We start from the raw sequence: 48,136 nt of genomic DNA on the forward strand, positions 1-48,136 counted from the left end.
GCTTTTCGGTCACTTGCTTGACCGCCTGGATTTTGAATTCTTCGGGATAACGCTGGTTGCTCATGGCACCTCCTAATGGGCCTCATTTTAAGGCTTGGAGGTGTCTACGAAACTAGGGGCGATTCAACATTCGTATAAAAGGTGAAAAAGACTTTAATCTTTATACCCATCAATTTTTCAAACAAAAAGCTCCACTAACGCCATTTGGAATACCAGACCTCTCCCACATCATAAAATAAACGTAAGCCCCTCTAATAAACCAAAAATTGGAGGGGTTACACATTAATACACCAAGGCGTTACACGTTAAAATCCAGAGCAAAAACAAAAGGTATCATGCTTTAAATTACCAGAATAGCTTTTTACTTTCTCCAAAAGAGGATTTTTAAAAAAACCTTTCGCATAATGCACTCCCCTGCATACGCCTCATATATACGCACGCACCCACACACGTCTTTAGTTTTCTATATATAGATATCATACAAACCAGATAACTATAATATAGATTACTATACCGCACGCACACACCCAACCAACACCCCCATACAAAACCACCTACACCATCATGCTTGATATACATTTTTTATGTGGTTCAATATATATATGGTTCAATTTTCAAAAGAAGCCATTTAGAGCATACCTGCTATGTTAACCATCCCACTTTTGCTACGCAAAAGATGTTACGGTTAACACAGGTGCCTAGTCGGCATGACAGAAGCAAAAGCCAAGAGCAAAGACCAACCCACTACTGAGGATAAAATGAATGACACCAATCTGCAGACAATCACACTGACTAAAAGAGATCGAAACTACTCCAACCTGAAGGGGTTGGACAGTTCGTTGAGGCACTCGCTTAGACTGGACCAAAACGAGTATGACGACTTTGAATTCAACCCCAATCCAGACCACCCAAATGTCGCCATTGTAGGTGGTATTGAACAGATATTAACAAGAGAATTGGCAGAGCAATTACTGGCTGACTTCAACGACCAACTACAAACCAAACTCAAAGCAACAGAAGCGACTGACGAGATAGCAGCAGAAAAAGAAAAGCTCCGAAAACTAAAATCGAAGCTGGTCAAATTCATCAACGCAACCGAACCGACTGAGATAAAAGAATACGTCACATCGGTAATAGAAGGAGAAAGGCCGCTGGTAGTCGGAGACTACGCCGCCCTACTCAACCAGCACAAAATCAGCCGTATATCCCAACGTATCGACCTTTTAGAGAACTACACCACCAAGAAGCGAGAGATCGAACAAAACGCACCAGATCGAGCCGTATCAAGGACGGTCAATAGGGTTAAAGAAATCATCCTTGTAATCCCTGAACCTAATAAACTGGCAATAACTAAGGCTTACACAGACCTTTTGCAGAAAGCCATGCATCAGTTTTATCAAAAAAATTTCCCGAACAACAAGATGCTTTTCTCATTCAGTCATCTGGACGAAACAACAAACCACGTTCATGCGTTTCTTGACCTTCAAAATGAGAAGACGGGGAAATATGATTTTTCCGCTCAAGAATTTGAATTCGCATCACAATACTACGCGAGGAATAAAGCTCACCTTGAAAAAATATCTGAGCCGCCAACACTAGAAGACTTCAAACTGCCCAACCGTAGCGAAGAAAAGCAAAACCATAGATTTATCCGAGAACGCGAATCATGGAAGTCAAAAGTAATGCAGGCGGCCTTTTACGAACACTTTAACGGATTAGCCGCTGCATATGGCTTGCAAGCCAAATTCCTACCTAAAACAAAGGAAAACACCGAATATTTAAGCCCTATTGAAAAGGAAGCCAAAAAACCGAAAAGTGAGCGAAGCCACAACTATTACACCAGACAGCTAGAAAAGCTGCAGCAAGAACTAACCAGTAAGGAGGTCAAACTTATCGAGCAAAGGGCTACTGTCGTCACACTTAACACCACGATAAAAGACCTACAAGGAACGGCTAGCAACTACAAAGCAACCATACAGAGCTTAGAAATACAGGCCAGCGAGCAGAGAAAAGAAAATGCCGAGCTAGATAGTCAAAAGCAGAAATTAGACGACGAAATAACGGTAAAAACCACAAAGACTGCAGAGCTGTCATCTAATTTCAAAACCATGAAATCCAGAATGACAAAAGAATTGAAGGAACTACGCAAGAAAATTAAAGAGGACACCAGCAGAAAAACCATCTTGGAAAAAGCAATCAAGGCATACGAGGAAGAGCTTGAGCCTTTGATGAAACGTTTTGATATTTTGGTGGATCGACTACTTGAAGCCCGTAGGCTCGACGAGAACCCAGAGCAATACTATAAGAGATTAAGAGAAAACACGTATGAAATGGCTAGTCGCTTGGGCAAAGAGAAACGAAAGGACTATCTATTCAACGTTGCCGAACAACTCAAAGAACAAGGCTTGGACGATACGCAAGCCGCATTAGGATTTACCGACAAAGTAAAACTTTGGGCATCTGACACATTCACCAGCAAGCAAATAGTAGAATTTGAAAAGGAAGAAGCGGAGCAGGCGAAGCAAGCAAGAAAAAGAAGGCTTCTAAAACCTAAGCCCCCAAGCCCATTTCAAGACCCTTATCAATAACAAAACCCATTCAATAAAAACCCCGCAGCAATACGGGCTTTTTAGTATTCAAGTTTGACAAAGCTCGAAAGTGTGGCAACTTGAAAGGAGCAGAAAAAGAAAACCACCTTGGGGAAGGTGGCGAATGATACTACAATAAAATTTTAAAAACTCCAATCAACACAACCATTTAATCATCATAAAAATTATTGTCAAGTCATCTCCCAAGGTTTTCTTTTTCTAAATAACTATTAGAAGAGGATAACAATGGGATGCGTAAAACTATTTGAGGACTACTTACCAAAGAGACCTTATCACACAGACGATTTAGTCAGTGGCTTAAAAATCAATAAAAAAGAAAAAGCAAAACTTGCACGACTTGTTCAGCCCAATGGGCCTACGCATAGATATTGGATGGTGTTTGACTTAGACCGAACCGATGCCGGTATGCACTGGGACAACGTAGGGGCACCAACTCCGAACCTAATAGCTCGAAATCCAGCCAATGGGCACGCTCACCTACTCTACCTGCTACAAACCCCTGTCCGAACGGCTATGGACGGCAAAACCGCCCCTTTACGCTACGCTGCGGCTATCGAGGCAGGATTGCGTAACCGTTTAGGAGCAGACAGAGGCTATTCCGGGTTGATCTGTAAGAACCCGATCAATTCCCACTGGATAGTGACCCAATGGCAGGCCGATCCATACACATTGGACGACTTGGCCGACTACATCGACCTAACCCCGGAAAAGGCCAAACAGAAGCCCGTAGAGGATTACGGCTTGGGTCGCAACTGTATGCTTTTCGATGAGTTAAGGGCGTGGGCATACAAAGCCATCCGCCAAGGCTGGCCCGACTACAACCAATGGCTAAACGCTTGCCTAGACCGTGCCACAGGCTACAACGTCAATTTCTCCACACCCTTGGACACATCCGAGGTTAAACATACGGCAAAGAGCGTAGCCAAATGGACGCATAGAAACTTTAACCGTGGAACCTTTGATGATTATGTCGCCAGAACCCACACAAGCAGAATACAGGCCATAAGAGGTAAGAAAGGCGGTACTGCAAAAGGCAAAACTAAAAGAGAGCAAGGGATTATTTTACTTGAAGCAGGGACGTCTATTCAGCAAGTCATGAAGAAATTAAATGTAAGCCGTAGAACCGTGTTCTACTGGAAGCAATGAACATAGCATTATAATTAGTGCAAATAGCCTATATCAGATAATAGCACCCGGTGAGGGTGTTTCTTCTCCCTCCCCGCCCACCCCTTCCCTTTCCTCCCCGTATCCCCCACATATACATACACCGCACCACCGATAGCGATATAACACACGGAGTTGGTCAAAATCGGCCTTCTTCCACTCCTTTGATACAACGACACCAAGCCACACCACTCCACTCCTAAAATAGCCAAATGCGTTACACCTCGCAGCATTATGGTTAGTGTAAAAAGTCTATATCAAAAACAGTCCAAAACAGCGTTAACCACTCAACCCAATACTTCCATAGGTTCGGAGATATATCCCCTAACCTATATGTATGTATACATACATATCAAATTTCTCTCCTGATGAAAATTTCGCACTTTTCAAAATTCATAAAAATTCATCAAAATGGGTGAATATCACTCACTGGGCTGATGAGCCTAAATATCCCGAAAGCGATTAGGGGCAGTAACCAAAAATCGACTTTTTCAAAAAGTTATTTTCTTGAAAAAACTGTCGTGAAATTTAACGTTTTTATCGAATTTTTTAGATATTTAATTTTTCATAACCATTGAATTATGGCTTACTTACAGCAAAATACCTTGTCAATAGCAAAATGAAAATAAATATAACATCCAACCTTAATCATCAAATAGGGTTCAACCCTACTTAAATCACTTAGTTGACTTTTGCCACGAAGCAGATCAAAAAATGACACTGCCAAAACTCAAAAATCGCTCTCAAATGAATTTCACACAAAAAGGTGGGGTATCGGTCACGTTAGAAATTTAAAAATCAGAATATCCAATTTCCTACAACGTATATCCCCGAAGTAATGTTATAGGTTCGGAGATATATCCCCTAAGCATTGACATATCAAAACCCTATGGTATTGGTATTATAACAACATAGGAGCTCTAATTATGAACAGGATGGAATATGCAGGAAAAATAGGCGGTATGGTTGGTGGATTTAAAAGACGTGAGCGTCAAAAATTTTTAATTATGTTCGTAAAAATAATAGAAATGGATGAGCTTCATGAGATACGAATGACCTCAAGCCTCGCTAAAAAGCTAATAGCAGCATTTTCAGGCTGCAAATCAATATCCAATGATGTTCTAATCAAGGAGTTTGCAAGAAGCGGGAACAGTGTAAAACAACAAAACCTTGATATGATTATCCATTCCTTAGTAGCACGATGGCAAGACCTTTATGAAGAACAGTGGAAAGAAGCAAAAATAAAAATAGACATTGAAGCCGACGAATACAAGCAATCCATTATCGAAAAGCTGGACATTAAACTATAAATACATGTAAAGCCCCACTTTACATACTTATACCCGTGAAGCTATTTTTCGCTTTGCGGATATACACATTCCTACACCGTAGGAATTTACAACCACTATGTGTCCTGCCACGATACATACTTGTATCTTTAAACCAAATAATGACCTTCACGGACATATATCCTACTCCCATAGAGTAGAAAATACCGCCTATCTTTTCGTTGAGCTAAGCAGCCATAGGTTCAAGGATATACCTCCGAACCATTATCTATCACACCACACTACAACCACTCTTTTATTGTTTTTGTTTTAGGTTATATTAAATATAACAACATAAATAAAAATCATGACGAAAATTCTAAAAAAATCAAACGAGCTTTACACTTTTTGAAATGCTCCTTTCTCTATTTATCATAATGTCGCTGGCCATTGACTTCCTCATTAATCAACCATACCATTTGGAATTTTGTTATTAACACAACAACGTAAGGCACCATGAAATAGTCAAACAAAAAACACTGAGCAGATTTGCATTTTTTACATATTGAAACGGCCAACCTCGCAAGGATAATCAACGTCGATTTTCTACATTGCGATTTAAAGCCTAATAATGTAGAATATTAAGCGACTTCGACTTCGACTAAAAATCAAAACAGCTACTAAAATAAGGATATACTAATGCCCAGCACCCAGCACCCAGCACCCAGCACCCAGCACCCAGCACCCAGCACCCAGCACCCAGCACCATAAGGTAAAATATACTATAGGGGCAAAAATTTTCATATTATTTTTAATCTTGGCTCTAACAGCAAGCATCGCTGCTCTCTTACATGTAACTGTAGGATATTAAAAATGAGAGCAAATGAAAATTTAAATGAAGAAATCTCTCTTTTTGATGTCTATGCTTTTTTTATCCGACAAATCAAATTAATTTCAATTGTTTTCCTTATAGTCTTTGTAGTAGGTATTACATATTCGACAACGAGACCTACATTATACAAGAGCACTTCAAACGTAACTATCGGCAAAAGCGTAAGTCTAAACTCCAACACTGTAGCCCTGCTAGAACGCCCAGAAGAAATAGCCTATAAATATTCAAATAACGCTACTATAACCGCAATAAAAAATACCGATATAATTAATATTTCATCAACCAATGAAGACCGTGAACAATCCATAAAAAACGTAAAACTAACAGTAGAGGAAATAATTTCTAACCAAAAAAAAATATATCAAACACAAGAAAAAAACCTCATTAAATATATAGAGTTTTTGAAGATTACAGACACTGCGAATTCTAAATTATTGGACATTGTAGAAACCGCATCTAAATCCTCGACCACTCAGCCGTCCGAAATTATAACAACAGAACTTCCGTACTCAGGAAAAATCAAACAAAATTTATTACTTACTACTTTTGTTGCACTTTGCACAGCCTTAATATCTGGCGGACTTAGAGAGCTAAGCAGACGACAATATAGAAACAAACAATCAGCCAACTAAATCTTCCAAAAGCATAGAAAAATTATTTTTCTCGCCAAACAAGTGCAAAGCTCACACCTGTTTGGCGGCATCTAATGCTCACCAATGCCATCCCCCGCACCTTTGGCGACCTAGATCACAATTATTAGAAACCACTAGACCCTGCGAAATCGGCGCCATCGACAACTGCGGCTGGCCATAGGGCGCGAAGGCCGCCGGGATGCCGTCAATCAGCACCGTGGAGCGTGGCGACAGGCGCGAGGTCAGGCCGCGCCCCCCCACGTTCAGGGAAATATCACTGCCGCCGGTGCCGTTGGAATCCTGCACTTGAACGCCGGGGATGCCCTTGAGCACATCGCGCACATTCATTGCCCCTTGTTCGACCATCGCTTCGCGGCGCACCACGGTGCGGGCGCCCGGGTGGTTTTGCACCACCGCCTGATTGGCATCGCCCAGCCAGTCGCCCACCACTTTCACATCCAGCGGGGCCAGTTCAAGGGTGCCGCTGGCTGACGAGGCATGGCTGAACGGCGCTTCACCCAGGGTCACGGCATCACCGTCCAGGGCGTAACTCAAGCCGCTGCCTTGCAGCAGTTGCGCCAGCGCCTCTTGCGCAGACAGCTTGCCGTTCACCGCAGGCGCCTGTTTGCCCGCCACCATGTCCGGGTTGAAAAACACCTGCAAGGCGGTCTGTTGGGCCCATTGGCTCAACGCACTTGCCAGCGGCTGGGCCTGAATGTGAATGGCGCCGGATGTGTCCTCCCCGGCGGCTGCAACAGGCAGAGCAGCATTGACGGCCAGCGCCAGTGCCAAGGGCAGCCAGCGCGCCCAGCCACCACGAGGCGGGGTACTCAAAGCGCAGTTGAACGAAGAGAAGCGCCCACGAAGCTTGTTATTTTTCACGTCGAGTCTTGCCCTATTGATCGCATCTGAAGTGCGACTGTTAATGCAAACCAGTCTCAGTTGTTCAAGAAGACGAAGAACTCAAAAAAAACCTGAATTCAGCGGGCAATTATTTCCTGACTGCCGTCTTCGCGGGCGCGAATCGCCACCGGCAGGATCTTGGGCAATGCCCTGAGCAGTGCGTCGGTGTCATCCACCTTGAACACACTGGACACACGCAACTGCGCCAGCGCAGGGCTACTCACCTGCAACGGCTGTGCGCGATAGCGCGACACTTCGGCCGCCACTTCACCGAGGGTCGCGTTATCAAACACCAGTTGGCCTTTGCGCCAGGCCGTCAGTGCCTGAGCGTTCACAGCCTGCACCGCCGCGACGTGCCCCTGGGCACTTACCTGTGTGCCCTGACCGGCCGTCAGGTTGACCCGGGTCTGCGGGTCGACGCCCTGCACCTGCACATGGCCCGACTCAACGGCCACCCGCGCCTGCTCGCCATCGCGGCGGACATCAAAGCGGGTCCCGGTGACCGTGATCTGCCCCGGACCCGCCTGCACCACAAACGGTCGGGCGCTGTCATGGGCCACGCTGAACATGGCTTCGCCTTCGCTCAAGTCCACATGGCGTCGGTCAGCCTCGAAACTGACCTGCACCCGGCTGCGGCTGTTGAGTTCGAGGGTGGAGCCGTCGGGCAATGTCACTACGCGCCGTTCCCCCGGCGCAGTGGCAAAGGCCGCCTGATAAGACGATGAGGACAGTTGATACCCCCAAAAACCGGCCCCGGCCGCAAGCGCCATCAGGCTGGCCGCCAACCCATAACGCAACAGACCGCGCCGCCTGAGCGGCGCTGACGGGGTTGCGCACAGGGTCTGCAAGCGCGACGCAGGCAGTGTGTCGAGGGCCGACCACATGTTCAACAACCACTGGTACTCGGCTTCATGGCGTGGGTCTTGCCCGCGCCAGGCGGCCAGCTCGCGCTGCTGCCCGGCCGTCAGGCTGCCCGCTTGCGCCCGCGCAAACCACGTGGCGGCAGCCTCGCGCACGCAGGCATGGTCGCCCGCGCCCGGCGTCTCTGGGTCGGTGGTGGGACGATCACACTCGCCAGTTGAGCGGATCACGGAGCCTCCACGCGTTCACGCAAATGGCGCAGGGTGCGGATCATATATTTTTCCACCATGTTTTTGGTCAGCCCCAGCCGCTCGGCAATTTCGGCCTGGGTCAGCCCTTCGATCTTCTGCCACACAAACACCTTGCGGCAGTTGAGGGGCAACTCCTGCAAGGCCCTTTCGACCGACTCGGCCAACTGCAACGCACGCATGAACTGCTCCGGGTCGCCTGTCTCCGACGCGCTAGGGGCCATGGTTGCCCGTTCCTTGACGTCGCGGCGTTCTGCGCGGCGAAAGTCGTCGACCGCAATATTGCGGGCGGTCTGATGCAGATAGGCACGCGGCTGCTCGACCGTGGCCGAATCGGTTTCGAGCACGCGCACGAACGTGTCATGGGCCAGGTCCTGTGCCTGCTGACGATTGCGCAGGCGGCGAGTCCAGGTGCCAATCAACTCTTCGTAATGTTCAAAAAAGCCCGTTTTACGGGGCGGCTTATGGGTCATTGCCATGGGCTGCGAAGGCGGGGCGCGAATAGTAATGCTTCCCATTATGCCCAGCAATCATTACGTCCTAACGCTGCACGCTCGCCAGCAATCGCTGCTCCACCTGAAGGCCGCGTGCAAACCCGAACCCGCGTGCCGTGAGCAAACCGACCAGTCCCATGAGGGCGCAGAACGCCACGCAGACCCACGGGCTCCACGGCATCAGCGCAATCAGCAACAGGGGCGTGGTACTGGCCCACAGTGCGTAAGCGATGTTGTAGGTGAAGGAAATCCCCGACACCCGAATCGGTGCGGGAAACAACCCCACCATCACCGACGGCACCACCCCGACGATGCCGCAGGTCAGCCCGGCAAACGCATAGGCCAGGCCCGGCAAGGCCCACTGCCCCACCAGGCTGGCGTACAGCAAGCCAATGCCCAGCGGCAGCAACAGGCTGTACAGCACGATACTGCGCCACACACCGATGCGGTCCACGATCAACCCGGCCAGCACACAGCCCAGATTCAAGAACACGATCCCCAGACTGCTGAGCGCAAAGGTGTGACGGGCGTCCATGCCAAAGCGCTGCTGCATGACGGTCGGGGTAATCACCACAAACACCACCACCGCACTGGTCAGCACACACGTCAGCAATGCCGCTGGCAGCAAGGCACTTCGATGGTCGCGTAGCACCGTGCGCAGCGGGAACGGCGCCCTGCCCTCGTTGCGTTCGCGCAGCGCCAGAAACACCGGGGTTTCGCTCAGCCAGCGGCGCAACCACACGCCAATGACCCCGAATACCCCGCCCAGCAGGAACGGAAAACGCCACGCGTAATCAAGGATTTCGGCCGGGGTAAACACCTGCGCCAGCAACGTGGCGGTCAGGGCGCCCAGCAAATAGCCGAAGGTCAGCCCGGCCTGCAAGAAGCCCAGCGCATACCCGCGTCTACCTGCCGGGGCATGCTCGGCCACAAACACCCAGGCACTGGGCACTTCGCCCCCCACCGCTGCACCTTGCAGGATGCGCAGCGCCAACAGAATCAATGGCGCGAAATACCCGATGTCGGCATAGGTGGGCATGACCCCGATCAGCAGGCACGGCAGCGCCATCATCAAAATACTGAGGCTGAACACCCGTTTACGCCCCAAATGGTCGGCAAAGTGCGCCATCAGAATTCCGCCCAGCGGACGCGCCAGATAGCCGGTCACAAAAATGCCGAAACTTTGCAGCAGGCGCAGCCACTCGGGCATGTCCGGCGGGAAAAACAGCTGACTGAGGGTCAGGGCGAAAAACACAAAAATAATGAAATCGTAAATTTCCAGCGCCCCGCCCAAGGCCGCCAGGCCAAGGGTCCGGTAGTCGGACCGGGAAAATCGCACCGAAGGGGCTTGAGTATCAGCAGGCATAAATACGCTCAGTAGGAAGGGGGCACGCCTCAACAGACGCTGCGCTCAGGGGCGCGAGCATAGCAAATCCACACCCCGGTTCTTCAACCCCGACCTCAGCGCCGCGCCGGGGCCGATGCCTCCCAGCCACCGCCCAGCGAGGCATACACGTCCACCAGCGACAGCGACACCGCCGCGGTGCTGTCTACCCACGCCGCTTCGTTGGCCAACAACGCGTTTTGCACGGTCATCACGTTAAGGAAATCCACCGTGCCCTGTGCGTATTGCTGGTGCACGCTGTCCAGCGCTCGCTGGCTGTGCCGCACGGCCTGCTGCAGACTGTCGCGTCGCTGCTGGCTGGCCTGATACGCCACCAGCGCATCATCCACCTCATGCCAGGCGCGTAGCACGGTGTGCTGATACTGGACCGCCGCCTCTTGCTGACGCCCTTCCTGCAACTGCAACGCCCCCTGCAACCGCCCGCCTTCGAACACCGGCAGACTCAGGCCGGGCCCGAACGCAAAACTGCGCGAGCCCCAACTGCCCAGATCCGACAACTGCAGGGCTTGAAACCCGAGGTTGCCGGATAGCGTGATGCGCGGATAAAAATCGGCCCGGGCCACACCTATGGACGCCGTTGCGGCGTGCAAGTGCGCGTCCGCCCCGCGGATGTCCGGGCGACGTTGCGCCAGCTCGCTCGGCACACCAATGGGTACATCGCCCTGGTACGACGGCACTTGCCCAGGGGGTGCCAATTGCGCCTGCAAGGCACGCGGCGCCTTGCCCAGCAACAGGCTCAGGGCATTGATCAACTGCGCGCTGTTTTGCTGCAACGGCGCCAGGCGCGCTTGCATCTCGGCCACTTGCGAGGCGGCTTCAGACACTTCCAAATCCGTGGCGACGCCCTCCTGCACTTGCAGTTGGGTCAGCTCCAGCGTGCGTTGCGCAATCTTCAGGTTCTGCTCCACCACCGCCTGCGCCTGCTGGGTACCGCGCAACTGGATGTACTGCTGCGCCGTTTGCCGGATCACCAGCAATTGCACGCCGTGCCGGTCTTCCTTGGCCATGCGCACCGAGGCGTCGGCCGCCTCCACTGAACGTTTGACGCGCCCCCACAGGTCAGCTTCCCAACTGAACCCCAGGCCACTGTTCCACAGGTTGAACGCCTGTTTACCGCTGCGGCCCGACGGGTCGTTCAAGCCCCGCTGACTATTACGGCCGCGGCTGTACTCCAGCCCTGCGTCCACCGCTGGCAGTGAATCGGCCGCAATCTGGCGACGCAGGGCGCGGCTTTGCTCAAGCCGACTGGCGGCCCGTTGCAGGTCGAAATTACTGCGCAGCGCGTCACGCACCAACGCCGACAGGTGCGCATCACCAAAACGGTCCCACCAACGCGGGTCGACCTCCCCTTCAACGGCCCGGCTGTGCCCCGCTTCACCGGGCGTGAGCGCCCAATGGGCGGCCAGCGGCGTGGTTGGAGTCTGATAGTCCGGGCCCATCACGCAACCGGTCAGGTTCAAGGCGCAGTAACCGGCCACGGCGCAGGCCAATCCACCGAGCTTCATCGCGCACTCACCTGTTCGGCCGGGGTCGAGGCCGTGTCGATGGCCGCGTCCACCGACATGCCCAAGCGCAGTTGGCTGGCCAGCGGCTGATGGGGATCCAGGGCGATTTTCACCGGCACCCGTTGCACCACCTTGGTGAAGTTGCCCGTGGCGTTGTCCGGCGCGATGGCCGAAAACGTCACGCCCGTGGCCGGGGCAATACTCTCTACCGTGCCGAGCAGGGTTTCTCCGGGGAAGGTATCGACGTTGATGGTCACCCGCTGGCCAGGGCTCATGCGGGTCAATTGGTTTTCCAGAAAATTGGCCACCACATAGGCCTGCGCCAGCGGCACCACGGCCATGACCGTGTCGCCGGGCTTCACGTAGGCCCCAAGCCGCAGGCTGCGACGCCCGACCACCCCATCAAAGGGAGCCACCACGCGGGTGTGCGACAAGTCCAGTTCGGCGCGCGCCAACACGGCCTGGGCGTGTTGCACCGAAGCCTGGGCGGCGGTGTGTTCGGCCACCAGCACGCGGGTTTGCTGACGCGCCGCCTCCAGCGCGGCCTTGTGTTGCGCCAACAACGCCCGCGCCGTTTGCGAGCGATTTTTGGCCTGCTGCGAATTTTGCAGCGTCCCGGCGCCCTGCCCGGCCAGGTGTTCGTAGCGCTGCAACTCATGGGCCGCAAACTCCACCTGTGCCAGATCCGCGTCCACCGTGGCGTTGGCCTGCTCGATCAGCGACCGCTGACGCTCCATCATGGCCAGTGCATTGGCCTGTTGCGCCTGCGCTGTGGCCACGTTGGCCCGGGCTGCCTGAACCTCAGCTTGGTAGTCCTGCGGGTCGATGCGCGCCAGTAACTGGCCCGCCTTGACCGGCTGATTGTCCTGCACCAGCACCTCGTCAATAAACCCCGCCACTTTCGGCGCCACCAGCGTGAAGTCAGCACTCACGAAGGCATCATTGGTGCTTTGCACCCCGGTGGTGCCAAACACCAGCCGCCACAGGCCATACAGCACCACGACCGCCAGCAGTCCCAGCCCGGCCTTCAGCACAGGCGTGCGCGCACTTGTTGTACTCATTTCATGACTCCACACAGGTTCAGCGTGCGGCCCGTGGCGGGTAAATCCGCGTCGGGCCGAAAGGGATTAAAACGATCAGCAGCACGGCCAGACCGGCCATGCACAGGTAAAGGTCAGACGAGGTCAGCACCATCGCCTGCTGGTGCACGCGGTGCGCCAGATCGGCGCTGTCGCTGACCCACGGCGAATTGCCGAGCCGGTCCACCAGCATCATCGAGTGAAAGTGTTCGCGGTTGACGGTGAGCACCTGCAACAAACTGCCCGCCGCCATGGCCGCGAACCCTTTGACCGTGTTGAACCAGGCCGACGCAAACGGCCCGTCCGCCGGGTTCAGGCTGCCCGTGGCGAGCATCAACAGCGGGATCACCGCCATGGGCTGGGCAATGATTTGAATCGCTTGCAGCGCGTAGAAATTGTCGCGATTCCACACCGACGTCACCTGTGAACCCAGGCCGCAGGCCAGCGCCAACAAGGCCAGGCCGATGGCCAACACCCATCGGCAATCCACCCGACGCAGGTTGCACAGCGCGACCACCAATGGCAGCGCGATCAATTGCGGCACCGCCACCAGCAGCATCACCGGCGCGGTGTCCAACGGTCGGTAACCCTGGATCTGTGCCAGATACGCAGACGGAATCTTGATCACCGCCAGCAGCACGAACAGCACCCCGCCCAAGGTGATCAACGCATGCGCAAGGTTGCGGATCTTGAGCAACTGCAACTTGAAAAACGGCAGCGGGTGCGACCACTCATTGATGAAAAACAGCACCAGCAGTCCCAGCCCGCCGACGATGAACACCCGGATCATCGACGACTCAAACCAGTTCATCCGCTGACCCAGTTCCAGCCCCAGCACCAGCATGATCAACCCCGGTAGCCCCAACAGCAGGCCGCGCCAGTCAAATTGTTTGAAACGCTCAAGGCGCAGCGGGTCCTGCGGCAAGCCCCAGGCGACACAGGCCATGGCCAGCAGGCTCAACGGAATGATTTGCCAGAACGCCCATTGCCACCCGGCGTATTCCACCCACCAGGCCGACAGCGGCGTGCCAAAACTGGGGCCAAACGTGGCGGTCAGCGCGTAACTGCCCAATCCGTACAGGCGAATCCCCGGCGGCAAAAACCGCAGCGCCACCGACATCAGCATCGGCGGCAGAGCGCCCCCGGCGAAGCCTTGCAGGGTGCGCAACAGCATCAGCACCTCGACATTGGGGGCCAACGGGCAGAGGATGCCCAGCAGCAAAAAAGCACCGATCGCACACAGGCTGAAACGCCTCAGGGAAAACGTGGCCGCGCACCACGGCGCAAAGGCCATGGCGCTGATCGAGGTCGCGGAATAGACCGCCAGCAGCCAGGTGCTGTCGTCATAACTGATGCCCATCGCGCCGCGAATATCCGGCATCGCCACCTTGGTGACGTTTTCGTTGAAGCCCGACACCAGTACCGCCAACAGCACACCCACCAGCCCGGTGAAAATCCGCAGGCCAAACGCCGCGCTGATGGCCGGGGCCGCTGCCGGGGCGGTGGGCACACCGACGTTCAACGCCGTCACTGTCCAGCTCCCGCCGCGCACACCCGCGCACTGTTAACACCGCCGTACATGGCTGACTCCGTCACCTTTAAAGATGACGAAAAGTTTAATCAGCACAAACCGTTATAAAAATTGATCTCTCGGCACGTCTGGATTGCAGCAAACGCAATCCACCACCGCGATTTACGCCGTGGCGTTATCGCACAGGGTTTTGAGGGTGCGTCGCAGCCAGCGGTGGGCGTGATCGTTATCGAGCCGCGGGTGCCACGCCTGAGTGATTTCGACCGGTTTCAACGGGATGGGCAGCTCAAAGGCCCGCAGCTTGAGGCCAAGGGGTTCGAGGGTTTTGAGCAACAATTGGGGCATCAACGGCAGGATCAGCTCCGAATTGGCCAAGGCAAAAATCGCGGAATAGAACGTCGGCGTGGTGAACAGCACCCGACGCTCAAGGTCCATTTCGGCCAGCACTGCATCAATCGGCCCACGGGCGCGGCCCCGGCGCGAGACGCTGATGTGGTCGTACCCGGCAAATCGCTGCGCGGTGATGGCCTGATCGAAAATCGGATGCCCTTCGCGCGCCAGCCCCACAAACGGGCAGGTAAACAGCCGCTGCACCTTGAGGTCCGCACTCACCGGTAGCGTGGCACCGATGGCCAGATCGATCCGCCCTTCACTCAGGGCTTCATCGTCGGTAAACCCTTCGGGCACCACCCGCAGCGCGGCATTGGGCATCTCCAGCGCCATTTGCCGGCGCAACGCACCGCCATAGACCCCGAAGAACACATCGTTGGCGCGGATGCTGAAGGTGCGGTCCAACTGGCTCAAGTCGCTGTTCTGACTCTGGGTAAACACCCCGTGCGCCAGTTCCACCACGCCACGCACCTGCTCGCGCAACTCCAGTGCACGCGGCGTAGGCACCAGCCCGCGCCCGGAGCGCACCAAAATAGGGTCATTCAGGGCGTCGCGGATGCGCGTCAGGGTGCGGCTCATGGCCGGGGCGCTGAGGTTCATGCGCCGCGCAGCGCCCACCACCGAGCCCTCTTCGAGCAGCACGTTGAGGGCAACCAGTAAATTCATGTCAGGTATGTGCATGGGGCCGAAGGTTAGCGCCTAAGCGTTGACGTGAACAGTTCCAGACCGCCCGCGGTGTCCATCCCGTGCTCGAAAACGCACCATTGTTGCGCATCAGGTAAAACTGTTTCGCGCCTCCTTAGCTAGCTAACTAAGTGGCCCATTGATACATTCTCGTCCGTCAGGTCAGTCCTGACGCTCTCTTTGGTTGAGATAGTTGGCCATTACCGGATCCCCATGATGGTAATGGCCTTTTTTACGCCCGCTTGCTCAGCCTCCCCCTGTCTGCTGGTCTTTTCTGCCGCCTTTGTCGTGCCTGAACTTTTCCTGCGCGGAACTTAAACCGCCGATTGTGCGAATCGTCCCACGACCGTAGAGTCCCTTTGCACCTCCCTAAAAAGATGCCTGGCCACGCCCGTGCTCAGGCGCGCGATAACAAAAAAGGGCTTGAGATGAATCACATTCCTGCGCAACACCCTGACCCCGACGATCAGGCACTGGACGGGGCTTATCGTAAAACCGCGTGGCGCGTCATGCCGCTGTTGATGGTCTGCTTTCTGGTGGCCTATCTGGACCGTGTCAACGTGGGGTTTGCCAAGCTGCAAATGCTCGATGACTTGGCGTTCAGCGAGGCCGTGTACGGGTTGGGCGCCGGGATATTTTTCATCGGCTATCTGATGTTTGAAGTGCCCAGCAACATCGCCCTGCACCGCTTCGGCGCCCGGCGCTGGATCGCGCGGATCATGGTGACCTGGGGCTTGCTGTCCGCCGCCATGATGTTCGTGCAGACCCCCTGGAGTTTTTACGCGCTGCGCTTTCTGATTGGCGTGGCTGAAGCGGGGTTCTTCCCCGGCATTATTTTCTACCTCACCACCTGGTTTCCCGGACACCGGCGCGGGGTGATGGTGGCGCTGTTTATCTGCGCCCTGCCGATTTCCAACCTGCTGGGGTCGCTGATTTCCGGCTACATCATGCAGTACATGAACGGCGTGGCCGGTTACGCCGGCTGGCAATGGCTGTTCGTGATCGAAGGCTTGCCGGCCGTGTTTCTGGGCATGGCCGTGTTCTGCCTGCTGCGCGACCGGATTGCCGACGCCAGCTGGCTGAGCGAAGCCGAAAAGCGCGGTATGCAAGCCGCGATTGACCGCGACAACCAGGGCAAACAGGGGCACTCGGTGCGCGAGGGGCTGCTTAACCCAAAAATCTGGTTGTTGGGCGCGGTGTATTTTTGCCTGGTGATGGGCCAGTACATCATCAGCTTCTGGATGCCCACCATCATCCGCAACAGCGGCATCGACCAACCGTGGGTGATCGGCCTGTTGTCGGCCATTCCCTTTGCCGCAGCCGCCGTGGCAATGGTGCTGGTGGGCCGCAGTTCTGACCGCCATCACGAGTACCGCTGGCACGTGGCGATCTGCGCGACCCTCGGCGCGGCCGGCGTGCTGTTCGGCACTTTGTTGGGTGACAACCTGTGGCTGGCCATGATCGGCCTGACGGTCGGCACCGCGGCAATGATCAGCAGCCTGCCGGTGTTCTGGGGCATGCCGACCGCCGTGGTTGGCGGCGCGGCGGCGGCCGCCGGGATTGCCTTGATCAACTCGATGGGCAACGTGGCGGGCTTCTTCGCCACCATCGTGGTGGGCTGGATGACCCAGCTCACTGGCAGCACTCAAGCGGCGATGTACATGATGGCGGCCGTGCTGGTGATGGGCGGCGCGCTGGGCTTGTGCGTGCCCAAGGCCAGACTCGACCTGCGCAGCGCAGCACCTGTCGCGGCGGCGCAACGCCCTTGAGCGTCAGGTCGGCCCGTTGCTCAACCGGCGACTGCCGGGCCATTGCCCCTGCTCACCCATGCGGTTGACCACCTCCCCGATCAGCGCGGCCAGTGCCTCACGCGCCGGGGTCGGCGGCATGCGGGTCGACACGCAGATGCCCAGCGTGCGATACAGCGCCGGGCAATCGACGCGGTGGGCGGTGAGGCGCCCCTCTTCAAGCTCGCGACGGGCCAGGTTGAGCGGCATCAAGGTCGGGCCCAGCCCAGCTTGCACTGCACTTTTGAGGATGTGTACCGAATTGACTTCCAGCGCGGGAGGCGCCGCACACACGCCATGGCGGGCCGCCACGCGCTCGACAATCGCCCGCGTGCAATGGCCGTGGGCCGCGCCCGGCCAGACCAGCGGCCGGGCAAACGCCTGCTCCAGGTCGAGCACCTCACCGGCAGGCCACGGGTCATCCGCGGGCGCGCACAGCCAGTAGAAGTCTTCTTCGAGCAACGGGGTGAACGCGATCTCGGGCGGCAGCTCGGCATCGGTGAACAGCGCCAGATCGATACGCCCGTACAACAGCTGCTCGAACAGGTTGCCGGTCAGCTCTTCATTGAGGTTCAGCCGCACTTGCGGGTAGCGCGTCGCCACCTCGCGCAGCAACGGCAAGGCCAACGGGCTGGCCACACTCTGCGGCAACGCTACCACCACCGGGCCGCTGACCGCTTGCGCCGAATCCAGTACCGCGTTGCGGGCGTCCTGCAGGTGCTTGAGGATGCCCTGGGCGTATTCGTAAAACACCTTGCCCGGCGCGGTGGCCGTCACACCGCTGTGGCTGCGGTGCAACAGTTGCACCCCCAGCTCTTTCTCAAGGTCGAGGATCTGCTTGCTCAGGGCGGACTGGGCGACAAACACGTCGCGGGCCGCCCCACTGAGGCTGCCGTTGTCGAGAATGGCGACGAAATACTTGAGCTGACGAATTTCCATGCCGCGGATTCTATACACGCCGCGATTGCAGCGTCACCTGACAATCCCGGCGAGCAGCGCGCCCACGCGTCGTGTTAATCGCGCCGGAAAATCTTGCCGGGGTTCATCAGCCCTTTCGGGTCCAGCGCGTGCTTGATCGACTGCATCACATCCACCGCGTTTTGCCCGTGTTCAACGGCCATGTAATCGCGCTTGGTCAGGCCAATCCCGTGCTCGCCGGTGCAACTGCCTTCACAGGCAATCGCGCGCTCGGCCAAACGATGGGCGACCGCCTCGGCACGGGCCACTTCGTCCGCGTCATGGGGGTCCACCAGTATCAGCGCATGGAAATTGCCATCGCCCACATGGCCAAAAATGGGTGCCAGCAAGCCGTTTGCGTGCAAGTCGGCAGCCGTGGCTTCAATGCACTCGGCCAAGCGCGAGATCGGCACCACCGAATCGGTGGTCAACGAGCGACACCCCGGACGCAGCGCCACCGAGGCGAAGTAGGCATCGTGCCGCGCCTGCCATAAGCGGGTGCGGTCCTCCGGGTTGACGGCCCATTCGAAGTCCTGCCCGCCGTGTTCATCGGCCACCATGCGCACGGTTTCTATCTGTTCCTTGACCCCGGACTCGGAGCCGTGCAGCTCGAAAAACAACGACGGGGCTTCGCGCAAATCGGTGTGGCTGTAGGCGTTGATGGCTCGCACCGTCAGGGCGTCGATCAGCTCAATGCGGGCAATCGGCACCCCGAGCTGGATGGTCTGAATCACCGTGCGCACCGCATCGTCCACCGTGGGGAAGGTGCAAATCGCCGCTGAAATGGCTTCCGGCAAGGGGTGCAGTTTGACGGTCAATTCGGCAAACGTGGCCAGCGTGCCGCCCGAGCCCACCAGCAAATGCGTGAGGTCGTAGCCGGCCGACGACTTGCGTGCCCGGCCGCCGGTTTTAATCACCCGGCCATCGGCCAGCACGGCGGTCATGCCCAGCACGTTCTCGCGCATGGTGCCGTAACGCACCGCATTGGTGCCCGAGGCCCGGGTGGACGCCATGCCCCCCAGCGAGGCATCCGCACCCGGATCAATCGGGAAGAACAAACCGGTGCCATGCAACGCCGCATTCAGCTGTTTGCGGGTGACGCCGGGCTGCACCGTGACATCCATGTCGTCCGGGCGAATTTCCAGCACCTGATTCATCCCCGACACGTCGATGCACACCCCGCCCTGCACCGCTTGCAACCAGCCCTCGAGCGAGGTGCCGCTGCCATACGGAATCATCGGCACGTCATGGGCATGGCACAGCCGGGAAACACTGACGATCTCGTCCAGGCTCTGCACAAACGCCACCGCATCCGGCGGTATCGGGCCCAGAGACGAAATGTCGCTACCATGGTGTTCGCGCACGCTGGCAGACGTCGACAAGCGGGGGCCCAACAGCGCCTGCAACGATTGCAGTAACGACGCGGGCAAGGGTGGGCGGGTCAGCGGTGCCTGGACAGCATTCATCAGCACTTCCTCATTTATTTTTTTGGGCCAGTTGGCGTCATCTTATGCGCTGTACACGCGGCCCCGGCCATAGGAAATACAGAACGTGCCATCTGCAACCGGCATGGCCACGCCCGGCGCGTGTGGAGGACTGCCCGCCCTTGAACTAGGCTCACAGCCCATTGCGGATCATGGGTGGGAGGCGACATGCACTTGGGCAAAAAGATCTCGACGCTGGAACAGTTGGCCTGTCGCTATTACCGCTGGATTCACGCGACCCGCATCAGCCTGGCGTTTTTAATCACCTTCGCGGGGATCCGCTGGTTCAAGCTCGAAGACGCCTCCTGGGCCTTGATTACCATGCTGATCGTGATGGGCCCGCTGCCGTACTGGGGCAATGTGTTCTCACGGGCCGTGCAACGAACCGGCGGTACGGTGATCGGCGCCCTGTCGGGGCTGGTGGCGCTGTACCTGGAAATGTATTCATTCCCCGCGATGCTGCTGTGGTGCGCGGTGGTGATGTTCGCGTGCGGCTACCTGACCCTGGGCAAACACCCCTACATGGCGCTGCTGATTGGCGCGACCCTGGCCGTGGTCAGTTGTTCGGCCCCCAATGACATGGACGCCGCGGTGTTGCGCAGCGCTTATGTCATGGCCGGCTCGATACTGGCGCTGATCTTCACCAGCATCTATCCGCAACGGGCCTACACCGACCTGCGCATCAAATTCAGCCAGAGCATGGGCACACTCAACGACCTGTATGAAGCCTACTTTTCGCCGCAGGTGCTGGAGCGCCCCCACCTGGACGACACACTCAAAGATGAGCTGGACGCGGTGGTCAAGTTGCGCAGTTACATCGTCGCCGCAAGCAACGAAAGCCACCTCAAGCAGGACGTTTTCAATGGCCTGCAAACGTTGCACCGCAATGTGGTCTCCACACTGATTCTGATGATCGATGCGTACTGGTCTTCCCGCGAAAATCATTTATTGATTAAAAACGAACCGGCCTTAAGTGACTTGCACCGCCTTATACCGTTGGCCTTGCAATCGTTACAAAACAAATTAGTCATGGGCATTGGCGATAACGAAATCAGTTCACAGTTACGTAAAAGTTCGCACCAGTTACGCGAGTTGGCACTTAAGAGTATTAGCGACAAAGAAATAGAAACGCCTTTTTATGCCTATGTATGGCTCAGCCTTGAAATGCTCAAACAACTGGCTGAATTGAACGATCAACTGCACGCGGCGCTTTACCATCCGGGACATAAACACTTGTTTAAAAACAACGAGCCGCCTGCGGACCATTGAGCGTCAGTGCGGCACATCCGAGGGTGAGCACGTCGCGACACATTATCGAATACCGATACAAAGACTACATTCAGACAGGAAAATACCTACAACTAAATATGAAAAAAGAGCCGCGAACATGAAGATTTTTACCTGCCACATGGCCAAATAACATCTCTAAAACCCACCAAACCCCATAATAAAATCACCATAAACTACTGTTTTTAAAGCAATTATATAAATTTGATACGCTTTTAATATTCGTCAAGTGGTCCTGTGCGGCCTTTTTCCCTGCCTGGTAGTTGTTCATCGCTGCAAAATTATCGTCTACGCTCTGATCGCGCCCGTCTTGATGGAACTGAACGGAAGAGCCCATGACCACTGAACACACCCATACGTTTAAACACCTGATGCGTCGCCCCGTGGCAACGTGCTCAGTGTACGCGTCACACAACGTGCTCACGTTCAATAGCACCCCGAGAACGGTCGCCCTGCATCAACACTGCAAGACAACCGCCTGCGTGATACCCGCTGTGTTGAATACAACCATTACCGCGTGAAGAAACCCTGCGCCACATTCAACCCGTTGCATCCTTGCCCGTTACCGAATGTTGAAACAAGGGTTTGTCCGTCTGACCGGCACATTGAAACTTAACGATTAAGCGCACTGTGAATAGGAGGGCTTATGCAGCTCACCCCGAGAGAAATCGACAAATTGATGATTTACACCTTGTCGGACGTGGCACTGCGACGCAAGGCGCGTGGTTTGAAGTTGAACTTTCCCGAGGCCGTTTCAATTATTACCGTCACGGCGCTTGAAGGGGCACGGGATGGCAAGTCGGTGGAAGACGTCATGACCGAGGCGGGCAAAGTACTGACCAAAGATGACGTCATGGAGGGTGTGAGCGACCTGATCCCCAACGTTCAGGTGGAAGCGATTTTTACCGATGGCAGCCGTCTGGTCACGGTTCACGACCCGATCAAATAACGGCCGAGCAGTCAAGCCGGTTAACGCCAAACACACCCGTTTGAGGATTCCGTCATGAGCAGCAAAAAGCCAGCATCCCCCCAGCCTTCCCAATCACCGCATCAGGACACCCATCCTGACCACCACATCCCCCACGCCAAAAACCCCGGGGGTGTATCCACCGGCAATGAAAGCAATGTGCCGCTGGGCGGTTGCATCTACGCCAGCACGCCGATCACCTTCAACGAAGATCGTGCGGTGACCAAGGTCAAAGTGCGCAACACCGGCGACCGGCCGATTCAAGTGGGTTCGCACTTTCACTTTTTCGAAGTCAACCGAGCGCTGGAGTTCGACCGCGCTGCCGCGTTCGGCAAGCGTCTGAACATCACCGCCACCACGGCCATCCGTTTCGAGCCGGGCGATGAAATTGAAGTGCCGTTGATCCCCTTCGGCGGCAAACAGACCCTGTACGGCTTCAACAACCTGGTGGACGGCTGGGCCCCCGACAGCACGGTCAGCGGCCATGAACGCCCGGAAAAACTGCAAGCCATCCAGCGTGCAGCCGATCGCGGCTTCAAGTTTTCCAAGCCATCCAACTAAGCGCCGCATTTCACATTTTGCCTGCGCGTCGTTGCGCCATTGACGAATGCGCCGCATGAAGGAAGGAGCCACCGATGCCAACTATTTCACGCAAAGAATACGCCGGGCTGTTCGGCCCGACCACGGGCGACAAGATCCGCCTGGGCGACACTGACCTGTTTGTAGAAATCGAAAAGAACCTGCGCGGCTATGGCGAAGAAGCCGTGTACGGCGGCGGCAAATCGCTGCGCGACGGGATGGGCGCCAACAACCACCTGACCCGCGATAACGGCGTGCTCGACCTGGTGATCACCAACGTCACCATCGTTGACGCCATTCAGGGTGTGATCAAGGCCGACGTGGGGATCCGCGACGGCAAGATCTGCGGCATCGGCAAAAGCGGCAACCCCGGCACCATGAGCGGTGTGACCAATAACATGGTGGTGGGCGTGAGCACGGACGCCATTTCCGGCGAGCACCTGATCCTCACCGCTGCCGGGATCGACACCCACATTCACCTGATCTCGCCGCAACAGGCTTACCACGGCCTGTCCAACGGCATCACCACGTTCTTCGGCGGTGGTATCGGCCCTACCGACGGCACCAATGGCACCACTGTGACGCCGGGCCCGTGGAACATCCGCCAGATGCTGCGCTCGCTCGAAGGCTTGCCGATCAACGTCGGCCTGCTGGGCAAGGGCAACTCCTTTTCTCGCGACCCGCTGGCAGAACAAATCATTGCCGGCGTGGCCGGGCTTAAAGTCCACGAAGACTGGGGCGCTACCTCCAATGCCCTGCGCCATTCCCTGCGCACCGCCGATGAAATGGACGTTCAGGTCTCGGTGCACACCGACAGCCTCAATGAATGCGGCTACGTCGAAGACACCATCGATGCCTTTGAAGGCCGTACTATTCACACCTTCCACACCGAAGGCGCAGGCGGCGGTCACGCCCCGGACATCATCAAGGTGGCCAGCCAGCTCAACGTCCTGCCGAGCTCGACCAACCCCACCCTGCCCTACGGCGTCAACAGCCAGGCCGAGTTGTTCGACATGATCATGGTCTGTCACAACCTCAACCCCAATGTGCCGGCCGACGTGTCGTTTGCCGAAAGCCGGGTACGCCCGGAAACCATCGCCGCCGAAAACGTGCTGCAAGACATGGGCGTGATCTCCATGTTTTCCAGTGACTCCCAGGCCATGGGCCGGGTCGGTGAAAACTGGCTGCGGGTGATGCAAACCGCCCACGCCATGAAAGTCTCGCGCGGCAAATTGCCGGAAGACAGCGCGGGCAACGACAACTTCCGCGTGCTGCGTTACGTGGCCAAAATCACCATCAACCCGGCCATTGCCCAAGGCGTGAGCCACGTCCTGGGGTCTGTCGAGGTGGGCAAGATGGCCGACCTGGTGCTGTGGGACCCGCGCTTCTTCGGGGCCAAACCAAAACTGGTGATCAAGGGCGGCATGATTAACTGGGCCGCCATGGGTGACCCGAACGCCTCCCTGCCCACGCCGCAGCCGGTGTACTACCGTCCGATGTTCGGCGCCTTCGGCAAAACCATGCAAGACACCTGCGTGACCTTCGTGTCGCAGGCCGCGCTGGAAGACGGGGTCAAGGAAAAGGCCGGGCTGGACCGTCAGGTCATGGCGGTGCGCAATTGCCGCACCATTTCCAAGAAGGACCTGGTGCGCAACGACCAGACGCCGCACATCGAAGTCAACCCTGAAACGTTCGAGGTGAAAGTCGACGGCGTGCACGCCACGTGCAAACCGATCGATGTGGCCACCATGAACCAGCGGTATTTCTTCGGCTAAGGCAGACCGCCCGGCCGCCACCCGTGGGTGGATGGCCGGGCATCAAGGAAGGAGTTTGCGACGTGATTTTGATTGAACACATTCTGGGCAATGCCAAGAAAGACCCGGTCTGGCAGCGCAGACTCGAAGGCGCTCACATCGACCTGCTGGTGCTCGATCAGCGCGAAGCGCAGAAAAGCCGCTGCCGCCGCACCAGCCTCGGCGGGCGCGACCTGGGTATTTCGCTGGAACGCAACGTGGTGCTGGCCGACGGCGATGTGCTGATGTGGGATGAGGCCAGCAAAACCGCCGTGGTGGTGCAACTGAACCTGCGCGACGTCATGGTGATTGACCTCAAGGAGCTGAAAAAACAGCCCCTCGATGTCCTGATAAAAACCAGCTTCGAACTCGGCCACGCACTGGGCAACCAGCACTGGAAAGCCGTGACCAAAAACAACGAGGTGTACATCCCGCTCACCGTGGAAACCAAGATGATGGACTCGGTGATGCGCACCCACGGCTTTGAACACCTGCCCTACGCCTTCATCGGCGGCGCCGCAATCCTGCCGCACCTCACCAGCTCCGAAGCCCGCCTGCTGTTCGGCGGCGCCGAAGAAACCGACACCCACGTCCACGTCGCCAGCCCTCAGGACAAGCTGGAGGCCGCGGCACTCAAGATTCACGGCGTGCACAGCCATGGCGACGGCATCAGCCACAGTCACAGCCATGACCATGACCATGACCATACGCACCACGACCATAAGCACTGAACCTTGCAGAAGGCGTGACCATGAAGGCAGCAGATCTCATCCGCATCATGCAGTTTGGCGACTCGGTGTTACCGGTCGGTGCGTTCACGTTCTCCAACGGGGTCGAGTCCGCGATCCAGACCGGCATCGTGCACGATGTGGCATCCCTCAAAGGGTTTGTACTCACGGCGCTCAAGCAGGCCGCCAGTTGTGACGGCATGGGGGTGGTCGCGGCGCACCGCGCGGCCATCGCTGATGACCGTGAAGGCATTTTGCGGGCGGACTGGGCGGTCAATAACCGCAAGCTCAACGAAGAAAGCCGCCTGATGGCCACCCGCATGGGCAAAAAACTCGCGCAGATGTCAATCCATGTGGTGGAAACCCCGTTGGTGCGTTGGTGGCTGGAGCAAATCAAGGCCGGCAACGCCGCAGGCACGTACCCCGTGACCCAGGCCGTGGTGATGTCGACCCAGGGCATCGGCGCCCGCGAGGTGGTGGTGATGCACCAGTACGGGGTGGCGATGACCATCCTCAGCGCCGCCATGCGCCTGATGCGTGTCACGCACCTGGACACCCAGCACATCCTGTTTGAACTCAACCACGACATTGAAGCGTTTTGCGACATCGCTGAAATCGGCGACATCGAGCAGATGTCGTCCTATGTGCCCATTGTCGACGTGCTGGCTGCGGTCCACGTCAAAGCCCATGTGCGGCTGTTTATGAACTGACCCGCTGCACCGCGCCGGCCCCCTGCCGGCGCGGTACCCGATGAAAAGACTGTTTCAGGAGCAAGTCCCGTGAAAAAAATTACACGTATTGGTATTGGCGGCCCGGTCGGCTCGGGTAAAACCGCAATCATTGAAGTGATCACCCCGATCCTGATCCAGCGCGGTTACAAACCGCTGATCATCACCAATGACATCGTCACCACCGAAGACGCCAAACAGGTCAAGCGCACCCTCAAGGGCATCCTCGACGAAGACAAGATCCTCGGCGTCGAAACCGGCGCCTGCCCGCACACGGCGGTGCGCGAAGACCCGAGCATGAACATTGCCGCAGTCGAGGAAATGGAAGAGAAATTCCCCGACAGCGACCTGATCATGATCGAGAGCGGCGGCGACAACCTGACCCTGACCTTCAGCCCGGCGCTGGCCGACTTCTACATTTATGTGATCGACGTGGCCGAAGGCGAAAAAATCCCGCGCAAAAACGGTCCGGGGCTGGTGCAGGCCGACATCCTGATCATCAACAAGATCGACCTCGCGCCGTACGTGGGCGCCAGCCTGGACGTGATGGAAAGCGACACCAAAGTGGTGCGCGGCAACCGCCCGTACATCCTCACCAACTGCAAAACCGGCCAAGGCATTGAAGAACTGGTGGACATGATTGAACACATGTTCCTGTTCGCCCAGAAACCCGCCACCCACGAGGTCACTGCATGACTGCTCAGAGCCTGAACATCGTGAACACCCCTTCACGGCTTCGCGCTCATGCATTGGGTCAGGACGCGCCGGAGCTGGCGGAGTACCAGAATGAACCGCCGCAGATGCACAGCGGCGCGGTCGGCAAAAGCGGTTACTTGCGCCTGGGGTTTGAGCGGCGCGGGGAGCGCAGCATTTTGGCGGATGTCGAGCGGCGCGTGCCGTCACTGGTGCAGCGGGCCTTGTATTGGGACGAAGAAATGCCCGGTCTGCCCTGCGTGACCATGATTTCGACCTCCGGCTGCGTGCTGCAAGGCGACCGCCTGGCCACCGACGTGAATGTGGGGGTGGGCGCCTGCGGGCACGTGACGACCCAATCGGCCACCAAAGTGCATTCGATGAATGCCAACTATGCCTCGCAAATCCAGCAGTTTCGGGTCGAGGAAAACGGCTACCTGGAGTTCATGCCCGACCCGCTGATCCCGCACCGCGATGCACGGTTTATCACCGACACCCGGATCACGATTCACCCCACGGCCACGGCGATTTACAGCGAAATCCTGATGTCCGGGCGCAAATACCACCACGTGGATGAGCGCTTCGGTTTTGACGTGTTTTCCTCGCGGGTCTGCGCCCAAACCCTTGAGGGCCGCGAGCTGTTTGTCGAGAAATATGTATTGGAGCCCAAAAAGGAAAGCCTCGACGCCATTGGCGTGATGCAGACCTTCGACGTGTTCGGCAACGTGGTGCTGCTCACCCCCAAGGCGCATCACGACCGGATTGTCGAACGCATGCCTGCCCTGTTCGATATCAAGGCCGGGCTGGCCAGTGGCGTGACCCGCCTGCCCAATGACTGCGGGCTGATCTTCAAGGTGCTGGGCAATGACAGCGGTGAGGTCAAGGCTCAGGTCCGCGAGTTCTGGAAAGTCGCCCGTGAGGAAATTCTGGGGGTCACCTTAGCGCCGCCGTTTCTCTGGCGCTAGGCGACTCGCACTGCGCAGTAGTGACCGGGGCCGGCTGCGGCGCCGGTGATTGCACACCCTTTGCAGCCCGAATGGAGAAGCATCTATGGATGTCGCCAAAGCGCCCGGTTCCACATGGACCCAACTGGCAAACGGCAATCGGGGGATCGAGTTCATCGACGTCACCCTGCGCGGTTGTGCCCAAGTCATGTTCCAGAACAACCCGTTGACCGGGCTGTTGTTCTTCGCCGCGATCTTTGTCGGCGCCTATGCCGAAGGCATCCCGGCCGTGGCCTGGGGCTGCGTACTGGGCACGGCGGTGGCGACCCTCGCCGGGCTAAGCCTCAAGGACCGCGCCTCGTGGAAGGCCGGGCTGTACGGCTACAACGGTTGTCTGGTGGGCGCGGCGTTGCCGACCTTTCTTGAGGTCACACCGGTGCTGTGGCTGTGCATCATCCTTGCCAGCGTGGTCTCGGTGATCGTCATGCTCTGCATTGCCGACATCCTCAACACCTGGAAAGTCGCCGCCCTGACTGCCCCGTTTGTCTTGGTGACCTGGATGATCCTGCTGGCCAGCTACGCCTTTGGCGGCCTGACCAATACGGCGCTGCCGGTGCCCAACCTGCCCCACGATCTGGTCGCCCACAACAGCAACCTGTTCGACGGTATTCACCTGCTCGACGGGGTGTTCAACGGCATTTCCGAAGTGTTTCTGATCAGCACCCTGATCGGCAGCGTGCTGTTTCTCGCCGGGCTCGCGGTGTCCTCGCTGTGGGCGGCGGTGTTTGCCGTCTGCGGTTCGCTGCTGGCGGTGCTGACGGCTACCGTGCTGCAAGCCGAGCATGCCAGCATCAACAATGGCCTGTACGCGTTCAGCGCCGTACTGACCGCCATTGCGCTGGGCTCAACGTTCAACACGCCCAGTTGGCGGGTGCTGATCTACACCCTGATCGGGGTGATTTTCACGGTGTTTGTGCAAGGGGCTTTGAATACCCTGCTGGCACCGGTGGGCATACCGACCCTGACCATGCCGTTTGTACTGGCGTCGTGGTTATTTCTGGTGCCCAACAAAGACGTTATGCCTGCCCACCGCCAGTAGCCTTCATCCTTTTGCGGAGCCTTTACATGACAGCCATCGTCGAACCTCTGGCCCCAGCAGCGCCCTCCACGACCCGACGCAATGCGATCTGTTTGCTGACCGGCCTGATCGTCGCCAACGCACTGGCATGGCTCTGGGCCTTCAGTGAATTCGGCACCAACCCGGTGCTGATGGGCACAGCGCTGCTGGCCTACAGTTTTGGCTTGCGCCACGCGGTGGATGCCGACCACATCGCGGCCATCGACAACGTCACCCGCAAGCTGATGCAACAAGGCAAAACCCCAATTGCCGTGGGCACGTACTTTTCCCTCGGGCATTCCACCATCGTGGTTCTGGCGTCGCTGGCCATCGCCGCCACGGCCATGGCGTTCAAAGACGACATGGCGTGGTTTCACGAAACCGGCGGGCTGATCGGCACGTTGGTATCGGCGGTATTCCTGCTGTTGTTCGGGGTGCTGAACCTGGTGATCCTGATCTCGGTGTACAAGACGTTCAAGCAGGTCAAGGCCGGCAAAACCTTCACCCCGCACGAGCTGGACGGGCTGGTGAGCAACAACGGCGGCCTGTTGGCGCGGGTGTTTCGCCGGGTGTTCAACCTGGTCAACAAAAGCTGGCACATGTACCCGGTGGGGTTTCTGTTCGGGCTGGGGTTCGACACCGCCACTGAAATCGGCCTGTTGGGCATCAGTGCCACCAGCGCCTCCCATGGCATCAGCCTGTGGTCGATCATGGTGTTCCCGGTGCTGTTCGCCGTGGGCATGGCGCTGGTGGATTCGCTGGACAACTTTGTGATGATCGGCGCCTACGGCTGGGCGTTTTCCAACCGGTGCGCAAGCTGTACTACAACATCACCATCACCGCCGCTTCGGTGGTGGTGGCCCTGTTTATCGGCGGGGTTGAAGCCCTCGGGCTGATTGCCGACAAACTGCAACTGACGGGCGGTATCTGGACCCCGATCAACGCCATCAGCGAACACTTTGGCGAGATCGGCTACTGGATCATCGGCATGTTCGTGTTGTGCTGGCTGATTTCAGCCTTGAACTACTACCTGCGCGGTTATGACCATTTAGGAGCCAATGCCTGATGAACAGATTCAGCAAAAGGACGTGCGCGTTAGCCGCTGACCTACACTCCATCCATTCTTTAACTGAGGCGTCGTAGGAACCATGACTTTAAAAGAGGACGTAAAAGCCAGATTCTCCTTTGCCTACGGGGTCGCCCTGCTGGTGGCCATCAACGGTTTTCTCTTGTTCTTACCGGTGTTGCAACGCGGCGTGGCGCACTCCAACGACGCGTCCGGCCTGTTCAGCTCCTGGAAGGAAGCCCTGAGCTTTCTGGCGCTGCTGGAAATCCCCGGCTTCGTGGTGGGGCTGGTGTTGCTGTTGATGTCCATCGGCCTGCTGATCAAGTCGCGCATCAGTTGGTTCTTTTGCCTGCTGTTGCTGGTGGCCACGGTCTGCGTCGACGTGTTCATCCTGAAGCAACCCGATGGCGTGACGTTGTTCTCGCTGTTCACCATTGCCGTGCTGGTGTACTTCTGGCGCCGCTTCGACCACTACAGCCTGGCCACCGGCAGCTTTTTCGCCGTGGTCAGCATCGCCTCGCTGATCGTCTACAGCATGCTTGGCACGCTGTACATGGGCGAACAGTTCGCGCCGCAGGTCACCGACCTGCCGACCGCGTTCTACTTTGCCATCGTGGTGATGTCCACCGTGGGCTTTGGCGACATCGTCCCGCACACCACCGATGCCCGCATGTTCACCCTGACGGTGATCATCCTGGGCATCACCATCTTCGCGATCTCGGTGGCGTCCATTGCCGGTCCGCTGATCAGCAACAACATCCAACGCATTGTTAAGGGCAGGATTTCTCACATGGCGCGTAAAAATCACTACATCCTGGTGGGCATGGGTTCTCTGGCACAAAACGTCTACAAAGGCCTGACAGAACGGGGCGAACACGTGACCGTGGTCTGCCCCCCTGGCAGCCCGCACGACTTGCCGGAAAAGGCCGACATCATCGAAGGCGACACCTCGGCCGTGTCGACCCTGAAGCTGGCCGGCGCCAACGAAGCGAAATACATCGTGGTGCTGTCGGAAAGTGACGCGGAAAACGTGTTTGTGATTCTGGCGGCCAAGGAAGTGGCCGGTGACGACACGCAAATCATTGCGCTGGTCAACGAAACCCAGAACATGGCCAAGGTCAAACGCGTCAACCCGACCATGGTGCTGTCACTGCCCTTGTTGGGCAGCGAGCTGCTGGTGCGTACCCTGCAGGGGGATGCGATCAACAATGACCTGATCACCGAAATGTTCTTCGGCAAGCGTACGTCGCTGGGCTAAGGCACCTAGGCGCAGGCGCGGGCCACCCCCGCGCCTGCGCTCGTGCGTTCAGGCTTGGCTATCGTCCGCCGGCCGGGCAGGCCATTTCGCCCCGGCAATCAACCCCAGTTCGACCGCCGCAAAACCGATCACCAGGCTGGCCACCAGGTAGCAGATGGACACAAAGACCCCGGCCGGGTCTTTCATCATTTCAACCGCGCCAAACACGAAGCTGGAAAAGGTTGAAAGCCCGCCCATGATCCCGGTCCCGATCATCACGTGTACGTACTGGTTGATGCGGTTGCTTTTGAACAACGACGTCGCGACGCCCAACAAAAACGCCGCCACGATGTTGGCCACGAAGATATCCATGGGAAAACCGTCGGCCAGGCGTGGCACCGATAGCATCACAAACTCGCGGCACATGGCGCCAAACGCGCCGCCGACAAAAATCAACATGATCAGATTCAACATGGTTCCTGCTCCTGATTAACGCGCCAGCCAGGCGCCGAACGCGGCAGCCGCCAACCCCAACACCACCGAAACAATCAGATACCCGGCAGCCCAGGCACGGTCCTTGGCGCTGGCCAGTTTCGAGGCGTCCAGTTGCATGCTGCTGAAGGTGGTGTAGCCGCCCAGAATGCCGGTGAGCACGGCCGCGTTGAGAAAATCACCGTAACGGTCACGCCAGTCGACGCTGAACAGGATGCTCAGGTAACCGATCACAAACGCACCGCTGACGTTGATCACAAACGTGCCCAGCGGCAGCGGCCCTTTATACAGTTGGCCAACCCGTAAACCGATCCACCAGCGCAGCAGTGACCCCAGCCCGCCCCCCAGTCCGACCCAAAAAACGTCCAGCGCAGTCATGAAAATCCCTCTCGTGTCTGTCAGTGAGTGGGAAGAACTCTAGTTCATATCTGCGGGCCGGACGTTTCGCTACCTGCCGCCGGATTTGCCGCGTCAGCCCGGCGAAAAAGGAGTACCCTGCCGCCCTGATTTGCATCCTGCCCACACGGAACACTCATGTACCCCAATGCTGACCGCTACAACCCTGACACCGAATACGCCAACAAACTGGTCGACCGCATCGGCCAGACCCCGGCCTGGATTGCGTCGCGCATCGGCGTGACGGAAAAGCGCATGCGCTACATCCTCGCCGGTTCGCGCACGATCAAAAATGACACCACTGAGATTTTCATGAGCTACGCCGAGCAGTTCTGCATGGAGTGCCTGGCCGTCGAAGCCAAGGCCGCCAAGGACCGGGCCAAGTCCAAAGCCTTGGCTGAGGCGTCGGACAAGGCTTAAAACAGGCCCATCTGCCCGCCCACCAAGGCGCTGAAGTCGTCGTCGACGAACACCAGAATCGCATCGGCCACCGGCTGAAGCTGGCGCGTCAGGTAATGTTCGTAATCCACCGCGCCCGTCAGGTTCTCCAGCGGCTGCGGCCCGGCCAGGGTGATGATGTAGCTGATGGTGCCACCGCGCTGGTATTGGCGGGGTCGTCCGTGACGGTCGTTGTACTCATCGGCCAGCCGCGCGGCCCGCACATGGGGCGGCACATTGCGCTCGTAGTCGCTGAGCGGGCGACGCAGGCGCTTGCGGTAGATGAGCAAGTCGTCATGCTCACCGGCCAGCGTACTGCGCACAAAATCACGCACGTAATCCTGATACGGCTGACGCTTGAAAATGCGTTCGTACAAGGCCTGCTGGAACTGCTGCGCCAGCGGCGACCAGTCGCTGCGCACCGTTTCAAGCCCCTTGTAGACCATCTCGAACTGCCTGTCGGGGCGCTCCACCATCCCCGCATAACGCTTTTTGCTGCCCTCCTCGGCCCCACGAATCGTGGGCATCAGGAAGCGCCGGTAATGGGTTTCGTACTGCAATTCAAGCGCGCTGGTCAGCCCGTACTCTTCGCGAACATGGTCTTGCCACCACTGATTGACGTGCTGCACCAGCTCGCGGCCAATGCGGCTGGCGTCGGCTTCGCTGTGTTCACTGCGCAGCCAGACGAAGGTGGAGTCGGTGTCGCCGTAAATCACGCTGTAGCCCCTGGCTTCAATCAGCGCCCGGGTTTTGAGCATGATGTCGTGCCCGCGCAGGGTGATCGAGGAGGCCAGTCGCGTGTCGAAAAACCGGCAACCGCTGGAGCCCAGCACACCATAAAACGCGTTCATGATGATTTTCAGGGCCTGGGACAGCGGCGCGTTCTGCTCGCGCTTGGCAGCTTCGCGGCCATTGGCCACGCGCTCGATGATGGCCGGCAGGCAATGCCGGGTGCGGGAAAAACGGGCGCCGCGAAAGCCCGGCACAGACGCGGTATCGCTGGGGTCGCGCAAGCCTTCTACCAGCCCCAGCGGGTCGATCAGAAACGTGCGAATGATCGACGGGTACAGGCTTTTGTAGTCGAGCACCAGCACCGACTCGTACAAACCCGGCTGCGACTCCATGACAAACCCGCCGGGGCTGGCCTGGGGCGGGTTCTCCCCCAGGTTCGGCGCCACGAACCCCTGACGGTGCATCAGGGGCATGTACAAGTGGTAGAACGCGGCCACCGAGCCCCCGCTGCGATCGGCCTCCAGCCCCGTGACCGACGCACGTTCCAGCAAGAAGGTCAGAAGTTGCGTTTTCTCGAAGATCCGCGTCACCAGCTCGCAGTCCTTGAGGTTGTAACGCGCCAGCGCCGGTTTGTCCTCGACGAACATGCGGTTGATTTCGTCCATGCGCTGGTACGGGGTGCTGATGTCCTTGCCTTCGCCGAGCAACGTTTGCGCAACGTTCTCCAGACTGAACGAGGGGAATGACCAGGTGGCAGAACGCAGGGACTCGATGCCGTCGATAATCAGCCGCCCGGCCGCGCTGGCAAAAAAGTGGTTGTTGCGCGCGCCGTGTTCGCGCCACTGCATCTCACTGCCGTCGCGCCCCAACGCCAACGGGATGCCAAGGCGGCGCGCCTGTTCGTGCAGCACCCGCATGTCGAACTGCACCACGTTCCAGCCAATGATGGCGTCCGGGTCGTGCCGCGCAAACCACTGGTTCAGGCGGTGCAGCAGCTCGGCACGGGTGGCGCAGAACTCAAGGTCAAAATCCACCGGGGCATCGGCGGCCGTTGCCTTGCCCAACATGTACACCTGACGCTGGCCGCAGCCTTCAAGGGCAATTGAATACAGGTCGCCTTGCTCGCTGGTTTCGATGTCCAGCGACACCAGCTTCAAGCGCGGCCGGTAGTCGGGATGGGGTTTGATCTGCGCCTCCAGCCACAGGCCGTCCGGTTGCGGGTGCCCGTGAAAACTGACGGGCGCCGTGATGAAACGCTCCATCAGGTAGCGTTCCGGGGGGCGGATATCAGACTCGTAAACGTCTACCCCGGCACGCCGCAGACGCTGGGCGATGTCAGTCAACTGGCCGTATTGCTGGCAGTACAGCCCCACCACCGGGCGCGAATGAAAGTCGCACATCGCCAGTGGCCGACATTCGAGCCCGCGCTCAGCCTGCAACAGCGCTTGCGCCTGCTCGCGCTGCTCGGCGGGGATGAACGCGGTGCACGACTGAAGCGGCAGGCGCAGACGTTGCGGCCCGTTGTCGGTGGCCAGCCAGAACTCGACTTCAATCCCCGACGGGGTGTCGCGCCAGTGGCGGGTCAGCACAAAACCGTGGTGCAGGCTCACACGCGCCCCCTCAACCCCGGGACCGCGTAATTACAGACAAGTGGCCATCGCCGCCATTCGGCGCATGGCCACACTGTCATCGGGTTTGGCGGCGTAGTAACTCACCGAGGTGCCCGTGCCCTGGGGCGTCAGGTCGGCAAACGATTCGGCGCCCCGGGTGTAGACCGTCATGCCGCCGTCTTTGGCGGTGTTCATGTAGCCGCTGGCATCCACGCCGAACACCGCTTCGTCCTGCCACGAAAACTGAATGCACTGTGCCACCAACGGCGTGGCTTTACTGGAGGCCAGCACCCGCACCGGCGTCTGGTGACGCGCCTCATTCATCGCAGAGGAAACACAACCGCCCAGCAGGGCCAGGCTCACAGCGCCAATCAGCATTCGCATCGGATTACCCCTCGGAAAAGGGGTGCACGATAGCACGCGGCCAGCCGGGGTTGATGCCTTAAGGGGCTAAGTAAAGCGTACGCACACACTTTGGATCCAAAAAAACGAGCAAGCAAAAAAAAGCCCAAGTAGCTGATGGAAACTTGGGCCTTAAAAAATGCATAAACCGTGGTAGGTGAACGCGGGGCGATCTTACCTCAGCGTTACAACTCGTAACAAGATATTTTGCACGTTTTTTTTCAATTCGTTACTGACCTAAGTCATTAAATAAACACATGTTTTTAATAAGATTAAGCCCATAAGGTTATTCCAAATGGCTATAAGCTGAATCTTTTCAGCCGTGGGCCAAAATGGATCCCATTCCACGCCTCATTTCACTTTGCGGCTCAGGTCTTCAACGCTGCGCTTCAACCCTTCCATTGCGCGCTGCTGATCGCTCACTTCGCGCTTGAGGGAAGACAGGTCGGCGGCACTTGAGTTTGAACCGGCACTGCGTTTCACGTCGTCGAGCTGACGCTCCAGTTTGTCCAGGCTGTTGTGATGACTATCGACTTTGTTTTTGAGTGCAGACCATTCACTGGCACCCGAGCTGGAACTGGAACCGGCATTGCGCTTGAGGTCTTGTACCTCCCTGTCGAGCTTCTCGAGTGTACGGGCCTGGCTGTCGAGCGTGTTTTTGAGCGCCGTTACGTCAGTGGCGCCCGCGTTACGCTTGAGCACTTCCACTTGTTGCGCGAGCTTGTCGAGTTCTTTCTTTTGCTCTTCGGTGGTGCGTGTCAGCCGCGACAGCTCGTTGGCGCCGGTGCTGTGAATCGACCCGGTGTCGCGTTTGAGCGCTTCAATCTGGCGCGCCTGCTCACTCACCGTCTGCTTGAGCGACTGCAGTTCAGCGAGGGCCCGGCTGTTGTCGTCGAGGTTTTTTTTCATCTGTTGCAGGTCATTGACGGTGAAACCCGCACTGCGCACGGTGTAGGTTCTGCCCGCCTCGCTGGCACCCGCCAGAATGGCGTCGTTGTACACGGCACTGAACGGCCCCATGACAATACGCGTCGGCTCACTGGCGGCTTGAGCCCCACTCCCTGGCATCAGCAACGCTGCACCCAGGACGGTCATCGCAAAAAAAGGGTGGCGGGCACTGAACATCGAATGATTCCTTTCCAAAGGGCCGATATGGCACATGGCTATGACTGAGCAATCGAATGCCGGTTCCCGCCGCGCGCATCGATAAATGGATCGACCCGGCACCCGAAAGTGCATTGGTGATGGCCTAACCGCCCGGGATTTCGCTAAGCTCTGGCCCCCAGGGTCTGTTACCACTTCATCGCCGCCGCGACGAAAGCCCACGGGTGCAGGGCAAAGCGCGAGAGGCGTGGTTGGGTTGCTCCCAACACGCGTCGAGCAACGCCGCACTGCGCTACGTGGACGCTCGTCCCTTAGGGTCGCGTGTCACCGTTAGCCAGCGACGCGGCTTGCAATGAAACGGCAACAGACCCGCGTTCAGCCCCTGTTGCGTGAGCCGTGCAATGAGAACCGATATGACCTGCCAGTTTGAGACACACGATGCCTTCTGCCCGACCTCCACAAGTGATGCCAGCCATCATGTCCATGCCTTCGGACCCCAGACGGTGAACGCATGATCGAAGTGACTGAAGTATCGATTGCCCACTTACGCGCCGCGCTGGAATCCGGGCAAACCACCGCCGTGGCGCTGGTGCAGGCTTACCTGCAACGCATCGACGCGTATGACGGCCCGGACACCCCCACCGCCCTGAATGCCGTTGTGGTGCGCAACCCGGATGCACTGGCCCAAGCGCGCGCGTCAGATGAACGCCGCGCCGCAGGCCAAACCCTGGGTCCGCTGGACGGCATCCCCTACACCGCCAAGGACAGTTATCTGGTCAAGGGGCTGACCGCGGCTTCCGGCAGCCCGGCCTTCAAGGACCTGATTGCTTATCGCGATGCGTTCACCATTGAGCGGCTGCGGGCGGCGGGCGCCATTTGCCTGGGCAAAACCAACATGCCACCCATGGCAAACGGCGGCATGCAACGCGGCGTATACGGCCGGGCCGAAAGCCCTTACAACGCGCATTACCTGACTGCGCCGTTTGCTTCCGGGTCATCCAATGGTGCGGGCACCGCCACCGCCGCCAGCTTCGCCGCGTTCGGTCTTGCGGAAGAAACCTGGTCGAGCGGCCGCGGGCCTGCGTCAAACAATGGCCTGTGCGCCTATACCCCGTCCCGGGGGGTGATTTCGGTGCGCGGGAACTGGCCCCTGACGCCGACCATGGATGTGGTCGTACCGTTTGCCAGAACCATGGCCGACCTGCTCGAAGTACTCGACATCGTGGTTGCCGACGACCCTGACACCCGTGGCGATCTGTGGCGCTTGCAACCGTGGGTGCCTGTCCCGAGCGCCTCTTCAGTGCGCCCCGAATCGTACCTGCAACTGACGGCCGCGCCACAGGCCCTGGCGGGCAAACGCTTTGGCGTGCCCCGCATGTACATCAATGCCGACCCCGACGCCGGCACGTCCGAAAAACCGGGGATCGGCGGCCCGACCGGGCAAAAGATCATCACCCGCGACTCGATCATCGAGCTGTGGCAGCAGGCGCGCCGGGCGCTGGAAGCGGCAGGCGCTGAAGTGATTGAAGTGGATTTCCCGCTGGTCTCCAACTGCGAAGGCGATCGCCCGGGAGCGCCCACGGTGTTCAACCGCGGTTTGGTGTCCGAAACGTTCTTGCATGACGAATTGTGGGAGCTGTCGGCCTGGGCGTTCGATGATTTTCTGCGTGCCAATGGCGACCCGAAACTCAACTGTCTGGCCGATGTGGATGGCCCGAAAATCTTCCCCCATGACCCCGGCACCCTGCCCAACCGTGAAGACGACCTCGCGGCCGGCATGGACGAGTACGTGAAAATGGCCAAACGCGGCATCACGCCCTGGGATCAGATTGCGTCCTTGCCCGATGGCCTGCGCGGGCTGGAAAAAACCCGAAAAATCGATCTTGAAGACTGGATGGACGACCGCCAACTGGATGCCGTGATTTTCCCGACGGTCGCCGATGTCGGCCCGGCCGATGCCGACGTGAACCCCGAGTCAGCAGATATCGCCTGGAGCAACGGCGTGTGGGTGGCCAACGGTAATCTGGCTATCCGACACTTGGGCGTGCCGACGGTCACAGTGCCGATGGGCATCATGCACGACATCGGCATGCCTGTTGGCTTGACCTTTGCTGGCCGCGCCTACGATGACTCGGCATTGCTGACCTTGGCCAGCGCATTCGAAGCCACCGGCTCGAAACGCAAGGTGCCGCCGCGTACTCCACCGCTCAGCAAACCTTAAGCACTCAGGGGTTGGCGTCACCCTCGCCAACCCCTGTTCGTGTGCAGCCTGCTCAAACGCCAGACACGCCAAATCGCTTCGCACAGACAGGGCAAAGTGAGGATCGGTGGTCACGTTTGAATAAGCTGCTTACGCAGAACGCGCGGCAGAAGGATGCGGGAAACACGATGAGAAATGGCAGGGGCGGCTGGATTCGAACCAACGCATGGCAGGATCAAAACCTGCTGCCTTACCGCTTGGCGACGCCCCTGTATCTGTTGCGATGAGTGCCTGGCACTCGGCTCCCGTTCGCTCAGCGCAACGCTCATAAATAGCTTTGGGCTGCAGGCCATGTGGCGACCTGTCCGGGAATGCGCGCAAATTTACCAACATTCGTAACATCTGGAAACCCCCAAACGCACAAATTTATTAAAAAACAGCCACTTAGTAGGAAAAGTTGATTTCAACGCCCCAAAAGCGCCACGACGACAGTGCTCGCCACGCAAGAAAAATCCATTGCCCCCCAGCAAAGCTTCAACTGGGGGGGGCAATGCCTGAGGGGTTAATTCTGTGGAATCACGCGCGCATCACTGCCCGCGCCTTCGATATACACGTGCATCCCCGGTGTGAGGACAGGGTTGATTGGCTGGGTAACCGAAACCAATACACCACTTTTAACCCGCACGATGATTTGCTGAACTTGCCGCGGCTGGTCATAGCGCTGCCGTTCGGTGTAGTTGCCGCCCGCCGCACCGGCCAGTGCGCCCGCCACCATCGCCACATCACGCCCGGTGCCGTGACCGATCAAGCTGCCAATCCCTGCCCCGGCAATCCCGCCCAAAATGGCGCCGACCCCGCTGTCATGGTTGGTCTGTGCCTGCGTCAGTTCAATTTGCTCAATCACCCCGGTGCGGATTTCATACTCATTGGGCCCCGGGTTATTAGCGCCGCCATTCACACACGCGGTCAGAACGAGTGCTGCCAATGCGATTGACAGTGTGGACAGTATTTTTCTCATCGCCGTCTCCATGGTCCAGAAAGGGGTTAATCACGCTGAAAAGGAGCGTAGCACACGGTTTTTTTGACGCTCGGGAGTCGTGCATTGCGCGGACACCTGAATGAAAAACCCCGCACTAGGCGGGGTTCAGGCGTGCGGGATTGACCGCTGCGAGATCGACGCCGTTATGACGCCGCGTCCAGCTCAGCTTTAAGCGCCTTAGCGCTGGAGCGAGCACGCACCCAGCTAAAAGCAATCGCGAGGATGAGGGCAAAACCTACGTAACCCAGCAGTGGGTAAACCGTACCGACCAGCTTGCTAAAGCCACCCAGGCTCAAGGCCAACCCCACACACACCGCGACAGCACTTGTTACCTTGAAACGGCGCGTTTCAGGTTTGGCGAAGCGGGCGCTGAACGCAAAGAACATCCCTACCGCCGTGCTGTACACCATGCAGACCAGGGCCAGAGACATCACCACTGACAGCATCGGCGAGATGCGGCCAGCCAGTGCCAGCGATGGCATTTCAATGCCCTGCAGTTGGTTGATGTTGGCGAACAGGCCAATGTTCAACAGCAGGATCAGCACGCCCAAGCCCAAACCGCCAAGAATGCCGCCCACCGCCGCAGCCTTGGGTTGCTGGGTCATGCCACCGATCACAGCCAACATCGGGAAACCGACCGCGATATTGAACGAGGCATACAACAAAGCCCCGACAAACCAGTTGCCGGACACCGTCTCGTTGTTTTCACGGGCGACTGCGTCGAGGGTCTCGACGGGGGCGTTGTAGCTGAAGATTGAGTAGGTGGTGATAATCAGCACCATGGCCAACAGAAACGGCATGACCGCGCTGATCAAATCAATAATGCGCTTGACGTTCATGCACAAGGTAACCATCACCAGGACCGTCATCAGTACGCCGCCAAACAAAGGGGGCATGTCGTACTGCTGAGCGAAGATCGAACCGCTGCCTGCCAGCATGACCACACCAACGCCATACAAGAAGAACGACAACACCACATCCACGACCCACCCAATGCGTGCGCCGAACAGGCTGTAGAGAACCTCTTTGTGCGATTTTGCTTGCATCTTCGAGCTCATGCGGGCGATTTGCATGCCCAAAAAAGCAAACATCAGGCCGCTCACCAACGTGCCTGCGATGCCGATTAGCCCATAGCCGGTAAAGAACTGCAGTACCTCCTGCCCGGAGGCAAAGCCACCGCCAATAACGACAGACATATATGCAAGGGCAATCTGGATGGATTGTTTATTCATGACACGTTCTCTTTCTTAGACTTATTAGGTGCACGCCACAGGAGAAGCCGCCAACGCCCTCCTCTGTGCGTAAGCGCATCGACAGAGCAGGTTCTCGAATCAGTCAGATAGGAGGTGCTGCGCAGGTAAATAGATGCCGAGCGCAGTATAGGAAGTGTCTTGTAGTCCTTTTCACCATATACACCGCCATATCTGGTGAAAAATGTGGCCTTACTGACTTTGGCCTCATAAAAGTCTGGATCTGGTGTTTATTAACCCGAAAACAATTGAAATATATTGATACAAGATATTCTTTACAAATCAGACAGTTAGATTATATGTCGCGCGCAAGGTGATTCAGGCGCTGCGGCATAAGGCCAATGGCTTGAGCGATAGGTGGAACATCCACAGGGTGGCTGACTGAATATTCGGGACAGGTGGGCGCCCGCCGCTACTGTCCTGACGAAGGCGTCGAGTTGTCGGCTTTTGGCTTACTTGGCGCAATATCGCACTGAAGGTCGTGACAGCGTCGACTGCCATCCGGATGCGGTAACCACGCCAGGTGCGGGCGCCAGCGGCAAAAAAACCGGTAACCCAGATTCAGTAAGGGCCTCATCACGGGCCATGACAACGGGGTGACCCAAATGCCGAGACCGGCGGCGCGCCAACTCCACAAGGTTGCGTCCAACCCCATCACCCAGTCCCCATCACTGAACCTGGCATGCAAGGATGACTGCATGGCCTCAAGGGAAAACCCCACAGCGCTGGCGTCAAATCCATCTTCACTGATATCGACAAAAAGAAGCCGGGCCGGTGAGGCTTTGGCGCGCAACAGTTTTATTTCTTGGGCGCAGAGCGGGCATGCGCCATCAAAATAAAGCGTGAGCGGCCACTGCGCATTCTTGTACATAGTCTGATTACCTGTATAAGTTTTTTCACACACTATTCTCAAAAAATCAGGCTGACAACCGGCGTGGTCACTCGCTTGAAGGTGCCCATCCGCTCAGGGTTCAAACGCCCCGCAACCGTTGCACACAGCAGTAGCGCGCGCTCAAGGTTTTGCACTGACAGCCGATAAATCAGCACTGAAGGTTCGTCCATATTTTAGGAAACGCATCATGCTCAATCTGTTCCGTAAGAACCGTGTACTGGACGTTATCGAAGCGATTGAGCAAACACAGGCCGTCATTGAGTTCGACATACAGGGCAATATTCTGCGCGCCAACCAACTCTTTCTGGACCTCTTTGGGTATTCCATTGAAGAGGTTCAAGGCCGTGCGCATAGCCTCTTTACCAAGGCCAGTGATGCAGACAGTCAGGCATACAGTGATTTTTGGCGGGACCTTCGAAGCGGAAAACCACAGTCAGGCGAGTTCAAGCGCTACACCAAACACGGCACACCGGTCTGGATTCAGGCGACCTACACCCCTGTTTTTCGTCGCGGCAAACTGCAACGCATTATCAAATTCGCCACAGATGTGACTGCCTCCGTTATTGAACATGCGCGCGCGGACGCTCAGATTGCCGCCATTAACCGTGCACAAGCCATTATCGAGTTCAGCCCTGATGGCACGATTCTCGATGCAAACGATAACTTCCTTAAACTCATGGGTTATTCACTCGACGAAATTCGGGGTGAAAAACACTCTATTTTCGTCCCGCCCGCTCAACGTCAGTCGAAAGCCTATGCTGACTTTTGGCAAAAATTGCGGGCGGGCCACTACGAAACGGCCGAGTATCAACGAATGACCAAGCGTGGAGATTCGGTGTGGATTCACGGTAATTACAACCCGATCATTAATTCTGAAGGCAAGGTTGTCCGGGTGATCAAATTCGCAAATGACATCACGGCAGAAGTCATGCGCAACCGCGAGTTCAAATTACTGTCACTGGTTGCCAACGAGACCGATAACGCCATTGTCATTACAGATAAAGACGGGCTTATCCAGTATGTGAATCAGGGGTTTACGAAGTTGACGGAATACAGCCTGGAGGAAGTTCGAGGCAAAAAGCCGGGGCATTTCCTTCAGGGCGCCGCCACGGATCCCCACACCGTGGAGCAGATCCGGGATGCCGTCAGTCATCGCCGCCCGATCTATAACGAAATTCTCAACTATAAAAAATCCGGAGGTCACTACTGGATTTCCTTGGCCATCAATCCTGTTTTCAGTGACGCCGGTGAACTTGAGTATTTCATTTCTATCCAGGCCAACATTACCGACACCAAAGAACTCTCCCTTGAGTCGGACAAGCGCTTTAAAGCCATCAGTGTCAGTAACGGCGTCGCGGAATGGGAAACCAATGGCCAGATGAGCACGGCCAACGACTATCTGGTGCATCACTTGGCTCACACCGATTTACCTGAACTCTTGGCCCGTAAACACAACTTGCGCACTCTCCTGAGCCCGGAAATATTCACGAAACTGCTTAAGGGCGAACAATTCGCGGGCGGTTTCGCCATCCCGTCCAAAGACGGTCGGTCCATCCAATTCAGCGGCGCGCTGTGCCCCATTACCGACTCAATCGGCAATATCAAGCGCATCGTAAGTTATGGCGTGGACGAGCAAACCAAGCACGATGCCTCGCAAGTCACTGACCGTGAAATGCGACGCGTACAAGAATCCAGCACACAAATTGCCAATATCATCGGCACGATCAATTCCATCACCGAGAAAACCAACTTGCTCGCCCTCAACGCCGCGATAGAAGCCGCACGCGCGGGCGACTCGGGCCGGGGGTTTGCAGTCGTTGCCGACGAAGTGCGCAAGCTGGCCCAACAGTCTGCCGTTTCGGCTAAAGAAATCACTCAACTGGTGAACGAAAGCAGTGGCCGAATCGATCGCCTGAGTGACTCCCTCAACGCACTTCTCTCTTCGTCATAAACAGACTTTTCAAGTTCTGAAGTGGGCACCCCACTGCCCACAGCGACCATATCCCTCTCCACCAATCAACCAAACCCGGCTGAATAAAAACCATCGTGGCCCTTGAAATCAGGTCCATTTCACAGGCTGGCCGTCTTCGTGCGCCAGGCGCTGGCCTTGGTGCAGAGCGAGGTATTCAAAGCCCTCACAACCGAACATTGAACCTAGATGCGCGCGTGCGCTGGCTCACCTGAAAAGGCGGTCTTCAAGGGCATCCCGATTAATAAACCGACTTCGCGTTCAAGCCAGGTACAACAATCAAGTCTATAGTATCGGAACTGTTTTTCATTCACGTTCCCGGCATCCTACTGCACAAACACAATCCTTACTGAAAAGGACTGAGTACTGATCCCACTTACCCGGTTGAAAGATGATGTCCTGCTGATTCTTAACCTGATTAAGCACGCTTACGCTTAGTTGATGCGGCCTACTAGCCGTGCAATAAGTAATGCCCAAAAGCACATCATCTTGTTATAACTAATGACATCCAGAACTGCTAATTTACCCAAAAAACAATTTCCAGGGCTGATATTTTTCAAAAGAACGGGGTGTATTATGCTATGGCGACTTAGCAACGAATCACGGAACTCGGTTCATTGTCGTGATCACAGCGGTGAACGACTCGCAGGACAGCCAATTTCGAACTATTTTTGCGAGCTTCTACCACCTTGGTATGTCATCGCATTTTTCTTTTCAGTCGGCAACGCGCATGCTGAGAATGGCGAGGTTGTTTTCCTTAACAATCCAAGCGAGCAGCCCTCATCGGGACCCAAAAATTGGGCCTTACAGGTAACGCCCTATCTTTGGCTAGCTCAACTCAACGGGCATGTTTCGCCGTTCCAGCGAGGCCCCACAATCCGCGTTGAGAAATCATTCTCCGACATAGTGGATAACCTGAACCTGGGCGGATTCATAAATATTTTGGGCCGCAGAGACCGTTTTGTCTTCTCAGGCGACATCATGTATGTCGATACGACAGATATTCATGGTGTAGGTCCGTTGCCAGCACTCTCCGTTCCCGGTGTCGGAATGATACCTTCAGGTGGCAACCTCGATGCAAAGGTCGATACCAAACAATTCACTGCAACACTTATGGGGGGCTACCGGATCATAGATGCGCCTAAGCTCCGCTTCGACGTCCTAGCCGGGGCGCGCTTTTGGCACATCTCTAATAGCATAAAGGTTACCGGGAGCCACGGAGATATGACCGGATCTGCAAGCTATGATGAAAGCTTCGGCTGGACTGATCCGCTGATCGGTTTCCGGGCATTCATTCCCATAACGCATCAGTTCTCTGTACAGAGCCAAGCTGATATCGGTGGGTTTGGCGTGGGCTCTGACTTTACATGGTCGACGCTGGTTACCGTTAATTATGCCCTTGAAGATAGTTTTTCAGCCTCAATAGGCTATAAATTGCTCGACGTCAATTACGATTACAATGGTCAGGTCTACGACACGCAACTTAGGGGGCCTGCCATAGGAATGACTTATCGATTCTGAACCAACAAAGATTCCGTAAAGCCTCTTAAAATGAGTACTTGGTATGTCTCGATTTGCACTTGCTCTCGCAACACTAACTTTTGCAGGCCTACTTGGCGCCGAAGTCCATGCCTGTACAAGGGCTGTCTATCATGGACCTGACGGGAGGAATATTACCGGCCGCAACATGGACTTCAAGGACCCGATGGTTAGCAACTTTTGGGTCTTTCCCCGCGGTATAAAGCGCAATGGCGCTAGCGGTTCACGCTCACTTGAATGGACATCGAAGTTTGGCAGTTTAGCCGTTTCTGGCTATGACATTTCTACGGTCGATGGAATGAACGAAGCAGGCCTCAATGCCAGCCTACTCTGGCTCAACGACACCGAATTTCCAGAAGATGACGGACATACACCGCGAATGTCGCTCTCCATTTGGGCACAGTTTTATCTTGATCAGTTCGCAACAGTTTCTGAGGCGGTGGCGTATACGCGTCAGAATCCCGTGGAGGTGGTAAGCGGTGAAGTGCCCGGTCGCCCAGGGAGTCTCGCTCCCCTGCATTTGACGCTCTCCGATGCCTCCGGCGACAGTGCTGTGTTCGAGTGGATCGGCGGAAAGCTAAACATTCATCATGACCGTACCTATCAGGTGGTGACGAACGACCCACCTTATGGATACCAACTCGCCAATAAGAAGTATTGGAGCGGGGTCGACCCCCTAAATTTCCTTCCCGGCAGTGGTCGTTCAGAAGACCGCTTTGTACGCGCTAGCTTTTATATTAATGCAGTGACACAAAGCGACGACCCTCGAATCGCCGCCGCCGCTGTGTTCAGTGTCATCCGTAACTCTTCGGTGCCCTATGGTGTAAGTCTTCCTGAAGCGCCGAACCTTTCAACGACTCGCTGGCGTGTGGTGGCCGATCAGAAAAGCATGCTTTTCTATGGTGAATCCGCAACTTCACCTAATGTTTTTTGGGTCGACTTTAAGAAGCTTGATTTCTCTGAAGGTGCACATGTGCGCAAACTGAACCTCGGGGTAGACATGAACCGCGTGCTTACCGGTGAAGCATCGGGGCAATTTGTGCCTGCAGAGCCGTTCGGGTTCATGGCAGTTGAATGAAATTTTCAAAAGTTCAGTCGTAATTCCAGACTCTAAAAAATCCGGCGTGATTCAAATTGCCGATAACAAAATATCACGTAGCCAAGGAACTCGCGTTTATGCATTTAGAGCGGCTCTATTTAACGGCGGGCCAAGGCCTGGACTGGATTTTTGCAGGGTGAACTGCCGCCTTGGTGTCTTGATTTCTGGAACACTTACCCAAAACGCCCTTTCAGCATCACCCTTTCCCAAACCCCAGAAACGACAAAGCCCGTCTAGGACGGGCTTTGTCGGTGTAGCAATATGGCGGAGGCGTTGGGACTCGACGACGTTAAAAACCAGTGACAGTAAGTTCGCTAATGTCTGATAGCCGTCAGTAGAAGTTAAAAGCTTTTTGCGCTCAAGCGGATCAACTTCGCTAGAGCCTTGCACTCGGGGTCAGTCTCAGCCTCAACACAAGCGTCCTTCATGGCCAGCTTGGAAACACCACCCCACTCCAGCACAAAACCTGCACGCCGCGCTAACGCATCCAGGTACTCGCGTTGTGTACGACCGTTACCTTCGCGGAAAGGATGAATATAGTTGATACGACCCAGTGCAACCCCAGCCTCGGCAGCGAAACCTTTCAGATCCCCGTTCAAATCCGAAAGAAAGGCACTTTGCTCGAGGCGTAACCACATATCGTGGAAAGCCACCTCAATATTTTGGTGCGCGAGAAATATGGTGTCGTTCTTGGCGATATCGACTTTGCGGCACTCACCTGCCCAAGGGTAAATATCTTGGAACATGAACCGATGAATAGCTTGCAGGTGCTTTAGCGAGAAATCGCCTTCGATGGGCTCTTCCTGGAGCTGAATGATGCGAACCGACGCAAAGTCAGTCTCAGCCTCACCCAAGGTGGCGGTGTCATGAATGTTCAGGAGGTTGATCAGAACGCCGTTGGGGTAGACGTAAGGGTCGTCTTCGACTGAATAACCCGCGACGTAGTAGTGATCATCACCCCCATCGTGGGTGAGATCACTGGTCATTTGGAGGCGTAGCGGGCTTTGGTAGCAGCTAACAGCTCTGCTGAAGATATCTTGCCTTCACGGTACTCAGCCATTTTGCTCGCAACGAACGCGCTGGTGCGTGCACCTTCTAGGTTATTTGTGGCGACGACGTGGTCGACATTTGCAGTTCGGGCTGTGGATTGGCTGTTGAGCATGGAGCTACCCTCGGAAGATCTACGGCTTACTGTATAGAAGAACGGTATCGGGCTTCAAGGTGAAACCTTGTCAGATGGTGCAGACCACCCGAAAAATCAACCTCGTAGATACACTGCGCCAACGTCTGCAAAGGCTAGGGATTCGAACGTTTTCTGCGTGCATTGCGCGCCTCTACAGACCGTGAATGCGGAGTATTTGGTGCACTATCTAAAGCCTATACTGGCCTGATGAGGCCTCACATTTGCCCTAAGATTGCCCTAATTAACGGTCTTATCAAAGTTTGTTATCCGCCTGCCTGGACAGCGGTTCATGGTCGTCAGAAATCGGCCAAATGCGGACGGTCGGATCAGGTCCAGTTTGGCAGTAAAAAAAGCGGTCGATCGACAAACTGAATCGCCCCTAGTTTCGTAGACACCTCCAAGCCTTAAAATGAGGCCCATTAGGAGGTGCCATGAGCAACCAGCGTTATCCCGAAGAATTCAAAATCCAGGCGGTCAAGCAAGTGACCGAAAAGCAGCTTCCTGTCTCGGAGGTGGCTGCACGATTGGGTGTGTCCGTGCACAGCCTCTATGCCTGGGTTAAGCGCTACACCAAGCCCCAGGAACAGCGCGTCGAGGAGGATGATCAGAGCGCTGAGGTTCGTCGTCTACGTGCCGAGCTGAAACGGGTGACGGAGGAGCGAGACATCTTAAAAAAGGCCGCCGCGTACTTTGCCAAGGAGTGCGGCTGAAGTACACCTTTATTAAGCAGCAAGCGGGTCATTACGCGATTCGACGCCT

General features: G+C 56.7%; 39 protein-coding genes, 1 tRNA gene and 4 pseudogenes. 22 read left to right on the forward strand and 22 right to left on the reverse strand.

The features are described from left to right. The first annotated feature begins 707 nt into the window (after positions 1–707). From TU74_RS19990 to TU74_RS24260, 4 genes are all read left to right on the forward strand, one after another. Positions 708–2,588, forward strand: a complete 1,881-nt coding sequence (locus TU74_RS19990; RefSeq protein WP_048377440.1) for a coiled-coil domain-containing protein — start codon at positions 708–710, stop codon at positions 2,586–2,588. A 246-nt stretch (positions 2,589–2,834) separates the two neighbouring features. Then, positions 2,835–3,755: a replication initiation protein gene (locus tag TU74_RS19995; protein WP_048377441.1), complete on the forward strand. Its 921-nt coding sequence runs from the start codon at positions 2,835–2,837 to the stop codon at positions 3,753–3,755. Between the two features lie 944 nt (positions 3,756–4,699). Beyond that, positions 4,700–5,083 (forward strand): hypothetical protein, encoded by a 384-nt coding sequence (locus tag TU74_RS20000; protein WP_048377442.1) that lies wholly within the window; start codon positions 4,700–4,702, stop codon positions 5,081–5,083. Positions 5,084–5,914: 831 nt separating this feature from the next. Further along, positions 5,915–6,565, forward strand: coding sequence for a hypothetical protein (locus TU74_RS24260; RefSeq protein ID WP_157315198.1), 651 nt, complete (start codon positions 5,915–5,917; stop codon positions 6,563–6,565). A gap of 138 nt (positions 6,566–6,703) precedes the next feature. Here TU74_RS24260 and TU74_RS20005 read toward each other — a convergent pair. The 8 genes and pseudogenes from TU74_RS20005 to TU74_RS20040 form a co-directional block, all read right to left on the reverse strand. Beyond that, positions 6,704–7,399, reverse strand: a pseudogene (locus TU74_RS20005) (STN domain-containing protein); the annotation flags it as partial. A gap of 146 nt (positions 7,400–7,545) precedes the next feature. Then, the gene (locus tag TU74_RS20010; protein ID WP_048377458.1) at positions 7,546–8,484 is read right to left on the reverse strand and encodes a FecR family protein; all 939 of its coding nucleotides are present in this window, start codon (positions 8,482–8,484) and stop codon (positions 7,546–7,548) included. Between the two features lie 71 nt (positions 8,485–8,555). Then, complete coding sequence (locus TU74_RS20015) at positions 8,556–9,050, reverse strand: sigma-70 family RNA polymerase sigma factor (protein WP_048377459.1); 495 nt, start codon at positions 9,048–9,050, stop codon at positions 8,556–8,558. Between the two features lie 67 nt (positions 9,051–9,117). Beyond that, a complete protein-coding gene (locus tag TU74_RS20020) occupies positions 9,118–10,437 on the reverse strand; it encodes an MFS transporter (protein WP_048377444.1) in 1,320 nt (439 codons plus the stop codon). A gap of 95 nt (positions 10,438–10,532) precedes the next feature. Further along, positions 10,533–11,981, reverse strand: a complete 1,449-nt coding sequence (locus TU74_RS20025; protein ID WP_048377445.1) for an efflux transporter outer membrane subunit — start codon at positions 11,979–11,981, stop codon at positions 10,533–10,535. Beyond that, positions 11,978–13,042, reverse strand: coding sequence for an HlyD family secretion protein (locus TU74_RS20030; protein ID WP_047275708.1), 1,065 nt, complete (start codon positions 13,040–13,042; stop codon positions 11,978–11,980). The genes TU74_RS20025 and TU74_RS20030 overlap by 4 nt, the downstream gene beginning before the upstream one ends. Before the next feature lie 19 nt (positions 13,043–13,061). Then, on the reverse strand, positions 13,062–14,591 hold the full coding sequence (locus tag TU74_RS20035; RefSeq protein WP_048377446.1) for an MFS transporter: 1,530 nt from the start codon (positions 14,589–14,591) through the stop codon (positions 13,062–13,064). 162 nt (positions 14,592–14,753) lie between these two features. After that, positions 14,754–15,662, reverse strand: coding sequence for a LysR family transcriptional regulator (locus TU74_RS20040; protein ID WP_047275712.1), 909 nt, complete (start codon positions 15,660–15,662; stop codon positions 14,754–14,756). Between the two features lie 431 nt (positions 15,663–16,093). Here TU74_RS20040 and TU74_RS20045 point away from each other — a divergent pair, with 431 nt between their 5' ends. Beyond that, positions 16,094–17,434 (forward strand): MFS transporter, encoded by a 1,341-nt coding sequence (locus tag TU74_RS20045; RefSeq protein ID WP_048377460.1) that lies wholly within the window; start codon positions 16,094–16,096, stop codon positions 17,432–17,434. Positions 17,435–17,437: 3 nt separating this feature from the next. Here TU74_RS20045 and TU74_RS20050 read toward each other — a convergent pair whose 3' ends face one another. Continuing rightward, positions 17,438–18,391 carry a LysR family transcriptional regulator gene (locus TU74_RS20050; RefSeq protein ID WP_048377447.1) on the reverse strand — a complete coding sequence of 318 codons (954 nt, stop codon included), beginning with the start codon at positions 18,389–18,391 and terminating at the stop codon, positions 17,438–17,440. 74 nt (positions 18,392–18,465) lie between these two features. Next, positions 18,466–19,875 carry an FAD-binding oxidoreductase gene (locus TU74_RS20055; RefSeq protein ID WP_047275715.1) on the reverse strand — a complete coding sequence of 470 codons (1,410 nt, stop codon included), beginning with the start codon at positions 19,873–19,875 and terminating at the stop codon, positions 18,466–18,468. A 186-nt stretch (positions 19,876–20,061) separates the two neighbouring features. On the opposite strand from TU74_RS20055, the gene TU74_RS20060 reads away from it, so the two are divergent. The 11 genes and pseudogenes from TU74_RS20060 to kch all read left to right on the forward strand — a co-directional run bounded on the left by TU74_RS20060 (position 20,062) and on the right by kch (position 31,053). Continuing rightward, positions 20,062–21,162: an FUSC family protein gene (locus TU74_RS20060; RefSeq protein WP_048377448.1), complete on the forward strand. Its 1,101-nt coding sequence runs from the start codon at positions 20,062–20,064 to the stop codon at positions 21,160–21,162. A 664-nt stretch (positions 21,163–21,826) separates the two neighbouring features. After that, complete coding sequence (locus tag TU74_RS20065) at positions 21,827–22,129, forward strand: urease subunit gamma (RefSeq protein WP_047275719.1); 303 nt, start codon at positions 21,827–21,829, stop codon at positions 22,127–22,129. Between the two features lie 54 nt (positions 22,130–22,183). After that, positions 22,184–22,603 (forward strand): annotated as a pseudogene (locus tag TU74_RS20070) (urease subunit beta); the annotation flags it as partial. A gap of 179 nt (positions 22,604–22,782) precedes the next feature. Continuing rightward, positions 22,783–24,501 (forward strand): urease subunit alpha, encoded by a 1,719-nt coding sequence (locus TU74_RS20075; protein ID WP_048377449.1) that lies wholly within the window; start codon positions 22,783–22,785, stop codon positions 24,499–24,501. Between the two features lie 62 nt (positions 24,502–24,563). Continuing rightward, positions 24,564–25,250: an urease accessory protein UreE gene (locus tag TU74_RS20080; protein ID WP_048377450.1), complete on the forward strand. Its 687-nt coding sequence runs from the start codon at positions 24,564–24,566 to the stop codon at positions 25,248–25,250. 20 nt (positions 25,251–25,270) lie between these two features. Next, positions 25,271–25,957, forward strand: coding sequence for an urease accessory protein UreF (locus TU74_RS20085; protein ID WP_048377451.1), 687 nt, complete (start codon positions 25,271–25,273; stop codon positions 25,955–25,957). A 69-nt stretch (positions 25,958–26,026) separates the two neighbouring features. After that, the gene (ureG, locus tag TU74_RS20090; RefSeq protein ID WP_047276312.1) at positions 26,027–26,671 is read left to right on the forward strand and encodes an urease accessory protein UreG; all 645 of its coding nucleotides are present in this window, start codon (positions 26,027–26,029) and stop codon (positions 26,669–26,671) included. Beyond that, a complete protein-coding gene (locus TU74_RS20095) occupies positions 26,668–27,633 on the forward strand; it encodes an urease accessory protein UreD (protein ID WP_047276311.1) in 966 nt (321 codons plus the stop codon). Before ureG ends, TU74_RS20095 begins: the two co-directional genes overlap by 4 nt. A gap of 85 nt (positions 27,634–27,718) precedes the next feature. Continuing rightward, positions 27,719–28,711 carry an urea transporter gene (yut, locus tag TU74_RS20100; RefSeq protein ID WP_047282747.1) on the forward strand — a complete coding sequence of 331 codons (993 nt, stop codon included), beginning with the start codon at positions 27,719–27,721 and terminating at the stop codon, positions 28,709–28,711. Between the two features lie 170 nt (positions 28,712–28,881). Beyond that, positions 28,882–29,795: pseudogene (locus TU74_RS20105) on the forward strand (HoxN/HupN/NixA family nickel/cobalt transporter). A gap of 82 nt (positions 29,796–29,877) precedes the next feature. Continuing rightward, positions 29,878–31,053, forward strand: a complete 1,176-nt coding sequence (gene kch / locus TU74_RS20110; protein ID WP_047294400.1) for a voltage-gated potassium channel protein — start codon at positions 29,878–29,880, stop codon at positions 31,051–31,053. A gap of 48 nt (positions 31,054–31,101) precedes the next feature. Here the strand turns inward: kch and crcB (TU74_RS20115) are convergent, their stop codons facing one another. After that, complete coding sequence (crcB, locus tag TU74_RS20115) at positions 31,102–31,506, reverse strand: fluoride efflux transporter CrcB (RefSeq protein WP_047294402.1); 405 nt, start codon at positions 31,504–31,506, stop codon at positions 31,102–31,104. A gap of 15 nt (positions 31,507–31,521) precedes the next feature. Then, positions 31,522–31,902, reverse strand: coding sequence for a fluoride efflux transporter CrcB (gene crcB / locus TU74_RS20120; protein ID WP_047280833.1), 381 nt, complete (start codon positions 31,900–31,902; stop codon positions 31,522–31,524). Between the two features lie 156 nt (positions 31,903–32,058). On the opposite strand from crcB (TU74_RS20120), the gene TU74_RS20125 reads away from it, so the two are divergent. Further along, the gene (locus TU74_RS20125) at positions 32,059–32,340 is read left to right on the forward strand and encodes a hypothetical protein (protein WP_047275741.1); all 282 of its coding nucleotides are present in this window, start codon (positions 32,059–32,061) and stop codon (positions 32,338–32,340) included. On the opposite strand, the gene TU74_RS20130 is transcribed toward TU74_RS20125, so the two are convergent. The 3 genes from TU74_RS20130 to TU74_RS20140 form a co-directional block, all read right to left on the reverse strand. After that, a complete protein-coding gene (locus TU74_RS20130; RefSeq protein ID WP_048377452.1) occupies positions 32,337–34,700 on the reverse strand; it encodes a DNA polymerase II in 2,364 nt (787 codons plus the stop codon). The two genes, TU74_RS20125 and TU74_RS20130, sit on opposite strands and share 4 nt — an antisense overlap. Positions 34,701–34,730: 30 nt before the next feature. Continuing rightward, entirely contained in the window at positions 34,731–35,084 is a 354-nt protein-coding gene (locus TU74_RS20135; RefSeq protein WP_047276297.1) for a hypothetical protein, read from the reverse strand. A 369-nt stretch (positions 35,085–35,453) separates the two neighbouring features. Next, positions 35,454–36,227 carry an AAA family ATPase gene (locus TU74_RS20140; RefSeq protein ID WP_053070052.1) on the reverse strand — a complete coding sequence of 258 codons (774 nt, stop codon included), beginning with the start codon at positions 36,225–36,227 and terminating at the stop codon, positions 35,454–35,456. Between the two features lie 490 nt (positions 36,228–36,717). On the opposite strand from TU74_RS20140, the gene TU74_RS20145 reads away from it, so the two are divergent. Further along, positions 36,718–38,427: an amidase gene (locus TU74_RS20145; RefSeq protein WP_048377453.1), complete on the forward strand. Its 1,710-nt coding sequence runs from the start codon at positions 36,718–36,720 to the stop codon at positions 38,425–38,427. A 175-nt stretch (positions 38,428–38,602) separates the two neighbouring features. Here the strand turns inward: TU74_RS20145 and TU74_RS20150 are convergent. The 5 genes from TU74_RS20150 to TU74_RS24265 all read right to left on the reverse strand — a co-directional run bounded on the left by TU74_RS20150 (position 38,603) and on the right by TU74_RS24265 (position 41,757). Continuing rightward, positions 38,603–38,677 (reverse strand) — tRNA-Gln (locus TU74_RS20150). A gap of 291 nt (positions 38,678–38,968) precedes the next feature. Beyond that, positions 38,969–39,424, reverse strand: a complete 456-nt coding sequence (locus tag TU74_RS20155; RefSeq protein ID WP_047275750.1) for a glycine zipper 2TM domain-containing protein — start codon at positions 39,422–39,424, stop codon at positions 38,969–38,971. A 164-nt stretch (positions 39,425–39,588) separates the two neighbouring features. Beyond that, entirely contained in the window at positions 39,589–40,677 is a 1,089-nt protein-coding gene (locus TU74_RS20160) for a YkvI family membrane protein (protein WP_048377454.1), read from the reverse strand. Positions 40,678–41,107: 430 nt separating this feature from the next. After that, on the reverse strand, positions 41,108–41,566 hold the full coding sequence (locus tag TU74_RS20165; protein WP_047280839.1) for a thiol-disulfide oxidoreductase DCC family protein: 459 nt from the start codon (positions 41,564–41,566) through the stop codon (positions 41,108–41,110). 38 nt (positions 41,567–41,604) lie between these two features. Beyond that, positions 41,605–41,757, reverse strand: a complete 153-nt coding sequence (locus tag TU74_RS24265) for a hypothetical protein (protein ID WP_157315200.1) — start codon at positions 41,755–41,757, stop codon at positions 41,605–41,607. Positions 41,758–41,774: 17 nt separating this feature from the next. On the opposite strand from TU74_RS24265, the gene TU74_RS24950 reads away from it, so the two are divergent. The 3 genes from TU74_RS24950 (at position 41,775) to TU74_RS20180 (ending at position 46,173) form a co-directional block, all read left to right on the forward strand. Further along, positions 41,775–43,538, forward strand: a complete 1,764-nt coding sequence (locus TU74_RS24950) for a methyl-accepting chemotaxis protein (RefSeq protein WP_048377455.1) — start codon at positions 41,775–41,777, stop codon at positions 43,536–43,538. 594 nt (positions 43,539–44,132) lie between these two features. Beyond that, the gene (locus tag TU74_RS20175; protein ID WP_206540654.1) at positions 44,133–45,077 is read left to right on the forward strand and encodes a hypothetical protein; all 945 of its coding nucleotides are present in this window, start codon (positions 44,133–44,135) and stop codon (positions 45,075–45,077) included. A gap of 43 nt (positions 45,078–45,120) precedes the next feature. Then, positions 45,121–46,173, forward strand: a complete 1,053-nt coding sequence (locus TU74_RS20180) for a linear amide C-N hydrolase (protein WP_048377456.1) — start codon at positions 45,121–45,123, stop codon at positions 46,171–46,173. 362 nt (positions 46,174–46,535) lie between these two features. Here the strand turns inward: TU74_RS20180 and TU74_RS20185 are convergent, their stop codons facing one another. Then, positions 46,536–47,180 (reverse strand): Fic/DOC family protein, encoded by a 645-nt coding sequence (locus tag TU74_RS20185; RefSeq protein ID WP_048377457.1) that lies wholly within the window; start codon positions 47,178–47,180, stop codon positions 46,536–46,538. Beyond that, entirely contained in the window at positions 47,177–47,356 is a 180-nt protein-coding gene (locus TU74_RS24270) for an antitoxin VbhA family protein (protein ID WP_139145719.1), read from the reverse strand. Before TU74_RS24270 ends, TU74_RS20185 begins: the two co-directional genes overlap by 4 nt. 452 nt (positions 47,357–47,808) lie before the next feature. Here TU74_RS24270 and TU74_RS20190 point away from each other — a divergent pair. After that, positions 47,809–48,136: pseudogene (locus TU74_RS20190) on the forward strand (transposase); the annotation flags it as partial.

Source organism: Pseudomonas lundensis (genome assembly GCF_001042985.1).
Classification (GTDB): Bacteria; Pseudomonadota; Gammaproteobacteria; order Pseudomonadales; family Pseudomonadaceae; genus Aquipseudomonas; species Aquipseudomonas lundensis.

Coding starts and splice junctions, on each gene's coding strand:
- TU74_RS20025 (WP_048377445.1), bottom strand. CDS start 11,981: ATGAAGCTCGGTGGATTGGCCTGCGCCGTGGCCGGTTACTGCGCCTTG.
- TU74_RS20180 (WP_048377456.1), top strand. CDS start 45,121: ATGTCTCGATTTGCACTTGCTCTCGCAACACTAACTTTTGCAGGCCTA.
- TU74_RS20000 (WP_048377442.1), top strand. CDS start 4,700: ATGAACAGGATGGAATATGCAGGAAAAATAGGCGGTATGGTTGGTGGA.
- TU74_RS20145 (WP_048377453.1), top strand. CDS start 36,718: ATGATCGAAGTGACTGAAGTATCGATTGCCCACTTACGCGCCGCGCTG.
- TU74_RS20020 (WP_048377444.1), bottom strand. CDS start 10,437: ATGCCTGCTGATACTCAAGCCCCTTCGGTGCGATTTTCCCGGTCCGAC.
- TU74_RS20040 (WP_047275712.1), bottom strand. CDS start 15,662: ATGCACATACCTGACATGAATTTACTGGTTGCCCTCAACGTGCTGCTC.
- TU74_RS19990 (WP_048377440.1), top strand. CDS start 708: ATGACAGAAGCAAAAGCCAAGAGCAAAGACCAACCCACTACTGAGGAT.
- TU74_RS24260 (WP_157315198.1), top strand. CDS start 5,915: ATGAGAGCAAATGAAAATTTAAATGAAGAAATCTCTCTTTTTGATGTC.
- TU74_RS20140 (WP_053070052.1), bottom strand. CDS start 36,227: ATGTTCAGTGCCCGCCACCCTTTTTTTGCGATGACCGTCCTGGGTGCA.
- TU74_RS20075 (WP_048377449.1), top strand. CDS start 22,783: ATGCCAACTATTTCACGCAAAGAATACGCCGGGCTGTTCGGCCCGACC.
- crcB (WP_047294402.1), bottom strand. CDS start 31,506: ATGTTGAATCTGATCATGTTGATTTTTGTCGGCGGCGCGTTTGGCGCC.
- TU74_RS20045 (WP_048377460.1), top strand. CDS start 16,094: ATGAATCACATTCCTGCGCAACACCCTGACCCCGACGATCAGGCACTG.
- TU74_RS20155 (WP_047275750.1), bottom strand. CDS start 39,424: ATGAGAAAAATACTGTCCACACTGTCAATCGCATTGGCAGCACTCGTT.
- TU74_RS20050 (WP_048377447.1), bottom strand. CDS start 18,391: ATGGAAATTCGTCAGCTCAAGTATTTCGTCGCCATTCTCGACAACGGC.
- crcB (WP_047280833.1), bottom strand. CDS start 31,902: ATGACTGCGCTGGACGTTTTTTGGGTCGGACTGGGGGGCGGGCTGGGG.
- TU74_RS20095 (WP_047276311.1), top strand. CDS start 26,668: ATGACTGCTCAGAGCCTGAACATCGTGAACACCCCTTCACGGCTTCGC.
- TU74_RS20160 (WP_048377454.1), bottom strand. CDS start 40,677: ATGAATAAACAATCCATCCAGATTGCCCTTGCATATATGTCTGTCGTT.
- TU74_RS20065 (WP_047275719.1), top strand. CDS start 21,827: ATGCAGCTCACCCCGAGAGAAATCGACAAATTGATGATTTACACCTTG.
- TU74_RS24270 (WP_139145719.1), bottom strand. CDS start 47,356: ATGCTCAACAGCCAATCCACAGCCCGAACTGCAAATGTCGACCACGTC.
- TU74_RS20030 (WP_047275708.1), bottom strand. CDS start 13,042: ATGAGTACAACAAGTGCGCGCACGCCTGTGCTGAAGGCCGGGCTGGGA.
- TU74_RS20135 (WP_047276297.1), bottom strand. CDS start 35,084: ATGCGAATGCTGATTGGCGCTGTGAGCCTGGCCCTGCTGGGCGGTTGT.
- yut (WP_047282747.1), top strand. CDS start 27,719: ATGGATGTCGCCAAAGCGCCCGGTTCCACATGGACCCAACTGGCAAAC.
- kch (WP_047294400.1), top strand. CDS start 29,878: ATGACTTTAAAAGAGGACGTAAAAGCCAGATTCTCCTTTGCCTACGGG.
- TU74_RS24265 (WP_157315200.1), bottom strand. CDS start 41,757: ATGGACGAACCTTCAGTGCTGATTTATCGGCTGTCAGTGCAAAACCTT.
- TU74_RS20060 (WP_048377448.1), top strand. CDS start 20,062: ATGCACTTGGGCAAAAAGATCTCGACGCTGGAACAGTTGGCCTGTCGC.
- TU74_RS20085 (WP_048377451.1), top strand. CDS start 25,271: ATGAAGGCAGCAGATCTCATCCGCATCATGCAGTTTGGCGACTCGGTG.
- TU74_RS20165 (WP_047280839.1), bottom strand. CDS start 41,566: ATGTACAAGAATGCGCAGTGGCCGCTCACGCTTTATTTTGATGGCGCA.
- TU74_RS19995 (WP_048377441.1), top strand. CDS start 2,835: ATGGGATGCGTAAAACTATTTGAGGACTACTTACCAAAGAGACCTTAT.
- TU74_RS24950 (WP_048377455.1), top strand. CDS start 41,775: ATGCTCAATCTGTTCCGTAAGAACCGTGTACTGGACGTTATCGAAGCG.
- TU74_RS20175 (WP_206540654.1), top strand. CDS start 44,133: ATGCTATGGCGACTTAGCAACGAATCACGGAACTCGGTTCATTGTCGT.
- TU74_RS20185 (WP_048377457.1), bottom strand. CDS start 47,180: ATGACCAGTGATCTCACCCACGATGGGGGTGATGATCACTACTACGTC.
- TU74_RS20055 (WP_047275715.1), bottom strand. CDS start 19,875: ATGAATGCTGTCCAGGCACCGCTGACCCGCCCACCCTTGCCCGCGTCG.
- TU74_RS20015 (WP_048377459.1), bottom strand. CDS start 9,050: ATGACCCATAAGCCGCCCCGTAAAACGGGCTTTTTTGAACATTACGAA.
- TU74_RS20125 (WP_047275741.1), top strand. CDS start 32,059: ATGTACCCCAATGCTGACCGCTACAACCCTGACACCGAATACGCCAAC.